Origin of the sequence: Lysinibacillus sp. NPDC059133, from assembly GCF_042755925.1 — a bacterium.
Taxonomy (GTDB): domain Bacteria; phylum Bacillota; class Bacilli; order Bacillales_A; family Planococcaceae; genus Lysinibacillus.
Window position 1 is genome coordinate 1 of record NZ_JBHZDH010000036.1, and the last position, 53494, is coordinate 53494.

A 53494-nucleotide genomic window follows, 5' to 3' on the forward strand; every position below is an offset into this window, starting at 1 on the left:
ACTGGAATGGCGAATTAGGGTGAAAGAAATCCTGATGTTTCATTGGGACATAAATCATTCAACGACTGTATAATTTTGGTTAATCAACACGTGTGTTATTTTATGAATGAACCGAGCTAATAAAGATGGCGTTAGTTCATTTATAAGTTGATTTGGGTTAAGTTGCTGTAGAATATGAGCTTTTAGTTCTGCAACATTTTCCTCCTCTTACAGAGTGGTGTAGCTTTGTAATAAAGATTGATTATTTATAATAAAGATCGATAATTTGTAATAGATTGATTAAAATCATCTCTCCTCTGTATATTTCTTAGAGGTTAGATGATTTTTATTGGATATTTATGTTAATTTAATAGTAAAGATTGTGAAAAAATGTACTTAAACTCCCATGAAAGAACTTAATCATCTTTCATTTTCTGTGGTGAAGTGCTGATTTTTGTGCTTCATGGATGGCTAACGGGGCAGGATAGTTGAAGAGTGTTGTTTAAATTGTGTTTAACAATCGGGCATATTGAGAGTGACAAGAAAACAGAATGAGTGACGCAAGGAATAAATGTTATTTACATTTTGCTGAGGGGGTACTTATGAAAATTCACTATTATTTAGGTTGGTTTGATAATTTTTTTCCAGAAGATCTGGGTAGGGTGTTACAGGAGGATATAACTGATAGAAAATCGCTGGCTATGATTAGCTCGAATCCTTCTATTTATGAAGATGATGGCGCTACTGAACGCTCGTGGCTCGATCAGGCTGGTATTATGTTTGATGAGTATCATTTAATTAATTACCGCGTACAGAAGGAAGATGCCCAAACGATAATTCAAAATGCTTCCGTCATTTTCTTGTTGGGTGGTAATATTCTTAATCAAAATGGTTTTTTGATGGAATATGAATTATCGGATTCGATTAAAAAAAGCAACGCCGTTGTAATGGGAGCAAGCGCTGGAGCAATCAACATGTCCGCTAAATGGTTATGCTCGAAAAACTTTGGAGATGAAGTTGAAATGAGCTCTGTTTACGACGGAATCGGTCTTGACAATTTTTCCGTCCTGTCTCATTTTGATCTTGAAAATAACATGGCACTGGTTCAAAGCGAACTATCTCCCCTATCGGAAGAAATAAATATTTATGCGTCGAACAAAGATTGCGCTGTACGTGTAAAAGGAGACAAAATCGACGTTTTTGGCAATGTTTATTTAATTTCCAACTCAAAGATTCAGAAATTGGATGAGACGCTCTAGTTGTAGCAAAACGCTATGGCTTAATTGAATTAATTTCTTTATGCACCGTCTCTATTTTAAATTAAGTGAAGGAGAACTGGCGAGTGTTGAATATGCGTCTATTTTTTCTACTTCAACTCCCATGAAAGAACTTAATCATCTTTCATTTTCTGTGGTGAAGAGCTGATTTTTGCGCTTCATGGATGGCTAACGGGGTGCTTTAATTGAAGATCATTGAGTTACATATGCAGCTCTTTTTTTCTTATTGAACTAACGGCGCAGTTTAGTTCAAGAAGGAATACCATAAAACTTCTTTAATGTTAATATTAGTTTAGGTATATTTTTACATAAAACAAGGGGGATTAATATGTATAGTGACAAAAATAATAATGAAAGTAATGAACTCTACAGTTATAAAACCTACAATATTTTTGCGTATATTATCGGTATTTTATTATCACCATTATTAGGGGTGATTATGGGAATTGTTGGTGTAACACAGCGTAAGAAATATGCGTGGAGTATTATTATCGTTGCTATTCTCGGTTGGATTCTGAATGTTTTCTTGATTAATAATTCTCTACAAATTCATTTTTTTGAAATGGGGTTGAATAAACATTAGGCGGAATTTTCAAAGATTCAAAACAACTTTTAGAAAAAGAAGTCTATGAACAAATTGGTCGGACGCCCCGACTAAAGGACATAGAATTGAACTAACGAGTGCTTTAATTGAAGATTCGCATCCCGAAATAATCAATCTTTATTATAAAAACCAAACTAGATAAATAAAGAAACCAACTGTTTGATCAAACTTTGTTTCAAAACAGTTGGTTTCTTTCTGTATAAAATCAGCGTTTGTAACTTACTTTTAATCGAACTTTATTCAAAAGCTACAAGTGGATCCTTTCTACCGATGAATGGGATGATAGACTATTCCGCGAGTTTATTGCTGGAAGACATTCTTTTGAAGTAATAAATATTTCTGAAGCAATAGAAAATCATGAAAATCTTAAAACAGAAATGGAACCATATTTACACCATAGATTAAGCAGAATTAGACAATGGGCAGAATATGAAATTAAACAATCAGAGGGGATAAAGAAAGATGAACAAATTAGAAGGGCTAGGGAAGAAAGAGAGTATTAATTTAAATATAATTTTTAAAAATGTAAAGTGATTCTACTACATCATATTAATTTTCCGTTCACCCTCAGCACTCGCCGCATTGTGAGGCAGTTGCATGGTTGGAGTTATCGGGCACATATGTAATTCGTAAACAATTCTGATAATTTAAAAGCTATACTATATAACTTGAAAAAGTAGACATTTTCAATACAGACCCTGATTTTCTTGCAAATAACTTTTGCGAAATTGGGGTCTTTTTATATGGAACTTAATTGGAAAACATCTAATGCTCAGCATATATGATGGAAATTAAGTGGCTATTTATAGGGGCTTTCCAGAAGTTTCGTGACTTTTTATGAGGTCTTTATTTCAAGGGGATTTAGAGAATAATTTTTTATTTTACCTCATGATAAAATATGTTGTCAATAATAAATTTGTGAATTTATTAAAAAATGTTATAATAGTCTTATAATTGTTTTTTAAAATCGTATTTCGAATTCCGCTGTCCTTTTTTGCAGATAGAATTTGGATACGTTTTTTAATATCCTTTTTTAAGCCGAAGAAAAAAATTAAAACAGTTATGTGAGCTTTTAAGGTAGTTAGTTGAATTAAATTATTAATTTACTATCTAATAGTAACCGAGTTTTTATTCCATAAGGAGGACTAGAATAATGAATCTAATCAATAAGAAAGTTACACATAAGCGTTTTGGCATGGGCAGTATAGTTAAACATAATGAGTCTATTATTGAAATACATTTCGCATCGGAAAATAAAATGTTTGTTTTCCCCGATGTATTTGGAAAGCACCTAAAACTACATGATAAAAGTGATGCTAATTCACTTGAAAAAATAATACAAAAAAAGGAAATGGAACGAAAGGAGGAAGAAAGGAAGAAGGAAGAGGAAAAAAAACTACAACGAAAAAACCAGAAACTTCGCATAGAACACGAAAAGCTTATGAAACATCATAAACTTCATCCAGAATCACAAATGGTTTTTAGGTGTGATACAGAAGAACAAAATAGTTCTTTTTCAGAGTGGAAGGTTTTTTCAGGCGCAATAAAAAGTGGTAATAACAAGGGGAAGCCAAACAAACCTATCCGCATGCACCAAAATAGCGCCGTCCTGTTAACAGCAATAGATTCCGGCATGCCTGAAAAAGACAGACGTATCTTAGGTGTCTATATGGTGAATGAAGATTTTATCGGTAAGCTGTGTGAAGATGGAAATATTCCTGCCCATTCAAAATACAGACTCCAACTTACAGAACAGGAATCGGATCAGCTACTTTTATGGGAATATTATGTAGATAAAAAATCCCCTGACAAAATGACATGGAATACAGGTAAATACCGTTATTTTGATAATTTATGGATGGCTCAAATTTTACTTGATATAGTTTCGTTGAAAAGTGACCCAACAGAACGAGAGCTAGCACAACAATTTTTTAAACATTTTTGTAAAATGAATCAGATAACAGCTCAAGATTTACCAAAGCCTAATGGCGCATTAATGCGTATTTAGACGTTAGCCCAAAGATAATAAGAATGACAGGGGACTGACATATTTTTATATCTATTACTAATGCCGAACAGTGCATGGCTCTGTTTGCTAATAAACGTATAAACATTTATCAAAAACGAATTCTTATTAAAGGGATTCGTTCTTTTTGTATTATAAAAATGAATAAAGATATTTTATGTTGAATTTATTGAGCTAACGAATTGGGACTGTAAAAGAAGGGAGTAAAGTGATATGAACGAATTATGGGAAAGGGACTAGTATTATGCATAATAAAATGAAAACTCATTTGAAATAACATACTGGAAATTAGAGTACTTTAGAATAAGCAACAACCAAATATGATGAAGAAAATTAGGCTCGATTCCACTGATTTGGAGTCGAGCAAATATAACTAATCCAGCCAACATCTCTGTGTTGCCACATACACTCACCACATGTAGAGTGTGTCTCGCAACTCATTTTAAAAGAAGGCAACTAACCATGGTTAGTTGCCCTGCTATAAAGTGTTTCGTTTTACCACAAACCTCCCCTAACCATACCCCACATCCTTCTTCGATGAGCTGTGTTTTGAGGATCAACTCCACAATTCATAAGCCAGTGTGCTGCATGATCTCTCTGAGCTTTTGTTACAGGTACTCCACAGCAATCAGATAGACGATCAACAAGACCGTATGCACCTGCGGGACTTCTTAACTGACGATGGTTGCATGATCTAAGAACTCCACATACACGACCGAAACATTGGGGGTTTCTAATTCTTTGTCGGAAAACACGCATTAAACTAGGATCAATATTGGACATTGACATAACCTCCTTTCAAATAAAAGTAAATTACAGAAATAAAGATAGGAACAATATAGTATATGAGATGAAAAAGGAGGGGGATAGATAGATTAACTATTTTTTAAAAAAAATCCAATAATGAACTAATTGTATTTTTTTAAGTAATGGCTCAATGTAACCAAAGGCCATACGTATTGATAGCTGTGATAGTGTATATAAAAGTGTCCTGGTAAACCTGCACCTGTAGGATAAGTGGTCCGACTAGTTTCTGTATTTTGCCATTCTAAAATTCTTATAATTCCTTCTATGATTTCTTTTGTAGGAAACTCAGAGATAGAAATTAATGCATCAACCGCCCAACAAGTTTGCACTAGTGTAGAGTAGGGTAAAGGAATATATTCTCTATGAAAATCACTCTGGCATGATTCACCCCAGCCTCCGTCAGATTGTCTTATATTTAACAACCAATCTCTTGCTTTCTGAATAGTTGGATGATCAGATGAAATCCCAACTGCCTTTAAGCCTGTGACAGCGGCCCATGTACCATAAATGTAAGATATCCCCCAACGTCCGTACCATGAACCATCATTAGTTTGATTTTTTATTAGCCATTTTACACTGTTCATTACACGAGGATGCTGCATAGTCAAATTTAAATGATTCCCTAGAAATTCCAATGTTCTGCCGGTGATATCAGCAGCAGAAGGATCTATAGCAGTGTCTTCAAAACTTTGTATGGGGAAAAGCCATTTAATGTATGAAGGACTATTTTTTTTAAATGCTCCCCAGCCGCCGTCATTGTTTTGCATGGTTAATAACCAATCAACTCCCGAATTCCAGGCCATACGAAATTCAGAATCACTACATGTAAAATTAGATAGTGCCCTTAATGCCGCTTGTGTATCATCAACATCAGGATTAATGGAGTTGCTTTCTGAAAAACCCCATCCTTTATTAGAGTGTTTGTGTTGTAATTCCATTAAGAAGTTCGAAGCTAATTGGATAGCTGGATCCTTAATGGTAAGACCCGATTCTTGTAAGGAATAAGAAATTAGCGCAGTGTCCCAAACAGTCGAAGGAGAGTTTTGAATATGAAAAACATCTCCTTTTTCGTATAAAAAAGATCTAATACCTCCAATAGCATTTTTAATAAAAGGAGAAGATTTTTTATAACCTAGAGAAAGTAGTGCATAAATCATAAGAAATGTAGAACTTGCGTAACTATATAATGTCCCATCCTTTTCAATGCAATTCAATATATGTTGTTCAGCTTTTAGCCTCGTAGATTCTTTATAAGTAGGCAATATCTTTTTAAATAAACTAAACCATCTTTTTTCCTTTTTAAGTGAATTATATTTCTTTTGAGATAAAAATAAATGCTGTAAATCAGGCGTCCATTTATTAGTAACTACAAATTTATCGTGTCCTAATATTAAGATAGGAAGAAAATGTGCTTGTACGTATGAGCTAAAATGAAAAAAATTAAATGTTAGAAACTTTGGTATATTCATGATGCTAAGTGGGATAGGAAATAGTCTTGGCCAAGGGTATAAGTTGGTAATAGCTAGTAAACACTTCGTAGAAATATGACTTTTTTCAAGTCCTCCATTCTCCACAATAAATTGTTCACTTAATTTCATCGACGGATCATCTTTATTCAAATGTCCAGAAAATAAAAGAGCTGTATATGCTTCAATTGTTGCAGATAAATTTCCTTTTTCATCATCATAAAGCTTCCAAGCACCGTTATTTTGTTGTTGCTGAAGTAGACGTGTAACAAGTTTCTTTATAAGATTCTCATCATCATAATCTAATACTCTTAACATGATAATCATATTTGCATCGGTCGTTGGTCCATTTTCAAAACAATATCTCCACGAGCCATCATTATATTGGTCGTGCTTCAGATTTTTAATAATTTGTTGTATTTTTTGGTTAATATCATCTATTAGATTCATTTAAGTTTTTACAACCTCTCCTGTTGTATTTGTAAAAATGAATTGCAATTAAGATATCTTATGATGAGAGTTATAAAGATAAATAGACAGGTGCGGAGAATTGGAGAGGGGGAGAGTTGAAATTACATAAATTACCCCAAATTCTATATTTAATGAAATTAGCTCATATAAACTAATAATCTATCTTATCCATAACGGAGGTGGCATTTTAGTTGAAATGAGTGACTCTTTAAACATATGTAGATGGTAAAGAAGTATTTAGCGAAAATGTTATTAATGCAGTTAATAATACTTTTGACAAAGGAGACGTCATCTGGTTTGTTGTTTCACCTTTTGAAACGAATTCAACTGTTGAATTAGCGTTATCATTGATCCGTTCTGTGGTGTTAATAGGTTCATTTGCCTTCTTCTTCTTAAATTAGGGTTATTGGCATTGAAAGTTGTATCAGGTGCAAAACGGCAGGAATATTTTAAAAAAGGTGCTTCTTCTATAAACAGTTAATTAAAAAAATATGCTTTTTATTATGAGTAGAATTTTCTGTCTGTTTAGAAAAGGGAAGAAGTGCTGAATTAAGGTATTAGGAAAATTATTAAAATCGTATAAAGGGGTCGAATAAATGAAATACATTGAATCCGAAAAGGTCACTGAAGAAGAAAAAGAACATATTTTTCAAGAATTATTAAAATACAATCTTGATAACATTGAAGATAAGGTAGTAAAAGATATTGGTCTTTTTGTAGAAGATGAAGAAGGAAATAGAGTTGCGGGGTTGATTGGTGATACGGAAATTGGTTAGAAGTAGAGTATTTATGGGTAAGTGAAAAACTTCGTGGACAGCATATTGGTATATGCGTAAAGTTGAGAAGATTGCTATTAATAGAGGATGCAAGTTTGCCTCCCTAAATACTTTTAGTTTTCAAGCCCCTGATTTTTACGTGAAGCTGGGCTATAAAGAAGAGTTTGTACTCAATGATTATCCGCTAACGGGTAAGCGATACTATTACACAAAAAAACTTTAAGATTCAATTGTTAATGAGACCGCTGAATATGGTTAGCTTATTACAGTACGGAGAAATTTAAGTAGAGGACTATTCTCGACTTTTCAACAATCGAAACAATATTCATCACACATCAATCTAAGGGCTTGTGAGTGAAATTCTATTATTAATATATTCCGAAGAAGGTACCGGTTTTGATGAAAAAAATAAGAGGTTTTGTGATATGAAATGTGAAAATTAAAATACTCGGTTCTATAGAGAAACCGAGTATTCCATATAAACCCGCAATAAACCCGCAATAAACCCACAATAAACCCACCAACATCCTATGTGTTGCCACAAACACTCCGCACATGCTGAGTGTTGAAACAAAAGAAGCAGGTTAAAATACTTTTCATCTGTATTGCCTATCAAATGATTTTATACAAATTTTACAAACCCTAGGTAAAGTCTTTTTACTGCATTTCCTGTCCGGCCACTGGTATCTTTAGAAGCTTTTTAGTCAAGATAAGAAATACTTGAAAGCCCATAAATCCTTATAATCAAGGTTTATGGGCTTTCTCTTTTTTTGAGAAAACGAAAAGAATTGAATTCATTTTATACAAATTTTACAAAGAGGGGCCGTCTTTTTTCTTGTAGGGATAGTTTTATATCTATTGGTTGCTATTGGCATAAAGCGTTAATCATCCTATTCTTAATACTTTAAGACTTTTATAGTAAAAAAGAATTATTTTATTAAGAACAAATTTCAACTTTTATTGTATAATTAATGGGATATATTAACTTTTATTATTCGTACTAAGATCAGAGGTATCTTACAATGATTTAATTATATTTTTGTACATATATTTAATAGCATTACTTCGAACGTTTATTCTTATTTATGGTATTTGTTATTGTGAAAATTTAACGGACTTTAGGAGGAATGTTTATGGCTGATTGTAGAACACAATTCAATAAGTTTCACGAGAATATAAAACTTAAAGAAGAAAATGAGATTTTACAGCAAACAGATTATGAATCCCGCGTATTTAACCAGGGTTCTTATGCTATGCATACCGGAAGTCTTTTTCTAGGAGAATTACGATGAAATTAGATTGTTTAATTGTTGATGATGAGATCGCTTTAGCTGAAACAACTTGTGAATATTTTAATATGTTCGAAGTCAAAACGGCTTTTGCGGCAAGTGCAGAAGAGTGCGAGTTATTTTTGGAAGAACATGAACCATCATTGATTCTTCTAGATATCAATCTCGGTAGTGAATCGGGGTTTGATTTATGTAAAAAATTGCGTAAAACTACGCAGATTCCGATTTTATTTATAAGTGCTCGTTCCAGCGATGACGACGTTCTAATCGCACTTAACATAGGTGGGGACGATTACATTCAAAAACCATATACACTAAGCATATTATTAGCAAAAGTAAAAGCAGTACTCAAAAGATATGGCAGTGGTTCTAACCAACAAATGGTTTTAGAGTTTGGTCAAATCCAAATTGATACAAAACTTCATCGTATTCGAGTAAAGGGTATTGATATTCAGCTAAAAACGATGGAATATAAGCTTCTGTATTATTTGGTGAATAATAAAAACCGTATCATTACTAAAGATGAATTGTTTCAAAATGTATGGGGAGATTCTTTTGTAGGGGATGGGACACTAAATGTACATATTCGGCATTTACGCGAGAAAATTGAAGAAAATCCAAAGGACCCGCAATTTATAAAAACGATATGGGGAACAGGATATGTGTTAGAGGACACTAAGCAATGAGAGTAAAATTGCTTAGTGTCCTGCTTCTGGTTATTTTTGTTGCAGGAATTACTTTCCCAATAATTATGATTAACAATAAAAATAGTTCAGAAGTGAATATTGTAGCCATTAATGAATTAGTTAAAACCGTCGAAAAAAATTGGGGACAAATTAATAATGAAACATTTATTAACAGCGGCTTTCAACAACCACTTATGATTATAGATAATTTAGAAAATGTAATTTATCAAACATCGGGTATTCAGTTTATTAATATATATGATGCCATCAAAAATAGAGATTCGATTATTGATGTGATGCAAAATGATGAGATTGTAGGGAAAATTATTATCCGCAATAACGATAAAGAAATAGTGCAAAAAATGAAAAAGGAACTGGTTACATCTTTCAGTTTAATAGTTGGTTTATTAATGAGTGTTATTATTATTTACAATGTCTACATTTACAGAACGTTATTGAAACCTTTTATGCAGCTTCAACATTTCGCGGCGGATGTTGCTAGAGGTAATCTAGATATTCCATTAAATATGGATAAAAACAATTATTTTGGTGCATTCACGGAAAGTTTTGATCTATTACGTGAAGAGCTCTATGCTGCTCGGCAAAGAGAGTATGAGTCCAACCGTAGTAAGAAAGAGCTCGTGGCCACATTAAGTCATGATATTAAGACGCCTGTTGCTTCAATAAAGGCAGTTAGTGAATTGATGCTTCTGCAGGCAAGGGATGAAAAGGTCATTAAGCAAGTGAATACAATCTATTCGAAAGCAGAGCAAATTGACCTACTTGTTACAGATATGTTTCATGCCACCTTAGAAGAACTGCAACAGTTACAGATAACAGTAACCGAAGAATCGAGCGAAGTACTTGTTGATATGATTGAAAATGTAAATTATGACAATCAAATCGTCTATGATTCAATTCCACAATGTATTATCTTAACGGATTCCGTACGTATGCAGCAGGTAATAGACAATATTATCAGTAATTCATATAAATATGCAGGAACTAAGGTCACTATTAAGTCACAAATCAAGCAGGGTTATCTTGAACTCCACATCATGGACTTAGGGTCCGGAATTAGCGAAGAAGAATTGCCTCTACTGTTCAATAAATATTATCGAGGAACAAATATCGGAGGCAAGAATGGTTCAGGACTTGGTCTTTATATATCGAAGTATTTCATGGAAAATATGTATGGCCAGATTAGCTGTTACAATGGGCATGATGGCTTTACCGTAGTATTGAAAATCAAGCTTGCATGATAATTAAGGATTAGTTAATAATTGCATAAAGATTTAATAAGGATTCATTTTGTATGATAAGACTGTAATCTTCATTACGGTCTTTTTTCTTTGATTTGCAAATTCAAACATGAGCTTAATAAAGGGAGAGTGCTAAAAACATGACAAAGACGATTATCAAAACGGAGAAGCTGTGTAAAACCTTTTCGAGCGGTGGAATTCAACAGCATGTATTAAAAAATCTAGATATCAGTTTAATAGAAGGGGATTTTACAATTATAATGGGTAGTTCAGGGTCTGGGAAGTCAACGCTACTTTACGCAATGAGTGGAATGGATAAACCGACATTAGGCGAAATCGATTTTGCTGGTAAAAATTTAACTAAATTAAACAACGACCAACTAGCAATATTTAGAAGGAACAATTGTGGCTTTGTATTCCAACAAATTTATTTACTGGACAATATGAGCGTACTCGATAATGTACTGGCAAGTGGTCTTTTAGTAAATAAGAATAAGCGTGAACTCGTAAAAAAAGCGAAAGAACTATTAATACAAGTAGGGATCAATGAACACGCATGGTCTAAATTTCCGACACAGCTTTCTGGTGGTGAGGCTCAACGAGTTGGGATTGTTCGAGCATTAATTAACAATCCGAGAATACTTTTTGCCGATGAACCAACTGGTGCATTAAACTCTACATCTAGTGATAGTGTATTAGATGTTTTAACAAATGTAAATCTAAATGGGCAAAGCATAGTCATGGTCACTCATGATATGAAAACAGCATTGCGTGGAAACCGAATTTTATATTTGCGAGATGGCGTAATTTGCGGTGACTTGCAGTTAGGCGCGTTCAGTGAGAAAGAGAATTTCGAGCGGCATGAAAAGCTCGGGGCTTTCCTTGCAGAAATGGGGTGGTAAGGTGAAACTCATGAATTTAGCCCTCGCTAATATTAGAAGAAGTAAATCTGCAACAGCTTCCTTATTTACATTTATTTTAGTTGCTGCGCTACTTCTGAATATAGGTCTAATGGTCATTACTCAAGTCAATACATTTTTTGATAGTAAAGTTGATCAATTAAAAGATCCTCACGCAATAATTATGATGGATTATGCAAGTTATAATTCAAGTTATGGAGAATTTATAACGAAATATCCTGGGGTGACAGAGTCAGAAACAGAAGAAATTATCAATATGGACATTGCTAAATTTAATTTTGGTGATAATGAATTAGCTAGTCTTACCGCTATTTTTAATGCAGATGATCATCGTAATATCGGGGCGTTGAAGTTGGTTGAAAAACTAAACACTTCAAGTGCTAATGATATTTTTATTCCTTACACTTTTAAAACAAATGGTGGTTATGAGTTAGGTGAAGATTTTACCATCACATATCAAAACAAGGACTATAAATATCGAATTGCTGGATTCTTTGAAACAACAATGATGGGTACGACCAACATTGGATTCATGAAATTCATGCTACCAGAAATTGCTTATCAAACGTTAGCAGATGAACTAGGCAAAGGATTGGTCATATCTGCAGTGATGGAAGACAAAACACAATCTACAAAGTTACTAAATGATTTTAGTAAGGAGTTTCCTCAATCAACAGTAGGTGAAACGACTTCATCTATTGCGATGTTAGATATTGAGATGGTGAAAAGTGTAAGCACGTTGACTATTAACATCATAGCTATGATATTGGTAGCTTTTGCAGCCATTATCGTGCTTGTTTCACTAATTGTCATTAAGTATCGTGTATCAAATAGCATTGAAGACGGGATGACGAATATAGGAGTACTTAAAGCAATTGGTTATACAAGTAGACAAATTCTATCGTCAATTATTTTACAGTTTGTTTTAATTGCTTTTAGTGCAAGTGTTGTAGGGGTTGCATTGTCATATTGTCTTATGCCTATTATAGGAAGCATTATTTCATCTTTATCTGGATTAATATGGTACCAGGGATTCAATATGATTATTAATTTAACCAATATATTCATTATTGCTTTTTGTGTTGTAATTGTTGCATTAATTTCCGCCTTCCGTGTTCGAAAAATTCAACCTATTATGGCACTTCGGGGAGGTATTCAAACGCACAGTTTTAGAAAAAATTATTTTCCATTGGAGAATACGGGAGGTGGGCTTCATTTTTTACTTGCTATTAAATCGATGCTGTCAAATGTAAAACAAAACATCATGATACTTTTAATTATTATCGCATTAACATTCGCATCAGTTTTTTCGGTGGTGCTTTTTTACAACATTGCTTCAGACAAAACCGCATTCATTAACTTATTTGGCGTAGAACCAGCAAATGTGATGATATCTGTTAGGCCAGATGCAGATACAACAGAACTTTTGGGTCACATTAAACAAATGGACCATGTAAGAAAGGTAAATGTTTTTGATTTTATTACAATAAAAATTGATGATCAAGCTGTAAATACGTATGTTACGGATAATTATAATCAGTTAGAAAATAATATTGTCTACGAAGGTCGTCAGCCAAAATATGATAATGAAATATCCATCTCCTGGGTTGTATCAAACCAAATTAATAAAGGAATTGGCGATACGGTAGAAGTAGAATATGGCACTAAAACAGCTAGTTTTCTAGTAACAGGCCTAAGCCAATCAATCGGTAATTTAGGACAAATAGCCTCATTAACGATGGATGGAATTCAGCAATTACAGTCAGATTATAAAGGCACGAACCTTTATGTATATCTAGATCGTATATCAAACCAAAACTTTATTGAAAACGTCGACGAACAGTACGGAGATTATATAGTAGAAACGTTAGACATAGATAAAAATATAGAGAGCCAAACAGGTATGTATACAACTGCTGTGTTTGCAGTTATGATAATGGTTCTGACAATTACCGTTCTAGTTGTTGTAATGATTCTATATTTGATCATCAAAACGATGATTATTAAGCGTAAGAAAGAGTTTGGCGTAATGAAAGCAATAGGCTACTCAATAATTCAATTGATGCATCAAATTTCCATCAGCTTTGTACCCGTGATTATTACTGGAGTGACCATTGGTGGTGTACTAGGATACTTTTATACAAACCCTATGCTTTCTATATTACTTTCAAGTGCAGGGGTGAAACGTTTAGACTTTATCGTTCATTTACCGATTATTCTAATGCTCTGTGTAGGGATTCTTATTTTAGCCTACATTGTCTCAATGTTCGTATCCTTAAAAATTAAGAAAGTTTCTGCTTACGGTTTAATTTCAGAATAATTATGCATGAGTGTAGCATTAAAAATAGGCAAGATTCCAATGAAATAGAAACCGAGGCTATATAATTAAACTCTATCAGCATCCATATGTTTCCACATAAACTCACCACAGGAGGAATGTGTGAATAGATGCTAACATTTTGTTAACGCAATCAAGTGAAAAGTGATAAATTTCCTTTTTATATTTTTTACTCACCAAGAGGCTGGGACAAAACTAGTCAGAACCTTTAAAAGCACTAGAAATCAATTTTAGACGTTGATTTCTAGCGCTTTTCTTTTGTGGATATTTTTAATTTTGCTTTATAAAAATACTTATGTCTAGCCTCTTTTATGTATCCAACAAAAAATGAATTGATCCAATTCCTAATAGACAAAATGACAAATAAAGATATAGCGGGGGGGTCTCAGGATCAATCTAACCTATGAAAATATACGCAATGGTTTAAAAAGATTTACTGGTAAAAGTTAGGTTGTTTTCTTATTATTAAACTTATAATTAGTTTAGTTATAGTTTGAACATAGTTCTATAAAAGGGACGATTAGCTTTGTATTTATACCACATAGTGTTTGAAGAAGATGATGATAGATATGTGGATCCACAAATCGCTTTAAATAAAGGGTTAAGTAAAAATACAGTAGCAAGATTTTATTTCAATGGTGGTCGATTGTTTCCTGAACTGACAAACCTCACTAGAACTATAAATTATTATCGATTGTCAATCGATTAAATCGTAGGGCCAAACGCTCCCTTTCCTTGAAAAAATAGCTGCTAGCGATTAATTCGACAACGATTATGATAGGCAGAACAATGCGTGTTGTGACGAATTTGCTCAACTTGACTCAGAAGAAATCGCGGAGATGTACAAATCACACTGGACCATCGAATCGTTCTTTCGCTGGATCAAACAAAATCTAAATGTACTGGCAGAAGAGGACAAAGCCTCTTCTATTTTTAGTATGTAATTAAAAGGAATCCCCGTAATAACCCCATGTACATGTACTACAAACAAGAGTCGTTGTTGTACATCTTGCACCCTAGGCTAAAAAGTACATTGACTTTCTCCACAAACAACAATTTATCTTTTTTGGAATGGTTATTCAGTAGTTCACCTTTTGATCCTATTAAACTAGGGAATACACATTTGAACTATATTATGAGTACATTTTTTCTTTTTGTTAATATATTTCTTTAAAAACAATAAAATTCATAATATTTGTAATAATTAATGAAAAATGATAAAAATCGCCTTGTTTATACAAAAATCGCATGATAATATCGGCTTATAGTTGCGAATATATCTCATGGGAATCTAGGAAAATAGGAGTTTACTTTATGTGGATGTCAATTACTCCGGTAACAGACCGCCGTTAGTTGAAAAACTAAAGGTGGTTGCAAAAGAGAAGGGTTAAGTTTTGCTAATTCATTACAAGTCATAGATTTATAGGTGGAGCCGATCCTCCTAGTGTAAAATACTAATTTGAAAAAAATAAAAAAAGAATGCCCTACGATTATACTATCAGTGAGAAGGTATCAACTAGATGACCATTTAGGAGAGAGGTGATAATAATAGTGTGAATATTTAGACAATTACGCTGTTTATAGATCATCTCCATTAGATAGTAACTTTGAATTTTTAGGGGGCTACAGGAAGTATATTTACTTCTATATCTACTTGTTATTTATCGCGAAATTTTAGTGGTACGACGAAATGCGAATAAATTAATTTAATTATTTAAACACAAAGGAGGATGAAATGGAAAAAAACTTCTTATTGCAATGCTTAGCTTTTAGAATCAAAGACACAATAAAATAAGAAATGGAGGATAAATAATGAAAAAAAAATATGCTTTAAGCGCTTTATTTTTACTTACAATGAGTATTGGTGCATTACCTGAAAATTTTAAGGCAGCTTCAGAAGAAGAAAATGATAGTGGTGTTTCGAATGTAGATGTAGATTATATAGAAAACAAAGAATATTATGATGAATTGGCGAAACAAAGAGATTTAGAAATTGCCGAAAGAGAAAAACGACAAGGTTCAGTACGCGCTTCTGCCTATTATACAATACCAGTTACCTACAATAAGCAAGAGTATAAAAATTTTTGTGGTCCAGCGTCAGGAAGACAGGCCTTGAGTTTCCACAAAGCAAAAAGTAAAAGTAAAGAAGCTTTGCCAACTCAAGAGCACTTTGGTGTCACTATTGGTGTTCTACCAGAAAAAGGACCGACAAGATCTACAGATTTAAGAAACGGTTTGAATAAATATAAAAATGTATATGGTTTTAGTTCAAATCCCTATATAGTAGGCACTCTTACTGACAGTAAAGATCCTCAAAAAACATTTATTTCACGTATTACTGATAGCTTAAAGAATGAAAAAACAGCACCAATCTTATTAACGGAAACAGAATGGATTGAACAATATAAAGGCACAAATTTTCGTCACTATGTAACGATAAGTGGGTACAATGAATCCAATAAGACTTTAAGGGTTGTAGATCCAAATCATCATACAAAATACACAGACACTGGAACATATTGGAAATCTATTGGAGTTGCAACAGATACTACTAGAGAGGGTAAAGGTATTGCAAAAGCTGTATATATAGCTGATGGTGCTAACCCTGCAATGATTTGGTAAAACAAAATTAACTAACTAGATTTATTTGAGGAGATTATTTTGAAAAAAAAACATTAGTATCATTCGGATTAATTTCCAGCTTAGTTATTGTTCTACTAGTTATTTTTAAAGTGGTTAACAATAATAATGCTGAAAATGAAACTCTTGAATATTATCAAATAGTTGATGAAGATTTTAATAAAACAGTAGATGTTCCTTTTTCTAGCATAACTTCTTTTAGGGGTAATGCTAGCTCAATTTTCATGAGTGTAGATCATAAGAGTCCATCTGGTCTAGATAATAAAATCATTCAATATAATAGAAAGACTCAGACATACAAAACTATATTTAATAGCAAATTTAAATTGCCGTCTGTCCAAGGTCTAGAAATGAATGATAATTGGTTAGTCTGGGTTGATGCTGATGAAGGTGGGGGACAGATAAATCCGTATTCAATGAATTTAAAGACGAATGAAATACAACCATTAACAGAAGAAAATGATCCAAATATCAATAATGATTTTCCTGTACTTGTTGAAGACTATGCTGCTTGGATATCAATGGATCTAAGGACGAGCAAGCCGAAAGTTATGTTGAAAAATCTAAAAACAAATGAAACTGAAAGTATATTTGATTTAAATACCTATACATTTATGAATATGTTTTTATCTGCAAAGGATGGAAGAATATTATTAACTGATAAAAAAAATAATGTAGGTTATCTATATTTATACGATGTGAAAAATAAAGAAATTGAAGAAATAAAAACTGACTATGAATTCATTGGTTGGGCAAGTTTGCTAAATGGTCAACAATTAATTTATCTAACCTTTAATGACCCTAGTGAACTTATAGTTGATGAACGAAAGCTTCTTTTTTATAATGTTTCTAGTAAACATACGCAAGAAGTCGTTTCGGATGCATTAAATGTAAATTCTCTTTACACAGATTTTAATAATCAAGTTTTTTTCTCTTATGATGATAAATATTTTATGAAATTTAAGGTGAAGAATAATTTACTAGTTAAAAACGGGAAGTTGGAAACGCCTGATATTTATAGGTTTTCTGCGGAAAATGATATCTATATTATTAACCAGGACCTTTCAGATGAAAAACGTAAAAACAAATTAATTATCCAAAGTGAACTCTCTAATTAAAAAATTGGCTGTCCCTAATGATATGATCCCCTTTAAGTAGACAATGTTAAAAGAGCTACAGTAATCTGTAATTAACATTCTACTTAAAGGGGATTTTTCTATACCTAGAAAAAATAATTCGTTTACAAATGAGTTTAAATTAGAAGTTGTTCAGGTATATTTAGCAGGTAACGAAAGCAATGTTTCCATTGCCAAACGATTTGGCGTTCAAAATAAAACACAAGTCAAGCGATGGGTGAAAAAGTTTAAAGAAGGTGGATTCATTGAAGCGTTCAATCGTCTACCATCGCCAAGTTCTGGAGCGAGAGGTGTAAAGAATACGTATTATTTAAAGAGCGTTGAGGAAGAACGTGATTACTATAAAGTAAGGTCGAATACTTTAAAAAGCAGTATCCAAATCTGTAAATGGGGGAATATACCAGGTTATCTAGAAAATTATCAAATTATCGAATCAATGAACTGAATTGACAAACCTCACCAGACCTATAAATGCCGAACAATGGATTGACTTTAGCATTGCATTCGGTGCTGACTTCGATCCTATCTCCAAACATTATCTAAAATTCACGATTGTTACTGAAAAAGTTTTGATTTTTAATCGAGATATATCAAGTGATTTATTTGCATGTAGAAGATGAATATATGAAAATGGAGACTGGTGAAGAAGGCTATTTTACTAAAGGACTCTCTTCTAAAGAAGATTTAGTGAAACAATATTGGGAAAGTATGATTACGGTAGAGGAATATTTAAAACGAAAACCTTATAAAAATCCTGAAATTTTAGTTTTTGAAACAATACCAAAAAAATTTTTGAGTATTCTCGTTTTTAAAATCTTTTTGGAAGGTATAGCTGCTGATGACGGGGAGTGGAAGCAAGAGAGTTACTACGAAAACTTGTCAAAACAGTCTATCCGCATTGACAATCCTATGTCCAGGCTCAAATCCCTTATATCTTGATGCCATCAGTAATGGGAGAACAGAAAAAATCACCCATAACATGACGAGTGATTTTTGAAAAGCATATCTATAAAAAAGTCTCAAATTCAAGCTGATATGTTTAGATAGTTAAAATACCTCGAATTGTGATAGTAGCTGCTCCTGCAACTTTGATGACTGGTTCTAATTCGTTTGGAATAACAGTCACATAAAGCGTTCCAGGTCTTCCTATCGCATCTCCTTGAGCGATTGTAAGATATGTTATTTCACCTTGAGGAATAATGCCCTCTAAATAGAAGAAGCCCGCTAATGCACCATTTGCTGCACCAGTTACAGGATCTTCAGGTATGCCAATCCCTGGTGCAAAATCTCTTGTATATAGTTCACATTCTTTCAAATTAGTAAAAGTATAAAGATGTGTCGTACTGATATTATGTTCTTTATTATGTTTTGCTAACGCTGCTAAGTCTGGCGCTGCATTGTCGATAGCGATTTGATCTTTTATTGGAACGAGTAAATGCCAGACACCAGTATTCGCTAGTTTGATTGGATAGGTTAAATCAATGCTTTCGGAATGGACGCCGATTAGTCGACTAAGCTCCGTAAGGTCAATATCGATATCTTGTGTTTTTGGCGTTACTTGTGTCATTTCTACATCGATAACTTTTCCGTTTTCCTTATGCCATACAACCGGTACTCTACCGATATTCGTTTCTAGCACTATACCTTCCTTTTTCTCAGCAAGACCAAACTCAGTCGCCAAAAGCCATGTTAACCCAACAGTTGCATGTCCGCAAAAGTTGATTTCTTCAGTGGGAGTAAAGTATTTTACTTTATAATCAATATCTTCATTATTTGAAGGTAGTAAAAATACAGACTCTGATAAATTTAGTTCTTTTGCGATACTTTGCATCTCATTTTCGGATAATTTTTCAGCATCTAGCACGACGCCAGCTATATTACCTCCAAATTTTTCTGTTGTAAATGCATCTACATGATAAATTCTAATATCTCTCATCTTATTAACTCCTTTCTAACTTTTATTGTTCCCTCCATACTAATACACTTAATGAAACCCTCACTTAGATTGGTTACGGTAAACTATATCATTGTACAAATTATATGCATTTTCTGAAAATATCGCACTATAAAAGTGATGATTTACTAAAACTTGCGAAATTTTCAAGTCTATTATATAGTAAAAATATTATTTTTAAAAAAGGGTGAACTTTTTGTTAATTGTAGAATTCTAATCTGAATCAACGTTATAGCTTATTTTGTCGAACAAACCACCTATTTAGGGGTGTTATTTGTTGTGCAAAAAAGCAAGATTAGAATTAGTTGGCTTCGTATAAACGTTTAGCGCGACTAGTTTTAGTCGCGCTTTTTCTATTCGTTGATTTAGACAATTTTAATTTTTTTCTTATTAAAATTGAGAGGACGAATCTACAATGCAAAAACAATTACAACAAATTACAGCTGATATGCAGCTTGAAGAACACTATCATACATTAGAAAAAGCTCTACTTGCTTTATATTTCCACGAAAATTGTACAACTAAATCTTTAGCTCATACGACAGACTTACCAATACCTATCGTTTCAGCAATGAAGAAAGAATTTGCCAAGCAAGGTTGGGGTAAACATAGCTTAACAAAAAAGGGCCAGCTCGCTATCTCACAATATTTTCAACTCTCAGGTGCGGATGCTAAACTGTATCTTCAGTTAACGACAGATGATGCATTTCGTACAGAATGGATCACACAAAATATTAGCGAATTAAGCACTATTTATGAAGCTAGACCTTCTGCTGACGTGGCAATCGATCAAGCAAAATGTACAGTTGAGACAGCCTTAAAACGTGCATTGCTCGCACTTGACTATACGATGCTACTCAATAAGCGTATTTTGTGTTTAGGTGATGATGATTTCATCAGTGTTGCATTAGCGTTTTTACTAAAGAAAATTGCTCCAAACTCTACCACTAAAATTGTTGTGTTAGATATTGATAGACGAATTTTATGTACGATTAGCAAAATAGCTAAGGACTATGAGCTTCCGATTAAAACAGATTATTATAACGTTCAGGAGCCTTTGCCTAAAACATACGCCCACCAGTTTGATTGCGTATACACAGACACACCGTATACCTTGACTGGCGCACAGCTTTTTTTATCACGTGCGATTAACGCATTAAAGCCTGAAGCAATGCGACATGTGTTTTTTTCCTATGCTAAACGTAGCTACCAAAAGCAGTGGCAACTACAGCAAAGCTTATATGCTATGGGCTTCGTGATTGGCAGTATCCAATACGACTTAAACACCTATGAAGGTGCGCAGATTTTAGGTGCTACAAGCCAATTATTCGTATTACAAACAACAGAGCAAATGACTCCTTATATTCCTAATCAGCGTAAATTTACGCGACCCATTTACACAGAAGAAATAGAGAGAAAATCCGTCGTTTATCAGTGTAGCCATTGTCAGCACGCCCTTACAGTCGGAGCTGGCTATCAATACAGCACGATTGCTCAACTTCAAGCCAGTGGTTGCCCAGATTGCAAAAATAACAAGTTTTCACAAATGAAGAGAACAGTACAAAAATCACAATCCAAGCATGCATTAGGGCATCATATTTTATTAGAGTTGCACGATTGCAATGACGCATTACTCAATGACGTGCAACAAATTAAAAAGATTATGTGTCAAGCCGCTCATAAAGCAAAGGCAACGATTGTAATCGAACATTTCCATCATTTTTCACCGTATGGGGTTAGCGGTGTAGTCATTATTCAAGAATCACATTTAACGATTCATACGTGGCCGGAGTACGGTTATGCGGCAATAGATGTTTTCACGTGTAACAGTAAATTAGCTCTACAAGACGCTGTTCAATATATTACTGAGCAATTTAATGCAGGGAATGTCACACAATATTACCTGCATCGAGGTAGACCATAAAACTTAAAATGAAACAGGAAAAGAAAGACAAATCGTTTTCTTTTCCTGTTTTTATGTTTTCACTTGATGAGAGTTACCATATGTGTCTTGCAAAATAAGAGCTAGAGGAACAATCTTTAGTATTGATAAAAATATTATGTTTACTAAATAAAAAGACTCAACTATTGGCAATAGAACGGAATAATTCAATCTATTAATCAGGACACCAAAAAAGGGATTACAAGTTGTCATTAGACTTTAGAAAAGGGGAGAACAAAAAAATCACTCATGACATGACGAGTGATTTTTGAAAATCTATTAGATGTTTAGGTTCATAACAATTTGCTCGCCAATACGTCCCATTCTTCTTTCCCCGTTATCGACAAAGCCAACTTTTAAATACAAATTTTGAGCCGGAATATTTTTATGATTAACGACTAAAACGACTTCATTACAATCTTTAAATTTTCTTTTAATAAATTCAGGCAGTGCCAGCATCCCTTTTTTGGCATACCCATTTCCTTGTTGTTTATGGTCAATAGATAATGCAGTAAGCAGCATAGCTTTTGGATTATTAGAGTACTCTTTTACTCTTTCTGTTGCGTGCAGGACAAAAAATCCTACAGGTACATGATCACTCAAAATAACAATCGGATATTGTCCAACCGTTTCTATAGAAATCTCTTTTGGAAGGGCAGTAAATTGACTTTGTTCTTCCGGAAGGTCAAAGTCATTCAAACTATCCACGTACTCTTCTGAGAAATGTACTAATTCAATGGTGTTCATTTTTTGCATAGAATTCCCTCCTTTTTTCATTATTCTAATACCGGAACAAACGTTCGTAAAGAGGCTTGATTTATAAATGGTGAATAATGATAAAAATGATGCCGGCTAGAAACAATAAATGAGAGGATGTGATAGAACAATGAGGACGAAAGGGGTCACTAGACGACAGTAATCCTCGGTGTCAATATAGGAGATCGCAATTGTTAATCAACAGGCGTGATAATCTTTAGAAGAAATGAAGGATATTTCAAACCCCACAATAAAAATGATTAGGGCACAAAAAATGAAGAAATAAAAAAATTGTTGTAACGAATCAACAAATTTCTGGATATATAGATGGTTGGCTTTCAAAAGACTTGATTCAGAATAGCAAAATTCTCATTAGAAAGGAGGTAAATCGTGGATAAAGAAAATATATATCAAGAATATGGGGACTTTATTTTTAGGTATTTATTAACCCTTACAAATGATGGTCAATCTGCTGAAGAATTAACGCAAGAGACGTTCTATCAAGCCATAAAGTCCATTGAAAACTTTCATAATAACGGAAAAGCAAAATTTTCAACGTGGTTATGTTCAATCGCGAAAAACGTGTGGTTACAAGAAATGAATCGCGAAAAAAACAAGCACCAGTTAGTGAACTCACTAAGTGATGAAACTCCTATATTTTATAATTTAGAAGATGAATATTTTAGAAATGAAGACAAAATTAATTTTTATAAAAAAGCTCAACAACTGAGTGAGATAAACCGTGAAATACTTTATCTCAGACTATTAGGTGATTTATCTTTTAAAGAGATTGGCTCCATTTTGGGAGGAACAGAAAACTGGGCAAGAGTAACATTTTATCGTGCAAAACAACAAATCAGAAAAGGTGGGGAAAATAATGAATCATAGTGTTTTTAGAGATTTAATCCCGAGCTACATAGAAAATTTAACAAGCGAAGAGACAAATAAACAAATAGAAAAACATATGGAACAATGTGAGGATTGCCAACAGTATGTAAAGGAAATGCAGGAAAACCTGTTGGTAGAACGTACCCATGAGCAAAAAAAGGAGGATAAAAATATCGATTATTTTAAAAAGGTGCGATCAAAAAATAGGAAAAAGATTTTCATTATTGTAGGATCACTACTATCCATTTTTCTTATTATATCCATTGGTTGTTTCTTCCTCTTTGCCCACATGTGGATAGCAGATGAAAAGGGCATACAAACAACCGTCCAACAACAAGGTACAACGGTTACATTGTCCTTTCAAACGAAAAATGACAATCGTTATCCTTTATCGATGAGACATAGGGGACAGAAGTATATCTATGAGATCATTATTTATGAAAAGTGGAATGATTTTTCAGAACCAGCCAGGATTTTAAAAGATGGAAGTAATGTCACGTTTACATTTTTAGATGAAAATACATTATTACTGGACAATGGTGAAGAAAAGAAACTGACAGACGAAGACAAAATACTCATTCAATATAAAAATAGTACGGAAGAGATACTATTAAAGGATTTATACGATCCAGAAAATAAAAGAAAATGATATGAACATGAATAAGAAAAGAATAGTTGCTACATTCATCCTAGATTATTCACCGACCAATATAAAATCCCGCAGAAAAGCTTTTTACTGCGGGATTCTCTTTTTCACTTAAAGTATTTTAATTTTTTCATTATACTTGATTCTATGCTTTCCCCTCACCCTATCTAATTCCAATCGGGAAGAGGATTATTCAATTGTATGTAATCGTCCAAGTCTCCATGTACATAACAATAAAGTAACTATAATCGTTAATATTAACGATAAAATAGACATCATTCCCCATTTATCATCAGATGAATTCAAATAGCCCCAAGTTGCAGGAAAAACTTTACCAATCATTTGTAAGAGATTGGGCAGCATATCAACGGGAAACATAATTGAAAGCATAACGAACGGAGAAATACTAGCTGTGAAACCATTGTTAACTTTGAAGTGCTTTTCACAAACAACCAAAGTATTGCACCTACTGAAAGGGAGGTAATAATAAAAAGCTCAAGCGTCACAAAATAGCGGAATAGATTAGCAGGGACTCTCGCATTAAATCCAATTTGAGTGATAAAAAATAGGATGTTGCTCATAATCGATAGATGAATCAGTCCAGAAATATAATTATTTACTGCTCCTGTCCAAAGTGGTACTCCCCAACCCTATATGCTTTCCATATATCACTGTTGCAAAACTCTACAAGAGATGTTGGTGTACCTATAATTGCACCCATTGTAGCCTATTCAGATCACCATTAAATACCTTTATACAGATTTGAGAGATATTGTGTAATGAGAAAAGGGATATTAATATAGATTTAAAGAAGTGCAAAATTTGGGGGAATGAAAAATGATTTTACTTACATATAAAGTAGAGGAAAACGAGCTAACAATGTTAAAAGAAGTTTATCAATCGGTAGGATGGATGAAACATGACGAACGCATCATAAAAAAAGTTTTCAATGCAAGTACACACCAAGTTTTCGCAGTAAAAGATCATCAAATTATAGGGTTTGCGAGAGCTCTTTCAGATGGTGTATTCAATGCTGCTATTTATGATGTTGTAGTCCATAAAGATTATCAAGGAAGAGGAATTGCCAGAACTCTTTTAGAGGACATCATTCAGCAATTAGGGGATGTTTCTTGTATTCAGTTAATTGCAACAACAGGAAATGAACCTTTTTATGAAAAGGTTGGCTTTAAAAAGTTGAAAACTGGTATGGCTCTATACAAAAATCCTCAACTAGCCGAGGAGTACTTGGAAAGTAATAATCATTAGAACGGCGGAGGGGGAGGAAGCTGCCATTTTGTCGATTAGGAAAATAATAATTAAAACATGATAATGATAGGGGGAAAATTGACATGGAGGAGAAGAATGTATGGGTGATTTTCTTGATTTATATGATTTAGTTGAAATAGACGAGTTTGAAGAAGTAAAAGATATTTTAAACGAGAATCCAAGCTTAGTTTTAGGTAATGATGAATATGGTTTTACTTTATTGCATGCTGCTGCAAGTGCTGAAAATCCAGAACTTGTTAAATATTTAATTGACCTAGGTGTCAATGTAAATTCGAGAAATGATGAGGAAAGTATCGATATTATTCAACTACTTCTAAAAAGAGGAGCAAATCTGGAAATCAAGAATGCATTTGGAAAAATTGCTTTAGATATAGCTAAAAGCAGGGAAGAAACACTCATCATTAAAGAATTATTAAAAAATAGCTAAGTCCATTAAAAAAAGCTGTAGCGTACGGTATCGCTACAGCTCAATGTTGATTATTGACTTGCTTAGGTTAGTCAGTAACAAGATTATATCATATTATTGTGAAAACTAAAAATAACAGCAGCTATATTGGCCGCAATAGAACCAAAAGAGCTTAAAGATATTCAAAAAATGACTTTTGGGGATGTTTGGTCCAGGATGGAAGAAGGGGAGTTTAAATGCTTTATCCATATAGAAATGACGCTAGAAAAACGCTAATTCCTTATTTAAATTCGCTAGATGAAAATTTTTGGTTTATACAATCCGATACTTATCCAAACACACTTGCTTGGATTATTGCTCATATTGCAAGTAGTGAGGATTACTGGATTAATGAAATTGCAATGAAAAATACATGTATTTTAAACCTAAACGAAAAAAGTTCAGCGAAGGAAATATTGGATGGTTATATTCAGATAAGGCATTATACTGATGAAATTTTACACTCGGTAAACTTATCCGAGCTAAATACGTTAATTGAGGTACCAAACTTTAATGATGGATGGAAACCTCCTTCAGATCCAACGCTGAACTGGGTATTTAATCATGTATATATGCATGAAACTTATCATATCGGACAAATTGGAATTATAGCTCATCTTAATGGATTTCAAAAACCATTATTTTAAAGTGTATATAAATGAATAGGATATTAAATGTAGCGTAGTATCCGCAAATTGGCCCAAGAAGTAAAGAAACAAATAAAAAAGGTTTTTCCAATTTTTTTTTTTGATAGAGAAATATAAAAGGGTCACTGGACCAGAGTGACCCAAGCCAACAAATCTGGAGAGCAAAGCTAAAGTAGCTTTACACTACTATTATTATGATTTGATAACTATTTTGTATAGTGAATTGTCTGAGAAAAAAGATTGAAAAATAAAAAAGCCGAATAAGTTTAATCGCGCGGACAATTAAGATGAAAATAGATTGAGGGATCATTTGAAGAATAAGTGAAGTGGTATCGGGATTAAACCGCGCTTATAGATAGTTAGAGGTTTATTACGTGATGCTGTTAATCGGATAAACTATTTACAGCTGCTAAGATTATTTGATAAAACTCTTGGTCCTAGCTTCCACTTTTGGAATTAGAGAGTCGTACTTGTACTTCAATGTTCTTCATTGTAGCTGTAAGGGCATCAAATCTGTCGACCTTAATTCTTCTAAAGTAATTTAGATTTGGTTGAAGAAAAGCTACCATCCATTCCAATCTTCGAAAACAGAGAAGGAGCGAATGTTTTTAAAAGATTGAAGAAATAAGATATACAAATTAAGTATTGAAAACATAAGTTGAAGAATTTCTACTATGAAAAAGTCACTCATTTTTAAAAAATAAAGATGAGTGATTTTTCATTTTTTTAACAAACTCTAGTTATCTGATGGAGCATCCACCTGTTCATTATTTTGTTCGACACTGCAATTTTCTCTACATATGAATACACATAGGAACATATAGATAAAGGTAGCAGAAAAATAGATTTACTCAGTCAATTGATTTAAAAATTAAGAAAATCTTCACTTTTTACTAAGAAAAAAATGAACTTCGTTATATATACTTATAAATAAAGGAAATAAATGAAACCGTTGAATATTTAAAACGTATTGGTAGTAGGGAAGAATATTGAAGTAGGTGAGGAAATGGCATACACCATTTACATAGTATTAACAAAAACAGGTACATTATTATCAAAAGCTATAGGCATGTATACTGGAAAAGAGATGAATCATGCGTCCATTGCTTTTGATGAGGAGCTCTTTGAAATGTATAGCTTTGGACGTAGACAACTAAACAATCCTTTAAGTGGGGGTTTTTTGCAAGAAGACGCAGAAAGAGGGCTATTTGAAACAGCCGATTGTGTCATTTATCGTTGCAAAATATCTCATTATCAATACTTAGAAATGATGAAAATCGTAGAATATATGCATTGGAATCGTGATCGCTATAAATATAATTTTATTGGGCTCTTTGGCGTGATGATGCAAAAGGAGGTACGAAGAGAGCGTGCCTATTTTTGCTCGCAATTTGTGGCGATGCTTTTAAAGGTTGGAGGGCTGAAAGTTTATCAGAACCCAGCATTAATGACACCTCATTGTATCGCCCAATTACCTTATTTAGAAAAAGTATATGCAGGGAAGCTTGCAGACTATTTACAAAGTGTACGTTCACCAGCAATGTTATACGGTTAAGGAGAAACCTCGAATCGTTCTAATTATTTTTAACTTCTTTCAGCGGGTGCTCAAACACCCACTGAAAGAAGTTAAAGCCTCCGGCGGATGTCACGGAATCGGAAAGGAGTAGCAAAGGGGATGTTAGCCTAAAATCATCGCATCCATGCGATAACGGCTAACTGACCTGCATCGGTGCTGTCGCTTTGCTTTCGCACAGATGAAAACCTTTTGCTGACGCTTCGCTTTCGCGCAAAAAACATCTGTTGCTGTCGCTGCGTTAGCACTACGCTTTCGCACAAAAAAACATCTGCAGGCCTAAGCACAAAGCCGATTCCGGACGCAATTATGCCGAGGCATAATTGATCCCTCACTATCATGAAGCCTCGGCGTATCTAGATATCCTCCGAGGCTTCATACTTTACGGCCGTTCTAGGCTGATGTCCATACAGATTAACATTGAATATGGTGCTTAAGTCATGATAATTTACTCGATGTATATCACCGATTAATGAATATAAAACTATTCTGTTATAAAATTAAAGGTAGTCAAGTTGGGTATTATTCTCTTTGGAGTATATTATATACTTTAAAGTAGAATCTGAAGTGAATATAATTTAACTTCCTTCAGCGAATATTTTGTAACGAAAGTGAAACGGCAGATACAGATGTCTTCCTCCTCTATAGTTGGTGAGGTGAGATGAATGCAGGTTTAAGTTACTTTTCAGCGGGTGGCCAAACATCTGCTAAAAAAGAAGTTGAAAAAATACATAGGGGGCGTTATGGATGAGTGAGGAATTAAATACAACTGGCTGGGATGCGATTGATCAGGAATTATTAAAAATTTATGGAGAGCAAGAGCCGAAGCATTATGGAACCGTTATTCCCTATTTATTAGGGGGCGAAGATCCGCTTGAAGGAATTAGTGCGTATAAGAGTGAGACACCAGTTCCACACTGGCATTTTGTCACTTATGGATTTTCCGAGTTATATGAAAAAGAATCAGAAAATGCTGAATACAGCGGATATGGGTTTGAGTTAACATTTCGTCTTGCCCGAAATGAAGATGAGGAGGAGCCACCAGCATGGGCGTTAAATTTGCTACAAAACATGGGGAGATATGTGTTTGACAGTGGCAATGTTTTCAAATCAGGTGATTACTTGGATGCTAATGGTCCAATTTGTCAAGGCACGGGTACGCTTTTAACGGCGCTTGCCTTTACGTTAGATCTCGAGTTGCCTGCAATTGATACACCAAATGGACAGGTGGAGTTTATTCAAATGGTAGGTATTACAGGAGATGAGCTTGAGGCGATGCAAACGTGGAATACAATGGGTGTGCTAAATGCTGGTCTTGAGTATATCCCGAGCTATGTTACTGACTTATCTAGGGCATCAATTTTACAGATTCCATCCATTGCAGGAGCGGTAGAAAAAGGAATGGATGAAGAGGGCTCTAGTACCGGCTTTTTATTCGTAGACCAACTGGCTTGGGAGCGGGGCAAAAAGGGATTGTTCAGCAAACAACCTAATAAGTTTACGCTGGGGGCAAAGCAAGCAGGAATAATCGGCAAGCTATTACGGGGACGGATTTTAAAAGGGAAAAGCCTTACCTTAGTTAGTCAAGAAATCCGAGTTGTATTTGAGCCAGGTGAAAAATGTGGGTATAGCGTGGAAGAAGCGGATATTACCATCACATTAAATGACAAGGCAGTTATGGAACTTAATCAAAACTTGATACCGCAAGAACAAGAGTTTGAAGTATCCTCTATACTGGGGCTTTCCATTCAAATTGCAAAAACGTATATTAAAGATCAGCAAGGAAACGTTGTGGAAACAATCGGATGATAAAATATAGTCTCCCGCTAAAACGAACAGTATATCCAAATGATGTGCTTTAGGTTCGTAGTGGGAGATTTTTTTAAATGGTGCTGGTTTGACACGTAACGTGGAAGCGACGAATGAAATAAGATAGGAGTAATTATAGGGGGATATAAATGAATTGGGCAGAGGTTAGTAAATCCAAAGATATGGAGATAGTGCGTACGGCTGTGCATCAGCTTGACCCGAACGAACGGGATTCAAGAGGAAGAACGCCGATCATGCTTTTTGTAACGAATCGAATGCCGCTTGAAGGTATTAAACTTCTCCTTGAGAGAAACGTAGATTTAGAGGCTGAGGATAAGTTAGGAGATACGGTCCTAAAAAAAGCGGTCAAGTTCAAGCAAGTGGAAGTGATTAAGCTACTACTTGAGTATGAAGTGGAGTTGAATTCCCCTAAAGGTATTTTAGCGACCGCTTGGAATACAGCAAGAATGAACAATGCCATCGCTGATTTGCTACTGAATACAAAAGGGGCAATCCGATTAACTTTAGCTTCAGAAGAACAATGTGAAGTAGACTATATTTTATATGAAGAATCTCTAGAGAACATGTGTAATATGATTACCGACCTTTCGTCTCCGGTGCTTTTGCACGCAATTGTTAATGGCTATAACTGGGATGACGGTCCGGTGCCGATGATTGCAGCTCTTGAAAATTCGGCTTGCGAAGAGATTACCCTACTTGACATGTATGAGCTAATGGAAGGCGATTATTGGCTGGAGCAGGATGAGGAAGAATTGTCGAACTCCTCATGGAAAGTATGTTGGAGAAGTTTAGCGGAGAAGCTAACGAAGAAAATCAATCTATTAAATAGTCGAATCTAGTACTATAGGAAGCAAGAGAAGAGATTGGAAATTAGAAAAAGAAATTATTGAATGTAGGAGATTTGTGCGTATGAGAGTAGATGCTGAACTTCGCGTGCAGTTAAAACAATTGAAGATTGTATGTGAGATGGCTGAAGAATGGATAAATGTTGAAATATTTAATCCAGAACTTTTGGAGCGTGAGCAGTTAGGATATAGCATGGATCTTGAGGGTAACTCTCTTATTAACGATGATGAAGGTTCATGGCAAGCTGATTGGCTTGTTATTGGGCATATAAAACTGACAGGCGATCCGATTATTATAGAGACAGCTGAGCCTGGGCAACCAGTAGCTGTTCTCATGCATGGCATGGGGGACTGGAATGCAGGTCGTTATCTAGCTGGTTCAGTTTTAAATTTTCAAGAAGCTATACAGCAAATTATAGAGCTTATTGCTCAGAAAAATGATAATCAATCGACTTGGAAAATAACTTGTATGGAGCTTGAACAAGTAATGACAAGGATTGTGTCAGCAGATGAATACGCAGATAAAGATTTATGGGAGTCTCTATTGGACCCTGCTTTTCAAGCGGCTCAAGGCATGGAGGCTGATTTTATCAAACAAGTGTCGATGATGAACAAGTGTGGAATGTCTATTAAAGAAATTGCTGGCAATTTAAAGCTACCATTGAAAGAAGCGTATGATTATTTGAAAAAGGCGAAAGAGCTTCAAAATTAAAGTTGTAAAAAAGAGCGTGAACGGAGTACAAATTTTATGTCAATGACAACCTGGAGAGGTATAGATGGTTATCCGCATAAAAAGATGAAGTACTACTTTGACTCCTATCTGTAAGGGGAATGTCTTAAATGAAGAAACAGACAAAAAGAGCATTGAAAATCGTTGATATTGCCAAAGAGCCTTTAGAGAAATTACCATACATTACCGCTGCATCAAAGGGAGCGGGTATTTCTTATGAATATCTTCCTATTTATTGGGGAGAGATACTTGGAATGCCGGAGGAGTTGGATGCACTAATTATTGCTTCTGATTTACAAGGAATTGTAGGTCATAAGCAAGAGCAGGTAGAAGAAGCCCAAAAGTTACTTGGTGAGGAACTTGCGGAAGTGCTTTCCCTTTTGTTTCAAATTCATTTACCAGATTTGGACCCAGCCAAGGTGATGGTTTGCTTATGTGGAGATTTATACACTGATCTAATCAAAAGAGGTGCTAGTGGTAATCCTTTGCCTGTATGGAGAGCTTTTCAGAGTCATTTTGGATTTGTCACAGGAATCGCTGGAAATCACGACCTATTGACGAATAAGGCACAAGTTGAATTGGATTCTACCTCAGGTATACATTTCTTCTCGGATGGGGGTACGATCATGTATGCAAATCTTGCAGTTGCAGGACTCGGAGGAATCATCGGTAGGGCAGATAAACCGAATCGGTTGGGAGAAGCCGATTATTTGGCAAAACTCAGAGACATTATAAGACATGTTCCCGACATCCTGCTACTTCATGAAAGTCCGAAGATTAGCGCACAAGGTCTACCTGGTAATCCACATATTTGGAATGAACTACAGAATGCTGCTGAGCTTTTGGTCTGCTGCGGTCATGTTCATTGGGATACACCACTAGTTGAAACGAATGATGGGCTACAGATTTTAAATGCAGATGGGCGTGCTTTTATTTTCACTGCTGCGACTCTAGAAATGATTTACTAAATGGGATAAGCAATTCTATAATACTAGCTTCTCTCATAGTTATTAGGGAAGCAAAGGGTAAGACATTTGTAAGAACTGTTATATTTTAAATATGAAAGGAGTCTTAATATGGGAGCATGGGGATATAAGCCATTAGAAAGTGATGAAGGCTTGGATGTAGTAGATTTTTTAGAGGACTATATCCATAGTAATTTAGAATCAAATTATTTAGAGCTGTCTGAGGTTATCAATGCGATGAAACGAGAAGGTTTTTTTGGAGAGAGCTTCGATGAAATTGATTTCCTTTTCGATATAAGTGCAATGGCGCTTGCAGAGCTTTATGTAATGTATCTTGATACAGGGAAATTAAATGATGCAGAAGACGAATTTGAAAAAGTACACTCAATAAATGCGGATGAGGAATCATTGAAGTTTATATTAAGATATTTAACTGATATTAGAGCTGAAGTTCCAGATGCTGATGGTATTAGGGAAATCGTTGAATTATGGCGTGAATCAGAATGCTGGATTGAATGGAAATCTAACTTAGAATTATTATTCAATAGAGTTGAGAAGGAAATTATCCATTCTCTAAAATGACATTGCTATAGGGTACCTGGCGTTTAGAGCTAATTTCCTCCCTTGAAATCTTGTAGTTATCAAGGGGGAGAGCTCTTTACTTTTAGGAAATGGGAACAGAACTGAGCAATAATGTGTATACCCATTTCTTTATTTACGGGAAGATAAGTAATCCAAATACTCTAACCTAGTGAGCCCACCTGTTTGACGGTTGAATTCATCATATGTAATATCCTCTGGTAAGCCAAATTCCGCAAGTGCCTGCTTGCGTTCCTTAGCATATAACGGATGCTCCAGTGAATGTAACATTGCTTGTTCTCTGGTAGTATCAAACCATTCAACGTTGATGCCTGCACGTACGCCATAATTAGAAAAACGACTTGCTGTCTTAAAAGAAGTTTCTTTTTCGGACTTACTAATTGTTCCTGTTCCCCAGGAAAGGCGGTAACATTTTTCTTTTTCATAATCGATGCTTATACCGTAACCAAGTGGCAATAGAATATCTGTTTCGGTTAGCGTTTTGTGTCCAACTTTTTCGTAGCCACCTCGCATAAAATGATCGTCCATGACAATCAAGGTTTGTTCAGCTAATGGAGCGGATGTAATATGCTCTATACTTGGTAAGCGATTTATTGTTTTGAATAGATAAGGTCGAATAAAAAGCGGCATCGTCATTACATCATTCCATAGGCTATCTTCCGAAAACAAACCATCTTTTTGCATTTGGCGTAAATCCCCGACGACAAGCACATAGCCATCTGTGAACAAATCAATTTCAACTCGGAAAATATCTCCTGGAACAGCTTTATAGCGCAAGCTTTTTTTTCTTAAGAGTTTTTCCAGTTTCTCATTATAATCTGGAGGTAAATAGGATGGATACTGATGTAGCCACGCGATCATTTCCTCTTTAGTTGTTAAGTTTTTCATGTTTGTCAGTGGCAATTCGAAAAGGGTTTTCGTATTGCGAGCGACGATGTAACTAGATGGCTGATCCTCTGTCCCTATGCCAGCAGAAAAAACAACCCCATTCGCTTTAACGCTGGAAATATGGGTGTAATTCATTTTCTTCTCTTTACCGCGTGCAGTTTTAGGGAGAATGATTTCACGATTTCGTGTCGAGATCTCTACATCCGATTCTTGATAAGCCTGCTCACTAACTGAGATACGTTTTCGAATGATATCACCATCCATGCAGATGAAATAACCACTTCGTATTTCAATCGTATCCCAATGCTCTTCTATCAGGTGTAGTCCAAAATAAGGACGGAGCGTATTTGTTAGCCAACTGTTGATATGTGCCATGAGATTACCTCCTATTCATGTGATAAAATTGATCAATGGATTATGTCAAGTATACTGAATGCTTCTAGCTACGAAAATATTTTATATAAAAATATCTATGAAATAGTTAATATTGATTAATTAAATTAATTGCACTTGGGAAGATGGTAAGTATAAACTCTTAGACTTACATGAAGGTCGGCATGAGTTTTCTTCAACTTTGAAACTTTTCTAGAAAACTAACTATACTGCAATGTCCAATCTTATCGTTAAACCTTTTCTGCTATAATTAAAGAAAAATATTGGAATAGGAGTTTTAACATGAAGGCATACTTAGCAAATGGATTATTTTCTTTAGGAGATCGTTTAGTCAACGAACAGCTCGCTGCGGCAATTAGAGAGGCAGTACCCGGTATCGAATTATATGTCCCTCAGGAAAATGATGCGATCAATGATAAAACGGCCTATGCAGATAGTTTGGCGATCGCACAAGCAGATTTAGAAATGTTGCAAAATAGTGATGTATTAGTAGCTGTTTTAGATGGTGTTGAGATTGATTCGGGTGTAGCAGCAGAGATTGGTGCATTTGCGATGCTGAATCGACCAATCGTAGGCGTCTTTACAGATGTTCGTCAACAAGGTCGAGACAATATGATGAAAATAGAAGCACTTGTGCGGGACGGAATTGAAAATCAGTTTGTTTATCGTAATTTATTTGTTATTGGCTTGATTAAGCGTACGGGAGTGATTACGACTTCCATCGCTGAAGCTGTCCAAGCCGTTCAAAAATATAAAAAATAGGAGGAGTTTTTGTATGTTATTATCAACAACAGATATTGTGGCTGGAAAAGAAATTGTAGAAACACTTGGTTTAGTAAAAGGTAACTCTGTACAATCAAGAAATATTGGACGCGATATGATGGCGGGACTACGTAATATTGTGGGAGGAGAGATGAAGGAGTACGCAGAAATGCTCGTTCGCTCCCGAGAAGTTGCTACGCAAGATATGGAGGAAGAGGCAAGACGACTAGGGGCAAATGCCATTGTTGGGGTAAGATTTTCCACATCATCTGTTATGGATGGCACATCAGAGGTATTAGCATACGGAACGGCAGTAAAAGTAATGGAATAACGGGTAAGGGCTTCAATAAAATTGGAGTCCTTACTAATGTTGAGAAACAGAAATGGTCAAGGTACTCTTTGTGAATATTGCGCTTTATGAGGGGATTTTCGTTCTAGGCTACTCACTTTTCGCAAAGATATATTGTTGCTGCCGCTACGTTGCACTGCGCTTTCGCACAGAAAAAATTTGTTGCTGCCGCTTCGCTTTCCACAAAAAACATTGCTGAAATTTAGTTTCGTTTTATAATAATAAATTAGAATGAATGACACGCCAGAAGATGCATGCTAAAAGAAGTGGTTGATTGGAGTGGAGGCTGGGTGACTCCTTGGGGATCAGGAATAGAGGAACGAAGGCTAAGAACATCACGTCCTGTGATAACGCCTTCGTGACCAACATCGTGTTGGCCCGAGACCCTGGAGCGAAGCGAAGCGGCTCATCGGGCGCCCCCAGGAAAGCGCCCAGCCGGAACGGAAGTCAACCTCTCACTTTGCCGAAGAGCCATCCATTAATTACATAGACATAATAGTGAAGGGCTTCAATCAACAAGATTGAAGCTCTTTTTTAATCTGCTAAGTCGGAATTCATTGGTAAAAATAAAGTTAATTATAACAAAAGTGTAGTATGTTTAGTCTGTTTAATGGTTTTTGTTGTTAAATGAATATATACCAATTATACTAATGATGTTGAAATTTTGTAGTTAAAAGGACTAATAGTGTCCACCTTGATTTGTATAATAGAGAAGTAACTATGAAGAGAAAGTGGGATATATGGTGGATTCACAACAAAACAAAGGCTATCGTGTCATTTCGATGTTTGACAGACTGATAGATGGTCAGGGAATTAACAAAAAACAAGAAGCATTTACACATAATGTTGGTGAAAAAACCGTACAACGGGATTTGAATGAAATTCGAGCGTATCTGGAAAAAGCTAAATTGGATTGCCATTTAGAATATGTTCGGACAGAAAATGTGTACAAGCTTACAAATACAGAGGAAAGTATTTTATCGAAGGAGCAAGTTTTAGCGATTGTTAAAATTTTAATTGAATCAAGAGCGCTGCTAAAATCAGAGATGAGCGATATAATAGATAAGCTTATTTCGATTGTTGCAGCCGATAAGCAGGAGTTTATTCGCAATATTATTTTAAATGAAAAGCATTTGTATGTAGATTTAAATCATAAAAAGTCACTATTGCATTTAATTTGGGCACTGTCAGAGGCGATTCAAAAAAAGAAAATCATTAAAATTGATTATTTACGTGAAGGTGAAACAATTCCGACAGAAAAGATTTTAAAACCACTCGCTGTTATTTTCTCAGAATACTACTTTTATTTAATTGCCTATGATAAAAAGGTCGAGAAGGATTTGCCCATTGTCTATAGAGTCGACCGTATACAACATTTTCAAGAGCTCGAACAAAAATTTCAAATACCCTATACCGAACGTTTTCAAGAAGGAGAGTTTCGGAAACGCATTCAGTTTATGCATGCTGGCGAGCTAATGCGTATGAAATTTATCTTTAAAGGAACATCCCCGCAAGCGGTATTAGATCGCTTACCAACAGCAAACATAATATCCAAAAAAGATGAGCAATATTTATTTGAAGCAGAAGTTTTTGGACATGGTATTAAAATGTGGCTGCTGAGCCAAGGGGCAAACATAGAAGTGCTAGAGCCAATTGAGCTTAGAGAAGAAATCATTGAAACGATTCAATTGATGCAGCAAAACTATCGCTATATATAAAAGACCAAAGCTATCCACAAATAAAAGGTAAAAAATCCGCGTAGAATCTAATCGAAGCGGATTTTTACTGTTTAAGAATGAATATTTTCTAAAAAAGTTCCTCAAAAAACACTATATTAAAATTATCAAAAAGCTTGTAATCTTTCATATAGTTTTCCTCATACAAATAAACGAATAAATGCTTTGAGCCATCTAATCGTATGCCTATTTCTTGGTTATCATTATTACGTAATGTTAACCAATAAGCCTCGTCGTAATTTGAATTGGAAAAAAAGACTTTTCGAAGCGGCTGATCTTCAAATTGCTGCATTATTTGATTAATTGTCGCTACATCTGTAATAGTGATTGTTTTGTTATCAGAGGAACGGATTACTTCAATTTCATTAATTTGTTCAAGATCAAATTGTTCAATTACCTCCTTATTAAAAGTTGAATCGCGCGTTAAAAATAGGGTTGAAGCAAATAAAATGAGAAGAGGTAATAGGATGCCAATTAATATTTTATATCGTTTTTTCATGTTAAACTCCTTGAATTCTAAAAATTCGCACATATGTATTCTTTTCCACGCTATAATTGAGCATATACTGAATGGATAAAGGATGGCAATCAAATGACACATAATTATGAAGAAAAAGAGATATTGTATCCAGATGGTACATTAATGTATCGTGGCGGTGTGAAGAAAAATGACTTTGGTCATGACATTTATGATGGAAAGGGTACGCTATTTGACCAAGAAGGGGAGCTGTTATTCGAGGGTGAATTCGTCAATCATATGAAGCAAGGTAACGGCATCATGTATTTAAAAGGACAAATGATTTATCAGGGCGAATTTATTCAAAATAAAAAACAAGGTAATGGTATTTTATATAAGGATGGTCAGGTATATTACGAGGGACATTTTCGTAACGATTTAATGGAAGGTTACGGGATTTTGTATTATGAGGAAGATGTTATGGCTCCATTTAAAGAGCTTCGTACACAGTATCCGCATTTAAATCAGCCACAATATGAGGGTGATTTTGTCCATGGCATGAAGAAAGGCAAAGGAAAACAATACTATCCAAGTGGTTTTTTACAATATGAAGGTGATTTTATCTGGAATCATATGCAAGGTGCTGGAAAGCTTTACTTCGCACCAGAATCGCCAAGTGCTGGGGAGCTTGCAAATGGTGTAACATCCCTTCAGTACGATGGCTATTTCTTTGAGGACATGGAGCATGGAAAAGGTAAGAACTATTCCAGACAAGGTGTACTTGAATCGGAGGGGCAATTTAAAGAGGATGCGATGACAGGACAGGGTACTCTTTATTATGCTAATGGACAGGCTTCTTATATTGGGGAACTTGTAAATGGAGAAAAGCACGGTCGAGGAGATTATTTTAATGAAGAAGGAAAAATTATTTATAGCGGTGAATTTATTAACGGTGAACGATTACGAATAACACCAGAAATAGAGCGAGAGATTGGCAAATTACAGAAGCAACTGGATGGACTTGTAGGACTTCCAAATGCCAAAAAGGAATTACATAATCTAATTAACTTCATAAAAATTCAAAGTTTGCGTGTCGATCATGGTTTAACAAGCTTCCCAATAACATATCATCTAGTATTCTCTGGAAATCCAGGTACAGGAAAAACAACAGTAGCGCGTATCATAGGCCAAATATATAAGCATCTTGGTGTACTTTCAAGCGGGCATTTTGTGGAAACAGATCGTGCAGGCTTAGTAGCAGGATATGTTGGCCAGACTGCTTTGAAGGTCCAGGAAGTTGTGAATAAAGCAAAAGGTGGCGTGCTTTTTATAGATGAAGCCTATTCACTAATCAATGATAAACAGGACGCATTTGGTAAAGAAGCGATTGATAGTTTATTAAAGGCGATGGAGGATTTACGCGATGATTTAGTTGTTATCGTTGCTGGATATACAGAGCTCATGGAGGAATTTTTGCTTGCCAATCCAGGATTTAAATCCCGATTCAACCATTTTGTGCGGTTTGATAATTTTAGCACAGATGAGCTTTATGATATTTTTGCCATGCTTTGTAAAAATAATGATTACCAGTATGGTGACGTATTTGCATACCATATGAAGGAGCAATTGCATCAAATTCCAGTTGAATCAATTCCAAACTTTTCGAACGGTCGTTATATCCGAAATTTATTTGAAAAGCTCGTAACCATTCAATCAAACCGTCTAATTCAACAGAAAGACATTACGAGAGAAGAATTAATGGAGTTTACAGAGAAAGATATTTTACTAGGCATAGCAGAAAGTCTATTTGATAATACATTTTAACTTCTTTCAGCCGATTCCGGACACAATTTTGCCGAGGCATAATTGAAAAGTTGTCATTGAGGCCAAGGATTAATAAAATTTGGCCTCAGCTGTGTACAAAAGAATAAATATGATCAATAAAATGAAAAATGGAGGTAAAGATGAAAAAGCTTTTAGCTATTATATTAGTATGCGCGTGTATTATACCAAGGGTAATGACTGTAAATATTACGATCAACAATAATATTAAAGTACCTAAAAAACAGATTGAATAATTGACAAAAAATGAAAGTAGTAGTAATCTAACTCAAAACATACGCTACCGTATTTTACTGGAGAGATGACATGCAATTAACGAGGGAAGATTGGATAAAAGCAGGCTTACAACAATTAGCTAATGAAGGAATACATAAAGTTCGCATCGAAGCACTTGCTCGATTACTAAAAATAAGTAAAGGGAGCTTTTATCACTATTTTTGTGACCATCAAGAGCTGTTAGATTCTATGCTCGACTATTGGGAAGTACATGCAACAAAGCTCATTGTTCAAAGTATGGAGCAACCTGATGCCTCATTAGAACAGCTATTACAAATTAGTTTTAATCGAGATAAAAAAATGGAAATTGGTATTCATACTTGGGCAAAATATGATCCTGTTGTTGCAGCACGCTTAGTGGATATTGAAGAACAAAGAATTTCTTGTGCTGCGAAATTGTATCAAAAAAAAGGCATAAACAATGCTGAATCGATTGATAGAGCGAGACTTGCCTATTTAACGTATGTAGGATGGATGACAAGGTTTGAAGAAAATCCTAATTTTGATCTTGATAAAATGGTTGAGCTTTTAACTTCTTTCAGCGGTTGACCAAACATCAGTTGTTGCTGACGCTACGCTTTCGCACCAAAAACATCCGCTGAAATAGAGGAATTCATGCTAGGAACTTCACATTTCGTGAAAACGTTTGATGTGCAAGCGCTAAGCCAAATACGGACGCAATCATGCTGCCGAAACATAATTGATTAAACGATTATAAATGTCCCTAATATGGTTATAGAACCTGAAGGGACAAATTTAATCCCATAACATACGATATCGTATGTTATGGGGAAACGACATTGGAGGAAACTATATGAAATTAATTTTACCATTAGTAGCTGTGGGGTTTTTGTGTTTTATCAGTTTTTTGCATATGTATTGGGCTTTTGGAGGTCGATGGGGTTCTGCTGCTGTAATCCCAGTAAGAGAGGGAGAGCATAAACCTGCGTTTACTCCGAAGAAATGGGGCACATTATGCGTAGCCATTCTTATTCTGGTTGCTAGTATCATAATCGTTGTTCAAGGTGATTATTTGCAGAGCTTCCAAGCAAATAGCCTATCTAAAATCGGAAGTATTGTCTGTGCTATCGTTTTTATTATTCGGGCGATTGGTGATTTTAATTATGTTGGATTTTTTAAAAAAATAAAACATTCACAGTTTGCTAAATACGATACTTGGATCTACAGTCCATTATGTTTGTTCGTTGGATTTGTCTATACCATACTATTGTTTTAAAATGAGTGACAACTAGGGAGAATTTATAGGAGGAAACAATAATGGATCAAACGATTTCCTTACTTCATCATGGTGATACGGAATACAATACACAAGGACGATACCAAGTCGAGCTCGATTCTTTAGTACATTATGTTTTATATAGACTATAATGACAGCAGTAGTTAACGTTTTCTACGTTAGCTTACTGTTCTTTTTTTGTTAAATACTATATAGGGTGTGATTTTTATAGTTCTTATAGTTTTTAATGAATCGGAGAGAAAAATGAAGGTAATAGAGATTGGATCAGCCGGGGGCAAAAGATATATACTACTAAATCGAGAGGGAGGACCAGTTATACCAGCCATGAAATATCTAAAACTTGAAACAAAAAGAAGTAAAAAAGTTAAAAAGAGGCATATCAGCAAATTACTGATAGACCTCTCTGAATTTTATGATTTCATCATACCAGCTAAAATATCAAATAATTCTTTTGATATTTCAAAGTGTCCGAATCGTAGTCTTGAGCGATATTCCTGCCATAAGGGTTCTTTTGAAATCAATGATAACGGAACGGGTACTATATGTTCGAGGTAGCTCACATTTTTCCTGTAGGGCATGAATCCAGGATATAATTCTACTTGATAAGCAACTCCACTTAATACTTTCCCAATTGCCGTAAATTTTTGACAAGGGACTTTTGTTTCTAGGGTTTCTTTAGGACTATAGTAAATAATCCAATCTCCTTCTTTCATTCTATTTAAAGGAGCATTTTTACCATGACATAATTGACAAAAGCCTTCTTTAACCCCATATTTCACATGATTTTCTGATGCTATACCAATCCAATATTTAATCATAATTTTTTTCTCCAGCTGAACTAAAATCAAAGTTTGATAATGTAAGTAATTTTTCCTTAAAGAAAGCTTCCTCACCATTTAGAGAAGAAAAAAAGATATTGTCGATTCTTTCAACTAATGGAATAGCAATTTCTAATTTATTTTGCCCTTTTTCAGTAAGGGAAATTGTATTTGCTCTAGGATCTTTTTTAGAGATATTTCTTACTACCAATTCACTGTTTTCCAGTTTTTTTATAATACTTGAAACAGTCATTACATCCATATCAGCAGCTTTGGCAATTAAAGCCTGGTTAATATCTTCATTCCTCTGTGCTAGATATGCTAAAGTTGTTAATACAACGAATTGAGGATGAGTAAGAGCAACCTCTTTCAATTGTTTTTTTATTTCCCTATGCCAAATATTGTACGATCTAATGAATAGAAAACCAATAGATGCTGAAGAATCGTCTTTGAATTTTGAAGGAAATTTGGTCATTTTTCAACCAATTTCTTTATTGAAATTATACTCATAGGTACGTCTCTAAACACCTGGTTTAAGAAGTTAATATTTTCTTCTGTAGTTTTAGCATTTTTCAATTCAACTGTATGTTTAATAATACTTTGATCAACACCTTCGATAATTTTATGATCAAAATAGAGGTCTCCTAATCCTGGGATTGAAGTTTTATCACAAAAACATTTATTTTCTTCAACACTTACCAATTCAAATACAATTGGTGGTTGGCCTTCAAGCTCCATTGTTCCAGTGCTTCCCTTTACGAATTCACCATTTAGTGAAATATCTTTCAAGTCTGCTTCCCACTTAAACCATTCATTTACATTTGCGTATAATGGCCAAATTTTGTCTGGTGTAGTATTAACTCCTAGTTCAAAACTAAATTTCATAAACTAATCCCTGCTTTCTTTTGTAAGTAAACTTATTATAAGTTTACTTACAATAAATATCAACAATAATTTCTTCATCTAAAGAACATCGTTATCTGGAATTTTTGCCCTATCCAGCCTGAATCATGTTTAATTAAGTAGAGGAAGCTAAAAAGTCTTGATAAAACACTTATTCTTTGATTTTTTCTATGTATCTTATAATATTAATTATAGCAAGGGGGAAATTATAGGGGGAAACAATATTGAACCAAACGATTTACTTACTCCGTCATGGGGAAACTGAATTTAATACACAAGGACGGTACCAAGGAGAGCTCGATTCTCCATTAACAGAATTGGGTGTACATCAAGTACAACAAAACGCTCAAATGCTAAAAAGTTTAATTGGAAATCCTAATGAATGGAAAATTGTGTCGAGTCCATTAGGAAGAGCCATGCAAAGCACGGAAATAATTTGTGAAACAATTAGATATGATTTGAAGAATGTTGAAAAAGATAATCGTTTAACCGAGGTTGCAGTGGGACAGTGGGCTGGGTTAACAACGAAAGAAATTGAAAGTTATTGGCCCAATCTTTTTCATAATACAGACGTGTATAACTGGTATTTTAATGCGCCGAATGGAGAAGCGTATGACTCGGTAGTGAACAGACTGAGTGCTTGGCTAGAAGACATTCAACATATACCGAAAGTGATTGCTATTTCACATGGTTTAACAGGTCGTATTTTACGAGGAATTTATTCGGATTTAAAAAAGGAAGATGCACTGAAGCTAGAAGTATCTCAGGATGTATTTTTTAAATTAGCGGATAACACCATCACAAGAATATGTTCAGATTTTGATGATTTTTATTAGTGACAAACAAACCTTAAGAATTTCTTCATAAATTTCCTACAGGAATATTCATAAATGCCTCCTATTATAATGTGTGGGAGGCGTTTTTTTATGAAGAAATTTGTCGTATTTTGTATTATATGTGCGGCAGCATTCTATTTTTATTATACAAATAACAGAACGGAGCAAACGGAATTAGAGCTACCTTCGTTGCATAGTAAAAATGCATTGTTGCTGAATGAAAAAGGAGATGTATTATTCGAAAAAAATGCAGATGACATTATCTATCCTGCATCATTAACGAAAATTATGACAGCGATTGTTGCCATTGAAACGACTACTGATCTGCAGAAGCAAACAATCGTTGAACCACAAACGATTTCTAAATTTACTGCTCAAAATGCTTCTATGGCTGGCTTTAAGGCAGGAGATTTTGTAACGATAGAGGATTTATTATATGGTACATTGCTTGCCTCTGGGGCGGATGCTACAGGAACACTTGCAAATGCGATTGCAGGTAGTGAAGAATCATTTGTGACATTAATGAATAATAAAGCGCATGAATTAGGGTTGAATGATACTCATTTTGTGAATGCCAGCGGATTACATGATCCTGCTCATGTCTCCAGTGTACGTGATATTAGTAAGCTGTTTCGTTATGCTATTGAAAATCCTACCTTTTATCAAATTTTGACTTCAAAAAGCTATAGTACTCATGTACCTAATGAATTAACGATAACAAGCTCACTTTTAACGAAAATACCAGATGGAGAAGGTGCAATATTGGGAGGGAAAACCGGCTATACACCTGAAGCGGGTCTTTGCTTAGCCTCTATAATCGAAAAAGATGGTAAACAATATATCTTTGTGACGACTAATGCGGCTGGGCAGGCCTGGACACCACCACTCCATATTGAAGACGCTCTGACAGCGTACGATTCGCTGTAGGGAAAAATATGAAAAAATAACAACTTTTTAATCGTTTCAACCGTCATATTTATAGGGTGCACTGAACAAGTACCTGAAAAGAAGGCGTCTTGGGAGCCTTTGACTAATGAAAGTTGGCAAAATAGCTAACGCGGTATTCATACTTGGGGATACGATCGATCATTGTCATTAAAGAGGGGAGGTGTTACGTGTCGTTTATAAAAATGACAATGAAGCATTAAAATGGTATTCATCATCTACTTCGAGGAATAAAGCACTTGTTTATAATGCAAAGATGGGCGGAATTTTAGTTCCAATTGCCAAGAGATACGGTTTTGAGATAGACAGGAAATTTTTTAAATTACCATAAATGCTATTGATTACCGAAATGGTTAAAACGTATACCATGGTAATAAGTTGATTGTAGTGGAGGCTGAAAAACTAGTTGATTCCTACTATTTCCTGGCACAATCTATTAATCTATAATTAGAGTCGAATTCTATACTTTAATAGAAAAAGCACATGAGAAAAGACATCTATGATGAAAAGGGCGGTGTAGAACAATGAAAAAACTTTTATCCTTTGCAATTATTTTGACATTTTTAATTAGTTTTGTGTTTGTAGATAATGAATCTGCTAACGCTGAAGGTACATCCGTTATTCAATCAGTCGTTAAAGACGCAGCAGTTTATGTAGAACCTTCCGTAGAAAGTACCGAAATCGGTCAAATAACGAAAGGTAGTTATGTAACAGCTATACCTGTAAATAAGAAATGGACTCGAATTAAAGTGCAACAGCTAGAGGGATATGTAGAAACAGCAGTATTAGTGAGCATTACATCTGAAAAATATTTAGTAACGCAAAAAGGTGGAACAACTTTATTTACATATCCTAGTCCAAATGCACAAAAAGCGGGACTGCTTAATGAAAACAGTATTATCTTTGTATATGGATCAGCACCTGGAGGTTGGTCATTTGTCCAATATGGTCATCAAACAGGCTATGTTGCAACAAATTCTTTAAAGAAACCTGTCGCGACAAAAAAACGAGTAAATGCTGCTAATGGCGCTGTGCTTCGTTTAACAGCTAGCCCAAGTGGCGAGGTTCTTGGTACGATTGCCAATAAAACAGTCGTTCAACAATATACAACGCTAGTTGGCTGGGCCTATGTAGAAGCTGGGGAACAAAAGGGCTATGTGAAAGCCTCAGAGTTGGTGAATTTTCAAATACCTGGTAACAAAGTATACAATAAAGGTGTACCAGTAGCGAAAGGGGAAAAGAAACGTGTGGCTTTAACATTCGATGATGGGCCAGACGCAAAAGTTACCCCGCAAATTTTAGCGACTTTAAAGAAATATGATGCTAAGGCAACATTTTTTATGGTTGGGCCAAATGCCTCTAAAAATTCAGCAGTCGTAAAGAAAGTTTATGAGGCTGGCCATGAAATAGGCAATCATACATGGAACCATTCAAAGTTAACAGGCTTATCGACAGCAAATGTTAAACAAGAGGTTGATCGAACTAGCAATGCTATTTATGCAGCCATCGGTCAATATCCAACGGTTTTCCGTCCACCATATGGTGCAACGAATGATAAAGTTCGTTCTGTCATTACGATGCCTTCTATTCTATGGTCGATCGATACATTAGATTGGAAGCATCGCAATGCTGATAAAATATTAGCGTATGTGAAAGCCTCAGTGAAAGATGGCAGCATTATTTTAATGCATGATATTCATCAAACAACAGCAAATGGTTTGGAAAATGTAATTCTTTACTTGCAAAAGCAAGGCTACGAATTTGTAACTGTTAGTGAAATATTACAATAATCTATAAGCGAATGGAATAAGGCCGTGCAACTGTCAATCCAGACAATTGCACGGCCTTATTGATTATTTAAATAGATTAATAGTCGTAATAATAATTGGAATACCGAATACGTCGATTAAAAACGCTCCTACAATTGGTACGACAAGAAATGCTTTTTTCGATGGACCGAAGCGTTGGACAACTGCTGACATATTAGCCATTGCATTTGGCGTTGCCCCTAAACCATGTCCAGCAAAACCGGCAACCATCACCGCCGCATCGTAATTTTTTCCAAGAATCTTAAACAATACAAAGATACTAAATAAGACAATGAAGAATACTTGTGCGAAAACAATGATGAATAGTGGAAGTGCTAAATCAGCAATTTCCCATAATTTAATACTCATGAGCGCCATTGAAAGGAAGACACCTAATGTCACATCGCCGATTAAAGAAATACTTTTCATGTTAATCGCTTCAGGTTTTACTTTATCCATAATATTGCGCACTAGTACAGCTACAAACATTGAACCAACATAGCCAGGTAGTACGAAACCTGTAGCTTCTGAGAATAGTGTTCCAACATATGTACCTACAGCCATACAGAACGTAATTAATAATACTTGTGTAAAGAATGAATCGGATGTAATTTGCTCATTTTTATTTTCAAAATCAATTTCTTCCGTTTCTTGTTCATTTGGCGTTAAATTATATTTACCAACTAAGTACTTTACAATCGGACCACCGATTAAGCCACCAGCCACTAAACCACATGTAGCCGCAGCCGCACCGATTGTCATGGCTGATGAAATACCTAAGTCTTCTAATGTTTGTCCAAATGCTGCAGCGGCACCATGGCCACCTTCCATAGAAACAGCACCAGCCATCATACCGATTAATGGATGAATCCCCATTAGTGATGCAAGAGATACACCAATAACATTTTGCATTAATGCTAGGAAACCACAAGCCAACCAATAAATAATTAATAATTTTCCACCAAGCTTCACAAGTTTAAAGCTTGCTCCTAAACCAATTGTTGTGAAGAAAGTAATCATAAATAAGCTTTGTAATGACGTATCAAGCGAAATTTCTAATACGCCAGTTGTCTTTAGAATAGTGGCTAATGCGGCGAATAGTAAGCCACCAACAACAGGTGCTGGTATACAAAAACGCTTTAAAAAACCGACTTTATCGATGAGCCAGCCGCCCAATGCGAATAGTGCAACTGCTAGAAATACTGTTGTAATTTGATTAATTTCGATCATGTACCTTGTCTCCTAAGTAAGTGATTTAGTGCTTCATAAACAAAATAAGCACCTAGTTTAACTGTGTGCCCATTCTCATCCAGTGAAGGATTTACCTCACAAATATCAAAAGAATGTGTATTTGGATGTGAAGTTACTTGTTGAAGTATCATGCGTACAATTTTTGGATCTAGTCCAAACGGTGATGGAGCACTAACACCCGGTGCAAATGCAGCATTTAATACATCCATACAGAGCGTTAAGAGAATATAATCATGATTATCCATATATTGCTGAAGATCCTGCATGATTTGCGCATTATTTTCTGGCGTCATATTTTCTTCTAACACATAATTCACATGCAACTCATCGGCTTTATCAAATAATTCTTTTGTATTGCCATAACGTTGTATGCCTAAAACAAAGTAATCGGCATGTGGATCCTGTGCTAAAATCTGACGGAACATTGTGCCAGACGATGGTTGCTCATCGAATGGTCTTAAATCGAAATGAGCGTCGATATTGACGATCCCGATTTTTGCATCTTTAGGTAACGCTGCACGAACGCCTAAATAATGTCCGTATAGTGTTTCATGTCCACCGCCAAGCACGACACATTGTATTTTTTTATTTAGCAATGTTTTGACAATTTCACCGAGCTCACGCTGTGCTTCTTCTAAAGCGTGGTTAAGACAAAGAACGTTACCAACATCTATAATTTGCTGTTCGTCATTAAATGTCCAAGGTAAGCTAGATAATGATTCACGCAAAGCATTAGGTGCACTTGCTGCCCCTACACGCCCCTGATTACGCCGTACACCTTCATCACATATAAAGCCCACAATTCCGGCATGCTGATGATCTGAAGCGCTTACATCATTAATAGGAATTCTTTTCACTTTTTGATGTAAACGAAAATTACTCGTATTAGTAGTTGAATCTATACGACCTTTCCATTGTTTTTGATCTGTCATTGAATACATATCAGTGTCAACTCCGTTTCCAATATTATTGTATTGAAAATATTGTTATGAATAAATTATATATTCGCATAATTATAATAGCTAATATATAATTATTATTAATCTATAGCTTTTAACTATAAATGAGGAGAGATGTTGTTGTGGATATTAAACAATTGCAATATTTTATAGCAGTTGCGGGGCATATGAATTTCTCAAAGGCAGCTGAAAAACTACATATTTCTCAGCCTTCTCTAAGTAATGCTATTAAAAAATTAGAGCAAGAAATTGGTTCACCTTTACTTGAAAGGAATACAAGAAATCTTCAATTAACAGAAGCAGGCGAGCTTTTATATGAACGAGCAAACGTTATATTGAAAAACATGGAAGTTTTAAAAATAGAAATGGATGAGGTAATTGTACGTGGCACAAGTGAAATAACGATAGGCGTGATGGAATCGATTAAGCATTGGCTCCCAAAAGTCATTGCAGAGTATAAAAAAGAATATCCAGAAATGATGATTCATCTAGTAGATATTTTAGGGAGTAAACGTGTTGAAAAATCGCTTAAAAGCTATAAAACACATTTAATTATTACAAATCAAATAATGGTTGATGAAGAGCTCGAAGTTAACTGCTTATATGAAGAGCGACTTGTAGCCGTTTTACCATTAAATCACCCATTAGCGAAGAAAGAGAAGCTGACGATCGCAGATTTAAGTGAAGAGCATTTTATTATTAGTACAGAAGGCTTTCAAACGAGACATGACATTTTAGATGCATTTGAAAAGGCTGACCAAAACATTAATATCCAATTCGAAATTGAACGTTTTGAGACGGCTGTGTCTCTCGTTCGTGAAAATTTAGGGATTACCATTCTACCTGAAAATTATTTAAAAGGTCCTACATCTAAAACGATTGTCCAAAAAGGAATAGATTGTCCCAATTTACGACGAAATGTGTATGTGGTGTATTTAAAAAACCGTCATTTACCTTTGGCTATTCGTCAATTGCTTACTGATATAATAAATATAGGCAAAACGCTTTAGAATATTAAAGATTGATTTGGTTGAGAAGAGTAACTTCTTTGAATGAGAAGTTACTCTTTTTTATCCTACTTTTTGTTTCACTTACCAATTTTAAAAAGAAGAGGCTCATCGGACGCCCCTAGGAAGCTCTGCTCAGCGCGAAAGCGAAGCGGCAGCTACAAAGCGCCCAGCCGGAACGGAAATCAACCCCACGCTATGGTGATGGGCTAAAGAAGTAAAAAACAGGCGACTATGAACATTAAAATTTTTTATCAAAAGAAGCTATTTTGATTTGATGACACATAATATGGCAAAATAATTTTTCGAATTGAGCTTTATTATTGTAATGATATTTTCTATCTGCTCAAAACACTGTCTTAAGTATGAATTTTCTCTATAATTCAAATTTTTGTTTAATAGACATTGATTTACAAGAAATATAGCGGTAACATTTAATGTAAGAATAAAAATGAATATTCATTCATTTGCCATTTTGATGTTCAAACAAAGGGGGTTTTTTTATGAACTTTTCTTATAGCGAAAAAGTAGTAGAACTGCAAGAGAAGCTGACAAATTTTATGGAGCAATACATTTATCCTAACGAGGCAGTGTTTGCTGCACAGGTAGAGGCAATGGAGGATCGTTGGGGAGCGATTCCACCAATTATGGAGGAATTAAAGCAAAAAGCAAAAGAAGCGGGTTTATGGAATTTATTTTTGCCAGATAGTGAATACGGTGCAGGTTTAACGAATTTAGAATATGCTCCTTTATGTGAAATAATGGGACGCTCTTTACTGGCTCCTGAAGTGTTTAATTGCAATGCGCCAGATACAGGAAATATGGAAGTGCTTGTGCGTTACGGCTCAGAACAGCAGAAAAAACAGTGGCTGGAGCCGTTATTACGTGGAGAAATACGTTCTTGCTTTGCAATGACTGAGCCTGCAGTTGCGTCTAGTGATGCAACAAATATCGAGGCAAGTATTGAACGTGATGGTGATTATTATATTTTAAATGGACATAAGTGGTGGACAACGGGAGCTGGAGATCCTCGCTGTAAAATCGCTATTTTTATGGGGAAACATAAAGATACTACAGCACCTATCCATGAGCAACAGTCGATGATTTTAGTGCCGATGGATACGCCTGGAGTAAAAATAGAGCGTATGCTAACTGCATTTGGCTATGATCACGCACCTGAAGGACACGGTGAGGTGACGTTTACGAATGTTCGAGTACCTGTGGAAAATATATTGTGGGGAGAAGGAAAAGGCTTTGCGATTGCCCAAGGTCGTTTAGGGCCAGGTCGTATCCATCATTGTATGCGTCTGATTGGAGCCGCTGAACGTGCATTAGAGGAAATGTGTGTGCGTGTAAGTGAGCGACACGCTTTCCATCGACCACTCGCAGACCAAGGTGTGATGCGTGAGCGTATTGCGGAATCCCGTATTGATATTGAGCAGGCAAGGCTGTTAACGCTTAAGGCAGCCTATATGATGGACACAGTAGGGAATAAAGAGGCGAAAGCAGAAATCGCCATGATTAAAGTAGTGGCGCCGAATATGGCATTAAGAGTGATTGACCGAGCGATTCAAGCATTCGGTGCTGCTGGAGTAGGACCTGATACGACGCTTGCAGCACAATGGGCAAATTCCCGCACATTACGACTAGCAGATGGACCGGATGAAGTGCATCGTAATACAGTTGCCAAGCTGGAGCTAAAGAAGCATGCCAAAAAACAAGAGGAGCTGGTTAAATGACGGTATTAGACTTATTTAGCTTAAAGGGGAAAACGGCCATCGTAACAGGGGGAGGACGCGGTCTTGGCGCTCAAATCGCACAAGGCTTTGCCGAAGCAGGTGCCAACGTTGTACTTTGTTCAAGAAAGGTTGAGGCATGCGAAGAGGTAGCGGAAGAATTAGCTGATTTAGGTGTCCAAACATTAGCTCTTACTTGTGATGTGACAAAGCCAGAGGATATCGCGAATGTAGTGTCAAAAACGCTTGAAACATTCGGCCAAATTGATATTTTAGTCAATAACAGTGGGGCGTCATGGGGTACTCCTGCTGTTGAAATGCCATATGAGGCTTGGCAAAAAGTTTTCGATGTTAACGTCAATGGTACATTTTTAATGACGCAAGCTGTTGGCAAAATAATGCTAGAACAAAAGAGTGGGAAAATTATCAATATCGCTTCGGTTGCAGGGCTTGGTGGTACATTACCTGAATTCATGGATACAATTGGCTATAACGCAAGTAAAGGTGCGGTCATTACGCTTACGAAAGATTTAGCCGTAAAATGGGGACCATATGGCGTCAATGTGAATGCCATTGCCCCAGGATTTTTCCCAACCAAAATGTCAAAAGTCTTAATCGAGCGCGGACAAGATTACTTAATGGGCGCGACGCCGTTAAAACGTTTAGGAACTGAAAATGACCTAAAAGGCGTTGCATTATTTTTAGCCGCAGCTGCCTCAGATTATATTACGGGGGATGTCATAGTTGTAGATGGCGGTATGAGCTCAATCATTTAACTTATTTCAGCAATTATTTTCTGTAGCGAAAGCGAAGCGGCAGCTACAGAAGTCTTTCACCTCTATAGGTGGTGAGATGAATGCCGATTTAAGTTACTTTTCAGTGGGTGACCAAACACCTGCTGAAATAGAGGAACTGAGTCTAAGAACGCCACGTCCTGTGGCAACGACTGAGTGACCAACATCGTGCTGCTGACGCTGCGTTAGCACTACGCTTTCGCGCAAAAAACATCTGTTGGCCTAAAGCCTCCGGCGGATGTCACGGAAATCGGACAGGAGTTCTTAGAGGATGTTAGCCTAAAATCATCGCATCCATGCGATAACGGCTAACTGACCTGCATCGGTAAAAACGCCACGTCCTGTGGCATTACCGAAATGACCGACATCGTGTCGGCCCTCATGCAGGCCTAAGCACAAAGCCGATTCCGGACGCATTGTTTATCTGTGCGAAAGCGAAGCGACAGCAACAATTATGCCGAGGCATAATTGATAGGAGGGGTACAATGGATACGATACAAGTAAGGGCAAGTGAACGTATTGATGAAGTGAAATTACATTCATTTTTAAAGAGTCAATTTCCGGAATTACCAGAGGGGAAGCTAGAAATTTCACAGTTTAGTGCTGGACATTCAAATCTAACTTATTGCTTAAAAGTAGGTGAATTTGAAGTGGTTCTTCGTCGACCTCCACATGGACCAGTCGCCAAAAAAGCGCATGATATGAAGCGTGAGTTTACGATTATATCTGCATTACATCCATTTTTATCTGCTGTACCACAACCTTATGTGTACGTTGACGATCGAGATATTATCGGCAGTGATTTCTTCCTAATGGAACGCAAAAAGGGTATTGTACTTGACACTCATTTTCCAGCTGGCACTGAAAATACGGAGGAGTTAGGACGTCTCATTTCGGAAAAGATGGTTGATTCACTTGTAGCTCTTCATGCAATACCATATAAGGAAACGCAACTAAAGGATATGGTGAAGCCAGAAGGATTTATGGAACGGCAAGTATATGGATGGATTGAACGCTATGACAAAGCAAAAACAGCAGAGCATGCTGAAGTAGCAGCGTTGACAAAATGGTTAAAGGATCATGTACCTTCTGAACATGAAGCAACCATTATTCATTATGATTACAAGCTTAATAACGCTATGTTTTCAAGTGATTATACTGAAATGATTGGGCTTTTTGATTTGGAGATGACAACTGTAGGGGACCCATTAGCGGATTTAGGGGTAGCCATGAGCTATTGGATGCATGCAGATGACCCAAAAATGCTGCTATATGCATTTGGAGAACCACCAATAACGACTTTACCAGGGTTTTATACACGTCAGGAATTCATTAACCGATATGCAGAGAAAAGCGGACGAGATGTTTCGGCCATCGATTATTATATTACATTTGCCTATTTTAAATTAGCTGTAATTTGTCAGCAAATCTATTGTCGATACGTCAACGGCCAAACAAAAGACGATCGTTTTGCACAAATGGATAAAATGGTAGCTGCATTAATTCATCAAGCTTCCAAGGCGCTATAACTTTAAAAAAATAACGGTTGCTATTTCAGCTTGTCGACAAAAGAATAAATATAAATAATTTGTATCAAAAAGCAAAGGTTGATTTTCACTCCGAGTTGGCGCTTTCCACGGGCTTGGCTTCAACTTCTTTCAGAGGGTGTCCAAACACCTGCTGAAAGAAGT

General features: G+C 35.4%; 51 protein-coding genes. 40 read left to right on the plus strand and 11 right to left on the minus strand.

From position 1 onward, the window contains the following. Positions 1–581: 581 nt before the first annotated feature. The 3 genes from ACFXN8_RS17405 to ACFXN8_RS17415 all read left to right on the plus strand — a co-directional run bounded on the left by ACFXN8_RS17405 (position 582) and on the right by ACFXN8_RS17415 (position 3868). A complete protein-coding gene (locus ACFXN8_RS17405; RefSeq protein ID WP_376074844.1) occupies positions 582–1238 on the plus strand; it encodes a Type 1 glutamine amidotransferase-like domain-containing protein in 657 nt (218 codons plus the stop codon). Between the two features lie 346 nt (positions 1239–1584). Then, positions 1585–1839 carry a hypothetical protein gene (locus tag ACFXN8_RS17410; protein ID WP_386846824.1) on the plus strand — a complete coding sequence of 85 codons (255 nt, stop codon included), beginning with the start codon at positions 1585–1587 and terminating at the stop codon, positions 1837–1839. A gap of 1174 nt (positions 1840–3013) precedes the next feature. After that, complete coding sequence (locus ACFXN8_RS17415) at positions 3014–3868, plus strand: malate synthase (protein WP_376074841.1); 855 nt, start codon at positions 3014–3016, stop codon at positions 3866–3868. A gap of 926 nt (positions 3869–4794) precedes the next feature. Here the strand turns inward: ACFXN8_RS17415 and ACFXN8_RS17420 are convergent. Next, the gene (locus ACFXN8_RS17420; RefSeq protein WP_386846826.1) at positions 4795–6609 is read right to left on the minus strand and encodes a terpene cyclase/mutase family protein; all 1815 of its coding nucleotides are present in this window, start codon (positions 6607–6609) and stop codon (positions 4795–4797) included. 617 nt (positions 6610–7226) lie between these two features. Here ACFXN8_RS17420 and ACFXN8_RS17425 point away from each other — a divergent pair. The 11 genes from ACFXN8_RS17425 (at position 7227) to ACFXN8_RS17475 (ending at position 18616) form a co-directional block, all read left to right on the plus strand. Further along, positions 7227–7406 carry a hypothetical protein gene (locus ACFXN8_RS17425; protein ID WP_386846828.1) on the plus strand — a complete coding sequence of 60 codons (180 nt, stop codon included), beginning with the start codon at positions 7227–7229 and terminating at the stop codon, positions 7404–7406. Positions 7407–8539: 1133 nt separating this feature from the next. Continuing rightward, complete coding sequence (locus tag ACFXN8_RS17430) at positions 8540–8698, plus strand: hypothetical protein (RefSeq protein WP_386846830.1); 159 nt, start codon at positions 8540–8542, stop codon at positions 8696–8698. After that, a complete protein-coding gene (locus ACFXN8_RS17435; RefSeq protein ID WP_386846832.1) occupies positions 8695–9381 on the plus strand; it encodes a response regulator transcription factor in 687 nt (228 codons plus the stop codon). The genes ACFXN8_RS17430 and ACFXN8_RS17435 overlap by 4 nt, the downstream gene beginning before the upstream one ends. After that, on the plus strand, positions 9378–10643 hold the full coding sequence (locus ACFXN8_RS17440; protein ID WP_386846834.1) for a sensor histidine kinase: 1266 nt from the start codon (positions 9378–9380) through the stop codon (positions 10641–10643). Before ACFXN8_RS17435 ends, ACFXN8_RS17440 begins: the two co-directional genes overlap by 4 nt. A 140-nt stretch (positions 10644–10783) precedes the next feature. Beyond that, positions 10784–11545 (plus strand): ABC transporter ATP-binding protein, encoded by a 762-nt coding sequence (locus ACFXN8_RS17445; protein WP_386846836.1) that lies wholly within the window; start codon positions 10784–10786, stop codon positions 11543–11545. A 10-nt stretch (positions 11546–11555) separates the two neighbouring features. Then, positions 11556–13883, plus strand: coding sequence for an ABC transporter permease (locus ACFXN8_RS17450; RefSeq protein WP_386846907.1), 2328 nt, complete (start codon positions 11556–11558; stop codon positions 13881–13883). An 857-nt stretch (positions 13884–14740) separates the two neighbouring features. Further along, the gene (locus ACFXN8_RS17455) at positions 14741–14845 is read left to right on the plus strand and encodes a hypothetical protein (RefSeq protein ID WP_386846838.1); all 105 of its coding nucleotides are present in this window, start codon (positions 14741–14743) and stop codon (positions 14843–14845) included. 868 nt (positions 14846–15713) lie between these two features. Beyond that, on the plus strand, positions 15714–16523 hold the full coding sequence (locus tag ACFXN8_RS17460) for a C39 family peptidase (protein ID WP_386846840.1): 810 nt from the start codon (positions 15714–15716) through the stop codon (positions 16521–16523). Positions 16524–16633: 110 nt separating this feature from the next. Beyond that, entirely contained in the window at positions 16634–17659 is a 1026-nt protein-coding gene (locus tag ACFXN8_RS17465; protein WP_386846842.1) for a TolB-like translocation protein, read from the plus strand. 100 nt (positions 17660–17759) lie between these two features. Further along, positions 17760–18122 carry a helix-turn-helix domain-containing protein gene (locus ACFXN8_RS17470; protein WP_386846909.1) on the plus strand — a complete coding sequence of 121 codons (363 nt, stop codon included), beginning with the start codon at positions 17760–17762 and terminating at the stop codon, positions 18120–18122. Between the two features lie 179 nt (positions 18123–18301). Further along, entirely contained in the window at positions 18302–18616 is a 315-nt protein-coding gene (locus ACFXN8_RS17475; RefSeq protein ID WP_386846844.1) for a hypothetical protein, read from the plus strand. A 100-nt stretch (positions 18617–18716) separates the two neighbouring features. On the opposite strand, the gene ACFXN8_RS17480 is transcribed toward ACFXN8_RS17475, so the two are convergent. Next, a complete protein-coding gene (locus tag ACFXN8_RS17480) occupies positions 18717–19613 on the minus strand; it encodes a PhzF family phenazine biosynthesis protein (RefSeq protein WP_386846846.1) in 897 nt (298 codons plus the stop codon). Positions 19614–20046: 433 nt separating this feature from the next. On the opposite strand from ACFXN8_RS17480, the gene speD reads away from it, so the two are divergent. After that, positions 20047–21555: an adenosylmethionine decarboxylase gene (gene speD, locus ACFXN8_RS17485; RefSeq protein WP_386846848.1), complete on the plus strand. Its 1509-nt coding sequence runs from the start codon at positions 20047–20049 to the stop codon at positions 21553–21555. A 297-nt stretch (positions 21556–21852) separates the two neighbouring features. Here the strand turns inward: speD and ACFXN8_RS17490 are convergent, their stop codons facing one another. After that, positions 21853–22329, minus strand: coding sequence for a GNAT family N-acetyltransferase (locus tag ACFXN8_RS17490; protein ID WP_386846850.1), 477 nt, complete (start codon positions 22327–22329; stop codon positions 21853–21855). Between the two features lie 390 nt (positions 22330–22719). On the opposite strand from ACFXN8_RS17490, the gene ACFXN8_RS17495 reads away from it, so the two are divergent. Together ACFXN8_RS17495 and ACFXN8_RS17500 are read left to right on the plus strand one after the other, a co-directional pair. After that, a complete protein-coding gene (locus tag ACFXN8_RS17495; protein ID WP_376074836.1) occupies positions 22720–23217 on the plus strand; it encodes an RNA polymerase sigma factor in 498 nt (165 codons plus the stop codon). Further along, on the plus strand, positions 23207–23866 hold the full coding sequence (locus ACFXN8_RS17500; protein WP_386846853.1) for a zf-HC2 domain-containing protein: 660 nt from the start codon (positions 23207–23209) through the stop codon (positions 23864–23866). The genes ACFXN8_RS17495 and ACFXN8_RS17500 overlap by 11 nt, the downstream gene beginning before the upstream one ends. A 186-nt stretch (positions 23867–24052) precedes the next feature. On the opposite strand, the gene ACFXN8_RS17505 is transcribed toward ACFXN8_RS17500, so the two are convergent. Then, on the minus strand, positions 24053–24319 hold the full coding sequence (locus ACFXN8_RS17505) for a hypothetical protein (protein ID WP_386846855.1): 267 nt from the start codon (positions 24317–24319) through the stop codon (positions 24053–24055). A gap of 381 nt (positions 24320–24700) precedes the next feature. On the opposite strand from ACFXN8_RS17505, the gene ACFXN8_RS17510 reads away from it, so the two are divergent. The 9 genes from ACFXN8_RS17510 to ACFXN8_RS17550 all read left to right on the plus strand — a co-directional run bounded on the left by ACFXN8_RS17510 (position 24701) and on the right by ACFXN8_RS17550 (position 32767). Then, positions 24701–25129, plus strand: a complete 429-nt coding sequence (locus tag ACFXN8_RS17510) for a GNAT family N-acetyltransferase (protein WP_386846857.1) — start codon at positions 24701–24703, stop codon at positions 25127–25129. Between the two features lie 100 nt (positions 25130–25229). Then, positions 25230–25577 (plus strand): ankyrin repeat domain-containing protein, encoded by a 348-nt coding sequence (locus ACFXN8_RS17515; protein ID WP_386846859.1) that lies wholly within the window; start codon positions 25230–25232, stop codon positions 25575–25577. A gap of 215 nt (positions 25578–25792) precedes the next feature. Then, positions 25793–26242, plus strand: a complete 450-nt coding sequence (locus ACFXN8_RS17520) for a DinB family protein (RefSeq protein WP_386846861.1) — start codon at positions 25793–25795, stop codon at positions 26240–26242. Positions 26243–27248: 1006 nt separating this feature from the next. Further along, on the plus strand, positions 27249–27797 hold the full coding sequence (locus tag ACFXN8_RS17525) for a hypothetical protein (RefSeq protein WP_386846863.1): 549 nt from the start codon (positions 27249–27251) through the stop codon (positions 27795–27797). Between the two features lie 765 nt (positions 27798–28562). Further along, positions 28563–29624, plus strand: a complete 1062-nt coding sequence (locus ACFXN8_RS17530; RefSeq protein WP_386846865.1) for a suppressor of fused domain protein — start codon at positions 28563–28565, stop codon at positions 29622–29624. A 149-nt stretch (positions 29625–29773) separates the two neighbouring features. Then, positions 29774–30484, plus strand: coding sequence for a DUF4274 domain-containing protein (locus ACFXN8_RS17535; RefSeq protein WP_386846867.1), 711 nt, complete (start codon positions 29774–29776; stop codon positions 30482–30484). 70 nt (positions 30485–30554) lie between these two features. Then, positions 30555–31202, plus strand: coding sequence for a hypothetical protein (locus tag ACFXN8_RS17540; RefSeq protein WP_386846869.1), 648 nt, complete (start codon positions 30555–30557; stop codon positions 31200–31202). 128 nt (positions 31203–31330) lie between these two features. Next, positions 31331–32188 (plus strand): metallophosphoesterase family protein, encoded by an 858-nt coding sequence (locus ACFXN8_RS17545; RefSeq protein WP_386846871.1) that lies wholly within the window; start codon positions 31331–31333, stop codon positions 32186–32188. A gap of 108 nt (positions 32189–32296) precedes the next feature. Continuing rightward, positions 32297–32767 carry a DUF4259 domain-containing protein gene (locus tag ACFXN8_RS17550; RefSeq protein WP_386846873.1) on the plus strand — a complete coding sequence of 157 codons (471 nt, stop codon included), beginning with the start codon at positions 32297–32299 and terminating at the stop codon, positions 32765–32767. Between the two features lie 129 nt (positions 32768–32896). Here the strand turns inward: ACFXN8_RS17550 and ACFXN8_RS17555 are convergent, their stop codons facing one another. Beyond that, a complete protein-coding gene (locus ACFXN8_RS17555; protein WP_386846875.1) occupies positions 32897–34048 on the minus strand; it encodes an immunity 26/phosphotriesterase HocA family protein in 1152 nt (383 codons plus the stop codon). A 300-nt stretch (positions 34049–34348) separates the two neighbouring features. Between ACFXN8_RS17555 and ACFXN8_RS17560 the strand changes: the two genes are divergently transcribed. The 3 genes from ACFXN8_RS17560 (at position 34349) to ACFXN8_RS17570 (ending at position 36895) form a co-directional block, all read left to right on the plus strand. Continuing rightward, positions 34349–34828: a nucleoside 2-deoxyribosyltransferase gene (locus tag ACFXN8_RS17560; RefSeq protein ID WP_386846877.1), complete on the plus strand. Its 480-nt coding sequence runs from the start codon at positions 34349–34351 to the stop codon at positions 34826–34828. 13 nt (positions 34829–34841) lie between these two features. Then, complete coding sequence (locus tag ACFXN8_RS17565; RefSeq protein ID WP_376074820.1) at positions 34842–35159, plus strand: YbjQ family protein; 318 nt, start codon at positions 34842–34844, stop codon at positions 35157–35159. A gap of 758 nt (positions 35160–35917) precedes the next feature. Beyond that, the gene (locus ACFXN8_RS17570; protein ID WP_386846879.1) at positions 35918–36895 is read left to right on the plus strand and encodes a helix-turn-helix transcriptional regulator; all 978 of its coding nucleotides are present in this window, start codon (positions 35918–35920) and stop codon (positions 36893–36895) included. 88 nt (positions 36896–36983) lie between these two features. On the opposite strand, the gene ACFXN8_RS17575 is transcribed toward ACFXN8_RS17570, so the two are convergent. Next, positions 36984–37412 carry a hypothetical protein gene (locus ACFXN8_RS17575; RefSeq protein ID WP_386846881.1) on the minus strand — a complete coding sequence of 143 codons (429 nt, stop codon included), beginning with the start codon at positions 37410–37412 and terminating at the stop codon, positions 36984–36986. Positions 37413–37505: 93 nt separating this feature from the next. On the opposite strand from ACFXN8_RS17575, the gene ACFXN8_RS17580 reads away from it, so the two are divergent. The 3 genes from ACFXN8_RS17580 to ACFXN8_RS17590 all read left to right on the plus strand — a co-directional run bounded on the left by ACFXN8_RS17580 (position 37506) and on the right by ACFXN8_RS17590 (position 40725). After that, a complete protein-coding gene (locus ACFXN8_RS17580; protein ID WP_386846883.1) occupies positions 37506–39194 on the plus strand; it encodes an AAA family ATPase in 1689 nt (562 codons plus the stop codon). A gap of 324 nt (positions 39195–39518) precedes the next feature. Continuing rightward, complete coding sequence (locus ACFXN8_RS17585; RefSeq protein WP_386846885.1) at positions 39519–40037, plus strand: TetR/AcrR family transcriptional regulator; 519 nt, start codon at positions 39519–39521, stop codon at positions 40035–40037. 265 nt (positions 40038–40302) lie between these two features. After that, positions 40303–40725 carry a DUF3995 domain-containing protein gene (locus ACFXN8_RS17590; protein ID WP_386846887.1) on the plus strand — a complete coding sequence of 141 codons (423 nt, stop codon included), beginning with the start codon at positions 40303–40305 and terminating at the stop codon, positions 40723–40725. Positions 40726–41156: 431 nt separating this feature from the next. On the opposite strand, the gene ACFXN8_RS17595 is transcribed toward ACFXN8_RS17590, so the two are convergent. The 3 genes from ACFXN8_RS17595 to ACFXN8_RS17605 are packed head-to-tail and all read right to left on the minus strand — an operon-like array spanning position 41157 to position 42449. Then, the gene (locus ACFXN8_RS17595; RefSeq protein ID WP_376074814.1) at positions 41157–41564 is read right to left on the minus strand and encodes an EVE domain-containing protein; all 408 of its coding nucleotides are present in this window, start codon (positions 41562–41564) and stop codon (positions 41157–41159) included. Next, positions 41557–42039 (minus strand): MarR family winged helix-turn-helix transcriptional regulator, encoded by a 483-nt coding sequence (locus ACFXN8_RS17600; protein ID WP_376074813.1) that lies wholly within the window; start codon positions 42037–42039, stop codon positions 41557–41559. Before ACFXN8_RS17600 ends, ACFXN8_RS17595 begins: the two co-directional genes overlap by 8 nt. Next, the gene (locus ACFXN8_RS17605) at positions 42036–42449 is read right to left on the minus strand and encodes an SRPBCC family protein (protein WP_376074812.1); all 414 of its coding nucleotides are present in this window, start codon (positions 42447–42449) and stop codon (positions 42036–42038) included. Before ACFXN8_RS17605 ends, ACFXN8_RS17600 begins: the two co-directional genes overlap by 4 nt. Before the next feature lie 242 nt (positions 42450–42691). On the opposite strand from ACFXN8_RS17605, the gene ACFXN8_RS17610 reads away from it, so the two are divergent. From ACFXN8_RS17610 to ACFXN8_RS17625, 4 genes are all read left to right on the plus strand, one after another. Next, entirely contained in the window at positions 42692–43303 is a 612-nt protein-coding gene (locus tag ACFXN8_RS17610; RefSeq protein WP_386846890.1) for a histidine phosphatase family protein, read from the plus strand. A 90-nt stretch (positions 43304–43393) separates the two neighbouring features. Then, a complete protein-coding gene (locus ACFXN8_RS17615) occupies positions 43394–44230 on the plus strand; it encodes a D-alanyl-D-alanine carboxypeptidase family protein (protein ID WP_386846892.1) in 837 nt (278 codons plus the stop codon). Positions 44231–44411: 181 nt separating this feature from the next. Further along, the gene (locus ACFXN8_RS17620; RefSeq protein ID WP_386846894.1) at positions 44412–44579 is read left to right on the plus strand and encodes a hypothetical protein; all 168 of its coding nucleotides are present in this window, start codon (positions 44412–44414) and stop codon (positions 44577–44579) included. Positions 44580–44772: 193 nt separating this feature from the next. Further along, a complete protein-coding gene (locus ACFXN8_RS17625) occupies positions 44773–46038 on the plus strand; it encodes a polysaccharide deacetylase family protein (protein ID WP_386846896.1) in 1266 nt (421 codons plus the stop codon). A gap of 63 nt (positions 46039–46101) precedes the next feature. On the opposite strand, the gene gltS is transcribed toward ACFXN8_RS17625, so the two are convergent. Next, positions 46102–47286, minus strand: a complete 1185-nt coding sequence (gene gltS, locus ACFXN8_RS17630) for a sodium/glutamate symporter (RefSeq protein WP_386846898.1) — start codon at positions 47284–47286, stop codon at positions 46102–46104. Further along, complete coding sequence (gene hutG / locus ACFXN8_RS17635; RefSeq protein ID WP_386846900.1) at positions 47283–48248, minus strand: formimidoylglutamase; 966 nt, start codon at positions 48246–48248, stop codon at positions 47283–47285. The genes gltS and hutG overlap by 4 nt, the downstream gene beginning before the upstream one ends. Positions 48249–48388: 140 nt before the next feature. On the opposite strand from hutG, the gene ACFXN8_RS17640 reads away from it, so the two are divergent. From ACFXN8_RS17640 to ACFXN8_RS17655, 4 genes are all read left to right on the plus strand, one after another. Further along, positions 48389–49276, plus strand: coding sequence for a LysR family transcriptional regulator (locus tag ACFXN8_RS17640; RefSeq protein ID WP_386846902.1), 888 nt, complete (start codon positions 48389–48391; stop codon positions 49274–49276). Positions 49277–49776: 500 nt separating this feature from the next. After that, on the plus strand, positions 49777–51012 hold the full coding sequence (locus tag ACFXN8_RS17645; RefSeq protein ID WP_376074805.1) for an acyl-CoA dehydrogenase family protein: 1236 nt from the start codon (positions 49777–49779) through the stop codon (positions 51010–51012). Beyond that, positions 51009–51785, plus strand: a complete 777-nt coding sequence (locus ACFXN8_RS17650; RefSeq protein ID WP_386846904.1) for an SDR family oxidoreductase — start codon at positions 51009–51011, stop codon at positions 51783–51785. The genes ACFXN8_RS17645 and ACFXN8_RS17650 overlap by 4 nt, the downstream gene beginning before the upstream one ends. A gap of 503 nt (positions 51786–52288) precedes the next feature. Next, positions 52289–53332, plus strand: a complete 1044-nt coding sequence (locus tag ACFXN8_RS17655; RefSeq protein ID WP_376074803.1) for a phosphotransferase family protein — start codon at positions 52289–52291, stop codon at positions 53330–53332. Positions 53333–53494: the final 162 nt, after the last annotated feature.

What these genes read in the sequence shown, in the direction of transcription:
- ACFXN8_RS17405 (WP_376074844.1), top strand. Translation starts at nt 582, where the DNA reads ATGAAAATTCACTATTATTTAGGTTGGTTTGATAATTTTTTTCCAGAA.
- ACFXN8_RS17410 (WP_386846824.1), top strand. Translation starts at nt 1,585, where the DNA reads ATGTATAGTGACAAAAATAATAATGAAAGTAATGAACTCTACAGTTAT.
- ACFXN8_RS17415 (WP_376074841.1), top strand. Translation starts at nt 3,014, where the DNA reads ATGAATCTAATCAATAAGAAAGTTACACATAAGCGTTTTGGCATGGGC.
- ACFXN8_RS17420 (WP_386846826.1), bottom strand. Translation starts at nt 6,609, where the DNA reads ATGAATCTAATAGATGATATTAACCAAAAAATACAACAAATTATTAAA.
- ACFXN8_RS17425 (WP_386846828.1), top strand. Translation starts at nt 7,227, where the DNA reads ATGAAATACATTGAATCCGAAAAGGTCACTGAAGAAGAAAAAGAACAT.
- ACFXN8_RS17430 (WP_386846830.1), top strand. Translation starts at nt 8,540, where the DNA reads ATGGCTGATTGTAGAACACAATTCAATAAGTTTCACGAGAATATAAAA.
- ACFXN8_RS17435 (WP_386846832.1), top strand. Translation starts at nt 8,695, where the DNA reads ATGAAATTAGATTGTTTAATTGTTGATGATGAGATCGCTTTAGCTGAA.
- ACFXN8_RS17440 (WP_386846834.1), top strand. Translation starts at nt 9,378, where the DNA reads ATGAGAGTAAAATTGCTTAGTGTCCTGCTTCTGGTTATTTTTGTTGCA.
- ACFXN8_RS17445 (WP_386846836.1), top strand. Translation starts at nt 10,784, where the DNA reads ATGACAAAGACGATTATCAAAACGGAGAAGCTGTGTAAAACCTTTTCG.
- ACFXN8_RS17450 (WP_386846907.1), top strand. Translation starts at nt 11,556, where the DNA reads ATGAATTTAGCCCTCGCTAATATTAGAAGAAGTAAATCTGCAACAGCT.
- ACFXN8_RS17455 (WP_386846838.1), top strand. Translation starts at nt 14,741, where the DNA reads ATGTACAAATCACACTGGACCATCGAATCGTTCTTTCGCTGGATCAAA.
- ACFXN8_RS17460 (WP_386846840.1), top strand. Translation starts at nt 15,714, where the DNA reads ATGAAAAAAAAATATGCTTTAAGCGCTTTATTTTTACTTACAATGAGT.
- ACFXN8_RS17475 (WP_386846844.1), top strand. Translation starts at nt 18,302, where the DNA reads ATGAAAATGGAGACTGGTGAAGAAGGCTATTTTACTAAAGGACTCTCT.
- ACFXN8_RS17480 (WP_386846846.1), bottom strand. Translation starts at nt 19,613, where the DNA reads ATGAGAGATATTAGAATTTATCATGTAGATGCATTTACAACAGAAAAA.
- speD (WP_386846848.1), top strand. Translation starts at nt 20,047, where the DNA reads ATGCAAAAACAATTACAACAAATTACAGCTGATATGCAGCTTGAAGAA.
- ACFXN8_RS17490 (WP_386846850.1), bottom strand. Translation starts at nt 22,329, where the DNA reads ATGCAAAAAATGAACACCATTGAATTAGTACATTTCTCAGAAGAGTAC.
- ACFXN8_RS17500 (WP_386846853.1), top strand. Translation starts at nt 23,207, where the DNA reads ATGAATCATAGTGTTTTTAGAGATTTAATCCCGAGCTACATAGAAAAT.
- ACFXN8_RS17510 (WP_386846857.1), top strand. Translation starts at nt 24,701, where the DNA reads ATGATTTTACTTACATATAAAGTAGAGGAAAACGAGCTAACAATGTTA.
- ACFXN8_RS17515 (WP_386846859.1), top strand. Translation starts at nt 25,230, where the DNA reads ATGGGTGATTTTCTTGATTTATATGATTTAGTTGAAATAGACGAGTTT.
- ACFXN8_RS17520 (WP_386846861.1), top strand. Translation starts at nt 25,793, where the DNA reads ATGCTTTATCCATATAGAAATGACGCTAGAAAAACGCTAATTCCTTAT.
- ACFXN8_RS17525 (WP_386846863.1), top strand. Translation starts at nt 27,249, where the DNA reads ATGGCATACACCATTTACATAGTATTAACAAAAACAGGTACATTATTA.
- ACFXN8_RS17530 (WP_386846865.1), top strand. Translation starts at nt 28,563, where the DNA reads ATGAGTGAGGAATTAAATACAACTGGCTGGGATGCGATTGATCAGGAA.
- ACFXN8_RS17535 (WP_386846867.1), top strand. Translation starts at nt 29,774, where the DNA reads ATGAATTGGGCAGAGGTTAGTAAATCCAAAGATATGGAGATAGTGCGT.
- ACFXN8_RS17540 (WP_386846869.1), top strand. Translation starts at nt 30,555, where the DNA reads ATGAGAGTAGATGCTGAACTTCGCGTGCAGTTAAAACAATTGAAGATT.
- ACFXN8_RS17545 (WP_386846871.1), top strand. Translation starts at nt 31,331, where the DNA reads ATGAAGAAACAGACAAAAAGAGCATTGAAAATCGTTGATATTGCCAAA.
- ACFXN8_RS17550 (WP_386846873.1), top strand. Translation starts at nt 32,297, where the DNA reads ATGGGAGCATGGGGATATAAGCCATTAGAAAGTGATGAAGGCTTGGAT.
- ACFXN8_RS17555 (WP_386846875.1), bottom strand. Translation starts at nt 34,048, where the DNA reads ATGGCACATATCAACAGTTGGCTAACAAATACGCTCCGTCCTTATTTT.
- ACFXN8_RS17560 (WP_386846877.1), top strand. Translation starts at nt 34,349, where the DNA reads ATGAAGGCATACTTAGCAAATGGATTATTTTCTTTAGGAGATCGTTTA.
- ACFXN8_RS17565 (WP_376074820.1), top strand. Translation starts at nt 34,842, where the DNA reads ATGTTATTATCAACAACAGATATTGTGGCTGGAAAAGAAATTGTAGAA.
- ACFXN8_RS17570 (WP_386846879.1), top strand. Translation starts at nt 35,918, where the DNA reads ATGGTGGATTCACAACAAAACAAAGGCTATCGTGTCATTTCGATGTTT.
- ACFXN8_RS17575 (WP_386846881.1), bottom strand. Translation starts at nt 37,412, where the DNA reads ATGAAAAAACGATATAAAATATTAATTGGCATCCTATTACCTCTTCTC.
- ACFXN8_RS17580 (WP_386846883.1), top strand. Translation starts at nt 37,506, where the DNA reads ATGACACATAATTATGAAGAAAAAGAGATATTGTATCCAGATGGTACA.
- ACFXN8_RS17585 (WP_386846885.1), top strand. Translation starts at nt 39,519, where the DNA reads ATGCAATTAACGAGGGAAGATTGGATAAAAGCAGGCTTACAACAATTA.
- ACFXN8_RS17590 (WP_386846887.1), top strand. Translation starts at nt 40,303, where the DNA reads ATGAAATTAATTTTACCATTAGTAGCTGTGGGGTTTTTGTGTTTTATC.
- ACFXN8_RS17595 (WP_376074814.1), bottom strand. Translation starts at nt 41,564, where the DNA reads ATGATTAAATATTGGATTGGTATAGCATCAGAAAATCATGTGAAATAT.
- ACFXN8_RS17600 (WP_376074813.1), bottom strand. Translation starts at nt 42,039, where the DNA reads ATGACCAAATTTCCTTCAAAATTCAAAGACGATTCTTCAGCATCTATT.
- ACFXN8_RS17605 (WP_376074812.1), bottom strand. Translation starts at nt 42,449, where the DNA reads ATGAAATTTAGTTTTGAACTAGGAGTTAATACTACACCAGACAAAATT.
- ACFXN8_RS17615 (WP_386846892.1), top strand. Translation starts at nt 43,394, where the DNA reads ATGAAGAAATTTGTCGTATTTTGTATTATATGTGCGGCAGCATTCTAT.
- ACFXN8_RS17625 (WP_386846896.1), top strand. Translation starts at nt 44,773, where the DNA reads ATGAAAAAACTTTTATCCTTTGCAATTATTTTGACATTTTTAATTAGT.
- gltS (WP_386846898.1), bottom strand. Translation starts at nt 47,286, where the DNA reads ATGATCGAAATTAATCAAATTACAACAGTATTTCTAGCAGTTGCACTA.
- hutG (WP_386846900.1), bottom strand. Translation starts at nt 48,248, where the DNA reads ATGTATTCAATGACAGATCAAAAACAATGGAAAGGTCGTATAGATTCA.
- ACFXN8_RS17645 (WP_376074805.1), top strand. Translation starts at nt 49,777, where the DNA reads ATGAACTTTTCTTATAGCGAAAAAGTAGTAGAACTGCAAGAGAAGCTG.
- ACFXN8_RS17650 (WP_386846904.1), top strand. Translation starts at nt 51,009, where the DNA reads ATGACGGTATTAGACTTATTTAGCTTAAAGGGGAAAACGGCCATCGTA.
- ACFXN8_RS17655 (WP_376074803.1), top strand. Translation starts at nt 52,289, where the DNA reads ATGGATACGATACAAGTAAGGGCAAGTGAACGTATTGATGAAGTGAAA.